General features: G+C 64.0%; 51 protein-coding genes (2 of these 51 running past the window's edge). 16 read left to right on the top strand and 35 right to left on the bottom strand.

Translation table 11 applies throughout. From position 1 onward, the window contains the following. Positions 1-243, bottom strand: the 5' portion of a protein-coding gene (locus HWE04_RS16245; RefSeq protein WP_006461846.1) for an ABC transporter substrate-binding protein. The gene continues 1,044 nt to the left of window position 1, outside the view; the window shows 243 of its 1,287 coding nt (coding positions 1-243); the start codon lies at positions 241-243; its stop codon lies off the left edge, out of view. A 693-nt stretch (positions 244-936) separates the two neighbouring features. Here HWE04_RS16245 and HWE04_RS16240 point away from each other — a divergent pair. Beyond that, positions 937-4,563 carry a hydantoinase B/oxoprolinase family protein gene (locus HWE04_RS16240; RefSeq protein ID WP_241813045.1) on the top strand — a complete coding sequence of 1,209 codons (3,627 nt, stop codon included), beginning with the start codon at positions 937-939 and terminating at the stop codon, positions 4,561-4,563. A gap of 184 nt (positions 4,564-4,747) precedes the next feature. On the opposite strand, the gene HWE04_RS16235 is transcribed toward HWE04_RS16240, so the two are convergent. From HWE04_RS16235 to HWE04_RS16220, 4 genes are all read right to left on the bottom strand, one after another. Continuing rightward, the gene (locus tag HWE04_RS16235; RefSeq protein ID WP_234295425.1) at positions 4,748-5,050 is read right to left on the bottom strand and encodes a hypothetical protein; all 303 of its coding nucleotides are present in this window, start codon (positions 5,048-5,050) and stop codon (positions 4,748-4,750) included. A 147-nt stretch (positions 5,051-5,197) separates the two neighbouring features. Beyond that, on the bottom strand, positions 5,198-6,346 hold the full coding sequence (locus HWE04_RS16230) for a sensor histidine kinase (RefSeq protein ID WP_241813044.1): 1,149 nt from the start codon (positions 6,344-6,346) through the stop codon (positions 5,198-5,200). A 181-nt stretch (positions 6,347-6,527) separates the two neighbouring features. After that, positions 6,528-6,905 carry a response regulator gene (locus tag HWE04_RS16225; RefSeq protein WP_077236946.1) on the bottom strand — a complete coding sequence of 126 codons (378 nt, stop codon included), beginning with the start codon at positions 6,903-6,905 and terminating at the stop codon, positions 6,528-6,530. A gap of 173 nt (positions 6,906-7,078) precedes the next feature. After that, complete coding sequence (locus tag HWE04_RS16220; RefSeq protein ID WP_241813042.1) at positions 7,079-10,417, bottom strand: autotransporter outer membrane beta-barrel domain-containing protein; 3,339 nt, start codon at positions 10,415-10,417, stop codon at positions 7,079-7,081. A 491-nt stretch (positions 10,418-10,908) separates the two neighbouring features. On the opposite strand from HWE04_RS16220, the gene HWE04_RS16215 reads away from it, so the two are divergent. Then, on the top strand, positions 10,909-13,440 hold the full coding sequence (locus tag HWE04_RS16215; protein ID WP_241813041.1) for a chemotaxis protein CheW: 2,532 nt from the start codon (positions 10,909-10,911) through the stop codon (positions 13,438-13,440). 39 nt (positions 13,441-13,479) lie between these two features. Here the strand turns inward: HWE04_RS16215 and HWE04_RS16210 are convergent, their stop codons facing one another. Next, on the bottom strand, positions 13,480-14,454 hold the full coding sequence (locus tag HWE04_RS16210) for an XdhC family protein (RefSeq protein WP_241813040.1): 975 nt from the start codon (positions 14,452-14,454) through the stop codon (positions 13,480-13,482). Positions 14,455-14,470: 16 nt separating this feature from the next. Then, positions 14,471-16,021, bottom strand: coding sequence for a methyl-accepting chemotaxis protein (locus HWE04_RS16205; RefSeq protein WP_241813039.1), 1,551 nt, complete (start codon positions 16,019-16,021; stop codon positions 14,471-14,473). 617 nt (positions 16,022-16,638) lie between these two features. On the opposite strand from HWE04_RS16205, the gene HWE04_RS16200 reads away from it, so the two are divergent. Continuing rightward, on the top strand, positions 16,639-17,736 hold the full coding sequence (locus HWE04_RS16200) for a porin (protein ID WP_077236941.1): 1,098 nt from the start codon (positions 16,639-16,641) through the stop codon (positions 17,734-17,736). A 145-nt stretch (positions 17,737-17,881) separates the two neighbouring features. On the opposite strand, the gene HWE04_RS16195 is transcribed toward HWE04_RS16200, so the two are convergent. The 19 genes from HWE04_RS16195 to HWE04_RS16105 all read right to left on the bottom strand — a co-directional run bounded on the left by HWE04_RS16195 (position 17,882) and on the right by HWE04_RS16105 (position 34,604). Then, a complete protein-coding gene (locus tag HWE04_RS16195) occupies positions 17,882-20,293 on the bottom strand; it encodes a xanthine dehydrogenase family protein molybdopterin-binding subunit (protein ID WP_241813038.1) in 2,412 nt (803 codons plus the stop codon). After that, on the bottom strand, positions 20,290-20,784 hold the full coding sequence (locus HWE04_RS16190; RefSeq protein ID WP_241813037.1) for a (2Fe-2S)-binding protein: 495 nt from the start codon (positions 20,782-20,784) through the stop codon (positions 20,290-20,292). Before HWE04_RS16190 ends, HWE04_RS16195 begins: the two co-directional genes overlap by 4 nt. After that, positions 20,777-21,682, bottom strand: coding sequence for an FAD binding domain-containing protein (locus tag HWE04_RS16185; RefSeq protein WP_241813036.1), 906 nt, complete (start codon positions 21,680-21,682; stop codon positions 20,777-20,779). Before HWE04_RS16185 ends, HWE04_RS16190 begins: the two co-directional genes overlap by 8 nt. A gap of 54 nt (positions 21,683-21,736) precedes the next feature. Beyond that, positions 21,737-22,456, bottom strand: a complete 720-nt coding sequence (locus tag HWE04_RS16180; protein ID WP_006461859.1) for an ABC transporter ATP-binding protein — start codon at positions 22,454-22,456, stop codon at positions 21,737-21,739. Then, positions 22,449-23,216: an ABC transporter ATP-binding protein gene (locus tag HWE04_RS16175; protein WP_006461860.1), complete on the bottom strand. Its 768-nt coding sequence runs from the start codon at positions 23,214-23,216 to the stop codon at positions 22,449-22,451. Before HWE04_RS16175 ends, HWE04_RS16180 begins: the two co-directional genes overlap by 8 nt. Next, positions 23,213-24,235 (bottom strand): branched-chain amino acid ABC transporter permease, encoded by a 1,023-nt coding sequence (locus tag HWE04_RS16170; RefSeq protein WP_241813035.1) that lies wholly within the window; start codon positions 24,233-24,235, stop codon positions 23,213-23,215. The genes HWE04_RS16175 and HWE04_RS16170 overlap by 4 nt, the downstream gene beginning before the upstream one ends. Further along, positions 24,232-25,140, bottom strand: a complete 909-nt coding sequence (locus tag HWE04_RS16165; RefSeq protein WP_077236967.1) for a branched-chain amino acid ABC transporter permease — start codon at positions 25,138-25,140, stop codon at positions 24,232-24,234. The genes HWE04_RS16170 and HWE04_RS16165 overlap by 4 nt, the downstream gene beginning before the upstream one ends. A gap of 11 nt (positions 25,141-25,151) precedes the next feature. Next, positions 25,152-26,345, bottom strand: a complete 1,194-nt coding sequence (locus HWE04_RS16160; protein ID WP_241813034.1) for an ABC transporter substrate-binding protein — start codon at positions 26,343-26,345, stop codon at positions 25,152-25,154. Between the two features lie 88 nt (positions 26,346-26,433). Next, positions 26,434-26,982 (bottom strand): SRPBCC family protein, encoded by a 549-nt coding sequence (locus HWE04_RS16155; protein ID WP_241813033.1) that lies wholly within the window; start codon positions 26,980-26,982, stop codon positions 26,434-26,436. Between the two features lie 99 nt (positions 26,983-27,081). Further along, positions 27,082-28,116: an asparaginase domain-containing protein gene (locus tag HWE04_RS16150; RefSeq protein ID WP_006461865.1), complete on the bottom strand. Its 1,035-nt coding sequence runs from the start codon at positions 28,114-28,116 to the stop codon at positions 27,082-27,084. Continuing rightward, a complete protein-coding gene (locus HWE04_RS16145) occupies positions 28,113-28,493 on the bottom strand; it encodes a non-heme iron oxygenase ferredoxin subunit (RefSeq protein ID WP_241813032.1) in 381 nt (126 codons plus the stop codon). The genes HWE04_RS16150 and HWE04_RS16145 overlap by 4 nt, the downstream gene beginning before the upstream one ends. Further along, positions 28,490-29,428, bottom strand: coding sequence for a dihydroorotate dehydrogenase (locus HWE04_RS16140; protein WP_241813031.1), 939 nt, complete (start codon positions 29,426-29,428; stop codon positions 28,490-28,492). Before HWE04_RS16140 ends, HWE04_RS16145 begins: the two co-directional genes overlap by 4 nt. After that, the gene (locus HWE04_RS16135; RefSeq protein WP_077236932.1) at positions 29,422-30,306 is read right to left on the bottom strand and encodes a dihydroorotate dehydrogenase electron transfer subunit; all 885 of its coding nucleotides are present in this window, start codon (positions 30,304-30,306) and stop codon (positions 29,422-29,424) included. The genes HWE04_RS16140 and HWE04_RS16135 overlap by 7 nt, the downstream gene beginning before the upstream one ends. 5 nt (positions 30,307-30,311) lie before the next feature. Beyond that, positions 30,312-30,866, bottom strand: coding sequence for a nuclear transport factor 2 family protein (locus tag HWE04_RS16130; RefSeq protein ID WP_006461869.1), 555 nt, complete (start codon positions 30,864-30,866; stop codon positions 30,312-30,314). Beyond that, positions 30,863-32,128: an NAD(P)/FAD-dependent oxidoreductase gene (locus tag HWE04_RS16125; RefSeq protein WP_241813030.1), complete on the bottom strand. Its 1,266-nt coding sequence runs from the start codon at positions 32,126-32,128 to the stop codon at positions 30,863-30,865. Before HWE04_RS16125 ends, HWE04_RS16130 begins: the two co-directional genes overlap by 4 nt. Beyond that, positions 32,125-32,493, bottom strand: a complete 369-nt coding sequence (locus HWE04_RS16120) for a cupin domain-containing protein (protein WP_241813029.1) — start codon at positions 32,491-32,493, stop codon at positions 32,125-32,127. The genes HWE04_RS16125 and HWE04_RS16120 overlap by 4 nt, the downstream gene beginning before the upstream one ends. Position 32,494: 1 nt before the next feature. Further along, on the bottom strand, positions 32,495-32,908 hold the full coding sequence (locus HWE04_RS16115; protein WP_077236929.1) for a cupin domain-containing protein: 414 nt from the start codon (positions 32,906-32,908) through the stop codon (positions 32,495-32,497). A 30-nt stretch (positions 32,909-32,938) separates the two neighbouring features. Continuing rightward, positions 32,939-33,313, bottom strand: coding sequence for a hypothetical protein (locus tag HWE04_RS16110; RefSeq protein ID WP_006461873.1), 375 nt, complete (start codon positions 33,311-33,313; stop codon positions 32,939-32,941). Positions 33,314-33,326: 13 nt separating this feature from the next. Beyond that, positions 33,327-34,604, bottom strand: coding sequence for an aromatic ring-hydroxylating oxygenase subunit alpha (locus HWE04_RS16105; RefSeq protein ID WP_241813028.1), 1,278 nt, complete (start codon positions 34,602-34,604; stop codon positions 33,327-33,329). Positions 34,605-34,996: 392 nt separating this feature from the next. Here HWE04_RS16105 and HWE04_RS16100 point away from each other — a divergent pair, with 392 nt between their 5' ends. Continuing rightward, entirely contained in the window at positions 34,997-35,641 is a 645-nt protein-coding gene (locus HWE04_RS16100) for a TetR/AcrR family transcriptional regulator (protein ID WP_039874213.1), read from the top strand. Between the two features lie 46 nt (positions 35,642-35,687). Here HWE04_RS16100 and HWE04_RS16095 read toward each other — a convergent pair whose 3' ends face one another. Both HWE04_RS16095 and HWE04_RS16090 read right to left on the bottom strand, forming a co-directional pair. After that, entirely contained in the window at positions 35,688-36,848 is a 1,161-nt protein-coding gene (locus HWE04_RS16095) for a zinc-dependent alcohol dehydrogenase (RefSeq protein ID WP_241813027.1), read from the bottom strand. A 38-nt stretch (positions 36,849-36,886) separates the two neighbouring features. Beyond that, positions 36,887-37,075 carry a hypothetical protein gene (locus tag HWE04_RS16090; protein WP_006461877.1) on the bottom strand — a complete coding sequence of 63 codons (189 nt, stop codon included), beginning with the start codon at positions 37,073-37,075 and terminating at the stop codon, positions 36,887-36,889. 350 nt (positions 37,076-37,425) lie between these two features. Between HWE04_RS16090 and HWE04_RS16085 the strand changes: the two genes are divergently transcribed. Then, positions 37,426-37,647 carry a hypothetical protein gene (locus tag HWE04_RS16085; RefSeq protein WP_006461878.1) on the top strand — a complete coding sequence of 74 codons (222 nt, stop codon included), beginning with the start codon at positions 37,426-37,428 and terminating at the stop codon, positions 37,645-37,647. Positions 37,648-37,748: 101 nt separating this feature from the next. On the opposite strand, the gene HWE04_RS16080 is transcribed toward HWE04_RS16085, so the two are convergent. Continuing rightward, complete coding sequence (locus HWE04_RS16080; RefSeq protein ID WP_241813026.1) at positions 37,749-37,979, bottom strand: hypothetical protein; 231 nt, start codon at positions 37,977-37,979, stop codon at positions 37,749-37,751. Between the two features lie 354 nt (positions 37,980-38,333). On the opposite strand from HWE04_RS16080, the gene HWE04_RS16075 reads away from it, so the two are divergent. Next, positions 38,334-38,540, top strand: coding sequence for a KGG domain-containing protein (locus HWE04_RS16075; protein ID WP_241813025.1), 207 nt, complete (start codon positions 38,334-38,336; stop codon positions 38,538-38,540). A gap of 190 nt (positions 38,541-38,730) precedes the next feature. Then, positions 38,731-39,222 (top strand): YciE/YciF ferroxidase family protein, encoded by a 492-nt coding sequence (locus HWE04_RS16070; RefSeq protein ID WP_241813024.1) that lies wholly within the window; start codon positions 38,731-38,733, stop codon positions 39,220-39,222. Between the two features lie 116 nt (positions 39,223-39,338). Here HWE04_RS16070 and HWE04_RS16065 read toward each other — a convergent pair whose 3' ends face one another. From HWE04_RS16065 to HWE04_RS16055, 3 genes are all read right to left on the bottom strand, one after another. After that, positions 39,339-39,785 (bottom strand): DUF4399 domain-containing protein, encoded by a 447-nt coding sequence (locus HWE04_RS16065; RefSeq protein ID WP_241813022.1) that lies wholly within the window; start codon positions 39,783-39,785, stop codon positions 39,339-39,341. Positions 39,786-39,858: 73 nt separating this feature from the next. Continuing rightward, on the bottom strand, positions 39,859-40,413 hold the full coding sequence (locus HWE04_RS16060) for a hypothetical protein (RefSeq protein ID WP_241813021.1): 555 nt from the start codon (positions 40,411-40,413) through the stop codon (positions 39,859-39,861). 11 nt (positions 40,414-40,424) lie between these two features. Further along, entirely contained in the window at positions 40,425-41,234 is an 810-nt protein-coding gene (locus HWE04_RS16055) for a ZIP family metal transporter (RefSeq protein ID WP_446719239.1), read from the bottom strand. 569 nt (positions 41,235-41,803) lie between these two features. Between HWE04_RS16055 and HWE04_RS16050 the strand changes: the two genes are divergently transcribed. Both HWE04_RS16050 and HWE04_RS16045 read left to right on the top strand, forming a co-directional pair. Continuing rightward, positions 41,804-42,700, top strand: a complete 897-nt coding sequence (locus tag HWE04_RS16050; RefSeq protein WP_077236921.1) for a manganese catalase family protein — start codon at positions 41,804-41,806, stop codon at positions 42,698-42,700. 86 nt (positions 42,701-42,786) lie between these two features. Then, on the top strand, positions 42,787-43,155 hold the full coding sequence (locus HWE04_RS16045) for a hypothetical protein (protein WP_241813019.1): 369 nt from the start codon (positions 42,787-42,789) through the stop codon (positions 43,153-43,155). A 27-nt stretch (positions 43,156-43,182) separates the two neighbouring features. On the opposite strand, the gene HWE04_RS16040 is transcribed toward HWE04_RS16045, so the two are convergent. Next, positions 43,183-45,120: a putative bifunctional diguanylate cyclase/phosphodiesterase gene (locus HWE04_RS16040; protein ID WP_241813018.1), complete on the bottom strand. Its 1,938-nt coding sequence runs from the start codon at positions 45,118-45,120 to the stop codon at positions 43,183-43,185. A gap of 330 nt (positions 45,121-45,450) precedes the next feature. Between HWE04_RS16040 and HWE04_RS16035 the strand changes: the two genes are divergently transcribed. Next, positions 45,451-48,378 (top strand): PAS domain-containing hybrid sensor histidine kinase/response regulator, encoded by a 2,928-nt coding sequence (locus HWE04_RS16035; RefSeq protein ID WP_241813017.1) that lies wholly within the window; start codon positions 45,451-45,453, stop codon positions 48,376-48,378. A 12-nt stretch (positions 48,379-48,390) separates the two neighbouring features. Here the strand turns inward: HWE04_RS16035 and HWE04_RS16030 are convergent, their stop codons facing one another. Beyond that, the gene (locus tag HWE04_RS16030) at positions 48,391-49,269 is read right to left on the bottom strand and encodes an IclR family transcriptional regulator (RefSeq protein ID WP_446719237.1); all 879 of its coding nucleotides are present in this window, start codon (positions 49,267-49,269) and stop codon (positions 48,391-48,393) included. After that, the gene (locus HWE04_RS16025; RefSeq protein ID WP_241813016.1) at positions 49,266-50,051 is read right to left on the bottom strand and encodes an IclR family transcriptional regulator; all 786 of its coding nucleotides are present in this window, start codon (positions 50,049-50,051) and stop codon (positions 49,266-49,268) included. The genes HWE04_RS16030 and HWE04_RS16025 overlap by 4 nt, the downstream gene beginning before the upstream one ends. Before the next feature lie 366 nt (positions 50,052-50,417). Here HWE04_RS16025 and HWE04_RS16020 point away from each other — a divergent pair, with 366 nt between their 5' ends. From HWE04_RS16020 to HWE04_RS15995, 6 genes are all read left to right on the top strand, one after another. After that, the gene (locus tag HWE04_RS16020) at positions 50,418-51,377 is read left to right on the top strand and encodes an MBL fold metallo-hydrolase (RefSeq protein ID WP_182993703.1); all 960 of its coding nucleotides are present in this window, start codon (positions 50,418-50,420) and stop codon (positions 51,375-51,377) included. 23 nt (positions 51,378-51,400) lie between these two features. After that, positions 51,401-53,209, top strand: coding sequence for an FAD-dependent oxidoreductase (locus HWE04_RS16015; RefSeq protein WP_241813015.1), 1,809 nt, complete (start codon positions 51,401-51,403; stop codon positions 53,207-53,209). Positions 53,210-53,282: 73 nt separating this feature from the next. Further along, on the top strand, positions 53,283-53,498 hold the full coding sequence (locus tag HWE04_RS16010) for a DUF2783 domain-containing protein (protein WP_241813014.1): 216 nt from the start codon (positions 53,283-53,285) through the stop codon (positions 53,496-53,498). A 61-nt stretch (positions 53,499-53,559) separates the two neighbouring features. Further along, positions 53,560-54,918: an MFS transporter gene (locus HWE04_RS16005; RefSeq protein WP_241813013.1), complete on the top strand. Its 1,359-nt coding sequence runs from the start codon at positions 53,560-53,562 to the stop codon at positions 54,916-54,918. A 263-nt stretch (positions 54,919-55,181) separates the two neighbouring features. Beyond that, positions 55,182-56,927 (top strand): ABC transporter permease, encoded by a 1,746-nt coding sequence (locus HWE04_RS16000; protein ID WP_446719238.1) that lies wholly within the window; start codon positions 55,182-55,184, stop codon positions 56,925-56,927. A gap of 14 nt (positions 56,928-56,941) precedes the next feature. Continuing rightward, positions 56,942-57,671: the 5' portion of an ABC transporter ATP-binding protein gene (locus HWE04_RS15995; RefSeq protein WP_006461896.1), read on the top strand. 614 nt of this gene lie beyond the right edge of the window; 730 of the gene's 1,344 nt are visible here — the first part of the coding sequence; the start codon lies at positions 56,942-56,944; its stop codon lies beyond the right edge, outside the window.

The raw sequence follows: 57,671 nt of genomic DNA, 5'->3' as shown, positions 1-57,671 counted from the left end.
GCCACCGGCCGAAAACGGCAGGTTGGGTACGCCCTTGGCACCGTTGTTGATGATGTCGGCAGCCAGTTCCAGCGCGTCCTTCATCTCGGCGCCGGTGGAGGCGGCAGCACCGCTCAGAGGATAGATGACACCGATCTTGATTTCTTGCTGTTGCGCGTGTGCCGCAAACGCGACCAGGGAAAACGAGACCGCTACCCCTGCCGTGCGGACCGCTTTGACGCTGTTGGAGATGAGACCTAGCATGATGAGACGCTCCTTGTTGTATTGAATGACACCCAAAATCCCCCACCGCATGAAGCCTTTAGCGGGAGCTACCCCAAATAACCGGCGCACATTGCAAGCTCTTCCCTGAAGAAGCTTGCACGACGCCCTCCTCCCCGGCGGACCGGCAAGGCTTACTGCCATCTTCGGAACCTGCGCGACATGGCTGCCCTGGCGGAACAGCCCGGCCATCGCGGCCCAGGTGATGCGGTTCTTTCTGCTGACTATCGACTGACGGATTCGGACTGCGGGAATGTCGCTGTGCTGGTTGACAGGACTCCCCGTCAACAAAGCGTCACTCCCCAAATGGCGACGTGCATTGATGCCACGTCCTTATTGCTTTGCTTCTTTTTCCATTTTTTGTCTCTGCTTGTTTTTTTTGTTGAATCCTATATTTTTCATCGATAATATGTCAATAAATTATTTTTAAATAAAAAACTAAATACCGACAATTTCTTCGTCGTGTTATTAGCAAAGCGCGTGCCAGAATTTGAAGTCGAGTGGGGACAAGGTGGAAAACACAGGCGCAGAAAGGGTTTCAGGCCTGTTCAGGATTTTCGGCGGGGGATCGGCCGGCTCAGCAAGCAGGACTTAATCGCACGTTTTGAGTGCACTATCTCAATAATTCATCAATAAACTGCACTAATAAAGTTAATTCAGAAAGGTTAGGCGTCCATGGAACAAGGTCAGAATTTGTTGGGGGAGCAGCGTTGGCAGTTTTGGATCGACCGCGGTGGCACCTTCACCGACATCGTCGCGCGCAAGCCGGATGGCACGCTGTTGACGCACAAGCTGCTGTCGGAAAATCCCGAGCAATACAAGGATGCGGCCGTAGCCGGCATCAAGCGTCTGCTAGGGCTGAAACCCGGTGAGGCGATTTCGCCACAGGTGGTCGAAGCGGTGAAGATGGGCACCACCGTCGCCACCAATGCCCTGCTCGAACGCAAGGGCGATCCGACCGTGCTGTTGATCACCCGGGGCTTCCGCGATGCCTTGCGCATCGCCTATCAGAACCGCCCGCGCCTGTTCGATCGCCACATCGTCCTGCCTGAACTGCTGTTTGAAAAAGTCGTGGAAGTCGACGAGCGCCTGGGCGCCCACGGCGAAGTGATCACGCCTCTGGACACCACCTCGGTGCGCCAGCAACTGGCGGCGCTGCACCAGGAGGGCTATCGCGCCGTGGCCATCGTGCTGATGCACGGCTATCGCTTCACCGAACACGAAAAGAAGCTGGCCGACATCGCCACCGAGCTGGGTTACACCCAGGTCTCGGTCTCCCACGAGGTGAGCCCGATGATGAAGCTGGTCTCGCGCGGCGACACCACCGTGGTCGATGCTTACCTCTCCCCCATCCTGCGCCGCTACGTGGACCAGGTCGCCAGCGAGATGGATGGCGTGCGCCTGCTCTTCATGCAGAGCAACGGCGGCCTGACCGACGCCCACCGCTTCCAGGGCAAGGACTCCATCCTCTCCGGCCCGGCCGGCGGCATCGTCGGCATGGTGCGTACCGCCGAGACGGCAGGCTTCAACAAGATCATCGGCTTCGACATGGGCGGCACCTCGACCGACGTGTCGCACTATGCCGGTGAATTCGAGCGCGAGTTCGAGACCCAGGTTGCCGGCGTGCGCATGCGCGCCCCGATGATGAGCATCCACACCGTGGCTGCCGGCGGCGGCTCCATCCTGCATTTCGACGGCACCCGTTATCGCGTCGGCCCGGACAGTGCCGGTGCCAACCCCGGCCCGACCAGCTATCGCCGTGGCGGCCAGCTGGCGGTCACCGACTGCAACGTCATGCTGGGCAAGATCCAGCCGGCCTATTTCCCCAAGGTCTTCGGCCCGGCTGCCGACGAAGCCCTGGATCGCGACGCCGTGGTCGCCAGGTTTAGCGAACTGGCCGAACAGATCCATCAACAGACCGGCAATCGCCGTACGCCGGAAGAAGTGGCCGAAGGCTTCATCGAGATCGCCGTCGGCAACATGGCCAACGCCATCAAGTTCATCTCGGTGCAGCGCGGTCACGACGTCACCGACTACACCCTCACCACCTTCGGCGGCGCCGGTGGCCAGCACGCCTGCCTGGTGGCCGATGCGCTGGGCATGACGCGCGTCTTCGCGCACCCCTTCGCCGGCGTGCTGTCGGCCTACGGCATGGGTCTGGCCGACCAGACCGCCATGCGTGAACAGGCCATGGAACTGCCCCTGTCCGCGCAGTCGCTGGGTCAACTCGATGCCGAACTCGGCAAGCTCTCCGACGAGGCCAGGACCGACCTCCTCACCCAGGGCGTGGCAGCACAGCAGATCAACGTCATCCAGCGCGCCCACCTGCGCTATGACGGCACCGATTCGGTGATCGTGGTCAACTTCGGCGACCTGGCCGGCATGGTCGAGCAGTTCGAGTCCGCCTACAAGAAGCGCTATTCCTTCCTGATGCCGGAAAAGACCATGATCGTCGAGGCCATCTCGGTGGAAGCCATCGGCATCTCCACCGACCGCGAAGAAAAGCCCGAACACCTGCCCCCGCGCCAGGGGCCGTTGACTGTCACCGAAACAGTGCGCCTGTTCTCCGGCGGCCAGTGGCACGACACCGCCCTGTACCGTCGCGAAGACATGCGCCCCGGCGATATCGTCCACGGCCCGGCCATCGTGGCCGAGAAGAACGCGACCAACATCGTCGAACCCGGCTGGCTGGCCGAAGTCACGCCGCTGAACCATCTGATGATGCAACGCTACCAGGCCCGCCCGCAACGCAAGGCCATCGGCACCGACGCCGACCCGGTCATGCTGGAGGTGTTCAACAATCTCTTCATGAGCATTGCCGAACAGATGGGCCTGCGCCTGCAGAACACTGCCTTCTCGGTCAACATCAAGGAACGCCTGGACTTCTCCTGCGCCCTCTTCGATGCCCAGGGCAACCTCATCGCCAATGCGCCGCACATCCCGGTGCACCTGGGTTCCATGGGCGAGAGCATCCGCACCATCATCCGCGAGAACGCCGGCAAGATGCGGCCGGGCGATGTGTTCATGCTCAACGATCCCTACCACGGCGGCACCCACCTGCCCGACATCACCGTGATCACGCCGGCCTTCGACAAGGATGGCCGCGAGATCCTGTTCTATGTCGGCTCGCGCGGCCACCACTCCGACATCGGCGGCATCACCCCCGGCTCCATGCCGGCCAACAGCACCGTGGTGGAAGAAGAAGGCATCCTCATCAACAACTTCCAGCTGGTGCGCGGCGGCCGCTTCCTGGAACAGGAAACCGTGGCCCTGCTCGGCTCCGGCCCCTACCCGGCGCGCAACATCGCCCAGAATCTGGCTGACCTGCAAGCTCAGATCGCGGCCAACCAGAAGGGCGTGGAAGAACTGCTGAAGATGGTGGATCACTTCGGCCTGGACGTGGTGAAGGCCTACATGGATCACGTCCAGAACAACGCGGAAGAAGCGGTGCGGCGCGTCATCACCCTGTTGAAGGACGGCAGCTACGACTATCCGCTGGACAATGGCGCCGTGATCAAGGTCGCCATCCGCGTGAACCACGAGCAGCGTACCGCCGACATCGATTTCACCGGTACCTCGCCGCAGCTGAACAACAACTTCAACGCGCCCAGCGCCATCTGCATGGCCGCGGTGCTGTATGTCTTCCGCACGCTGGTGGATGACGAGATTCCGCTCAATGCCGGTTGCCTGAAGCCCCTGAACGTCATCATCCCGGAGGGCTCCATGCTCAATCCGCGCTATCCGGCGGCGGTGGTCTCGGGCAACGTGGAGACCTCCAGCTGCATCACCAATGCCCTGTATGGCGCACTTGGCGTACTGGCGTCGGCGCCGGGCACGATGAACAACTTCACCTTCGGTAACGGCCGTTATCAGTATTACGAAACCATTTCCGGTGGCTCGGGGGCCGGCAAGGGCTTCAACGGTACCGATGTGGTGCAGACCCACATGACCAACTCACGCCTGACCGATCCGGAAATCCTGGAATGGCGTTATCCGGTCCGTCTGGAAAGCTATGAGATCCGTGAAGGCTCCGGTGGTGCAGGTGCCTGGCATGGCGGCAACGGCGGCATCCGCAAGATCCGCTTCCTGGAACCGATGACGGCATCGATCCTCTCCAACAACCGCATCGTGCCGCCTTTCGGTGCCGATGGTGGCGACCCTGGCAAATGCGGCCGCAACTATGTGATCCGTAACGATGGTCGAGAAGAGGATGTCGGCTTTGTCGCCAGCACCGAGATGCAGGCCGGCGAAGTATTCGTCATCGAGACGCCGGGTGGCGGCGGTTATGGAAAGCCCGTCTGAGACTGCCTCGGGCGAGGAGAAGTAGAGAGTAGTGGGTTGTAAGTGCAGTAGCAGTACCGTGTAGTGCCGTAGCAAGTAGTACTTCTGGTGGTAGTGTGTCTCTTTGCGGCGTCCTCTTCGATATCGAAGGCGACGCCGCTTTTTTCTGAAGCGGCCGATCTGTGGGCTTCAGACTAGTTGCTGCCTAGCCATTCTTGTGGCTTTGCTGGCCGGCCTTGACGTGTTGCTCGTGTGAGCCACCGCGCGACGAATCGCCTTGCTGCTGACCCGAACCGCTGCTGCTCTGGTTCTGCTGGTCATTCTTGTGGCTCTGCTGGCCAGCCTGCGAGTGCTGCTCGCTCGAACCGCCCCGCGTGCCACCGCCTTGCTGCTGTCCTGCCTGGTTGCTGCTCTGGTTCTGTTGATCGTTCTTGTGACTCTGCTGACCGGCTTGCACATGCTGCTCTTGGGAACCGCCGCGGGTTCCGCCTTGATTCTGGTTCGACATGTCTTCGCTCCTGGTTTGATGCTGCGCTCATGCGCAGTAGGTGCATCATCGATCTGCGGCCTCTTCGCGCGTATCGGCCAATGGCTTCTGCTGGCGTAGGCGCCCGCTGTCGGAGACGTCATCGAAATCCGCAGGCTTGCCCCAGTGCTACCGGCCACTGCGCGGCAGGCGAATGGCAAACGTCGTGCCCTCGCCAGCCGATGAGCTCGCCGTGGCAGAGCCGCCGTGTGCGATCGCCACCTCCCGCACGATGTAGAGACCCAGCCCCATGCTGCCGGGCCGGTCCCCCTCCTTGCTGTTGGAGGCCACCAGACGCACCAATGGCTCGAAGATGGCCTGGCGCTGCTCTTCCGGAATCACAGGTCCGCGGTTATTGACGGAAACGACCACCTCCTCATCGCCGGCGTCGATCGCGATGAGGATGCGTTCAGCAGGCAGACCGTGTTGTATGGCGTTGCCAAGCAGATTGGACAAGGCCTGTGCAATACGGCCAGCGTCCCAATGACCGTCCAGCCTTCCCGAACTCTTCAATACGATGTCCCGGTCCGGGTGGGCGCTGCCGATTTCGTCGATCACGCGTCTTGCGATCTCGCCCATGTTGGCGGACTTCACGTCCAGCGGCAGGCCGGCTCCGAGGTGGGTCCTGGTATAGTCGAGCAGGTCGCTGACGAGCTTGCTCATGCGATGACCGCTGTTGTAGATGCGCGCGGCAATCTTGCGGTGCTGATCGTTGATATCGTCCGCCAGCAGCAATATCTGCGCCCCCTGGATGGTCGCACCCAGCGGATTGCGCAGATCGTGGCCCAGGATGGCCAGGAACAGATTGCGCGACTGTTCGAACAGTCTGGTGTAGCGTGCCAGCGATTCGGCCAGCGCCTGATCGATGGCCTCGTTGAAGCGTGTGATGTCGTCCACATTGGTTTCATACCCCTCCTTCCATTCCCGCGCCCAGAGCCGCAAAACACTGGAGCGCAGGGCACGGTATTCGGAAGCCAGCTGCTCCACATTGAAGCCCGACAAGAGCCTGGCGATAGCGTGGGTCTCGGCCGCGGTGTCATCGGCGGCGCGTGGCGCACGCCCTTCCGATTTGACGATGCCCTCGGCCTCGGTCTGAGTATTGTCCAGGTCATCGGCAATGGCCCGCAGCATCACCGAGGCGTGGTTCCTCAGTGCTTTCGAATCCATGGTCAAGGCGGGCGGGGTGATCGTTCTGGCGAATTGCTCCCAGGCTTCCAGGATCAACTCCATGCGGGAGCGGATGAAGTCGGACAAGCGCAGCACAGGTCTGTTTGACATTTTTTTTCTTCCTCCGGATCAGACTTCCAGTTGTTGGAGCTTTAGGAAAATGAGAACGAAAAAGCCAATGGATTGTTCCTGATGAGCGGAAAGATTCCCCGCAGAAACCAGGGATCACGCGTCAATGCCGCATGGTGGACAAACCGCTCCCCATGCACCAGCTATCCGGACAGCCTGTTCCCTACAGGACGGCCTCAACGGTGGAGAGCAACAAGCTGAAGGCACAAGGCTTGGTGAGCAGGGCCGCAAAGTTTTCGCGTGCCTGCCAGGAGTTCTTCATCGGCGTGGCACTTAGCAGGACCACGGGAATCGCCGCGAATTGGGCCTCGGATTTAAGTTTGGTCGCCAGCTCCAACCCATCCATGACCGGCATGCGCAGGTCGGTAAGGACGACATCCACCCTCTGCTGTGGGTCGAGCAGCAGCTCATAGGCCTGTGCGCCGTTGGCAGCCTCCAGGACCTGATAGCCTTCGGTCCGTAGCACTTCGCAGAAAAGTGCGCGGACATCGGTGTTGTCTTCCACCACCAGAATGGTGCGGGCAATTTCCGTTCGTTGCATGGATGAGTCCGCTCTCTCGTACAGCGCCCGAGGTGGGCGTCAATATCGATTATGAGGCGCCCTGATCGCCACCGGGATCAGGGAATCACTCAAAACTCGCAAAAAATCGCCTACGTCGACGTAGGAAAAATCGCACAAAGCGCGACCATGGCACGGCCTGCCGTGCACAAGGATCAGAAACGCCAGTTCGCCGAGACGGCCGCCGTCAGCTCCGCATCACCGCCGCGCCAGAGCGTGCTGGACAAGGATGCGTCGACCACCATGTCCTGCCGCACCCGGTAGGAGGCGCCGGCCTGCAGGTCCAGGCTGTCGCGCTGGATCACTTCACTGCTTGCCGCAAATGCGACGTCGGGATACCCCGCCAGGCGCGCTGTCTGCGTGGTCGTGCGCGCCAGCATGTCGCGGCTCACGCCGGCACGCAGATTGGCACGGACCTGCCGCCCCGAGGCCAGCGACAGGTCGCTGCGCCATTCGCCCCCCAGGCGTGCACGCATGGAACGCAAGGAATTGCTGTCCAGTTGCAGGCCCGGCCCGTCCGTATTGTTTTCCGTGATCGCAGGCCGCGACAGCACCGTATAGTCGAGACCGGCCAGCGGCCCGGCGCTGCTGCCCTCGCCGATGCGCCAGCGCCAGCCACCACCCAGCGTGGCGCTGGCGACGGTGCCGGTCCAGGTGCCACGCGGCGCGCTCTGATATCCGTTGAAACCGATCTTGCGTTCCAGGCGCCCGTCTTCCACGCCCACGCGGGCCTGGGCGAAGGCATGCGGTCCGGCCAGGGGATCGGCGGCATAGGCCAGGTGTGCGCCCACGTCCAGCGCCGAGGTCTCGCCGGATGCCGGGGTGCGGCCATCGACCCGGGTCGACTGCCCACTGACCGCGCCATGCAGGCCCACCGTCCAGCCATCCATGGCCAGGCCACTGCGCTCCACCCCCAGCACCACGCCATAGGTATTGCCGTTGGCGCCCACGGCACGCTCGGACCGGTCGCGCCAGTAGGCACTACCGAAAGGCATGGCGAACGCCGTCCAGTCGCTGCCCGCCGGCACCTGTCCGTCCAGCATCGTTACGGCCGGTGCGCGTGCGGCCACCAGATCACCGATGTGCCGCTCACGTAGCAAGGCACCCGAGAACATTTCGCCATAGGCCACCGGCGACAGCTGCCGCAATGCCGGTGCGATGGCGCCGCCGTCGGCCGCCGAAAAGTCCAGCGCGGCCACCAGCGAACGCATGTCGCCCCGGGCATTGCCCGCTGCCACGTCGAGCGAACGCGCGACCTGCAGCGTCACGTCATCGTTGGCGTAGCGCGAATAGGCTGCATCGCGGCGCTGCACCGAAACGGTATAGCTCAGGCCGCCCGCTGCGCTGACGTCAGCCACCAGGGTGGGCGAAGCCAGCAGGGCGCTGGCCGACGCGAACGCGCCGCTGACGCTGCCGGCCTGCAGCCATTGATCGCTGGTGAGCGCGAAACGGTTTGCGTACCAGCTGCGTTGCGGGGCGATGGTCAGGCTGCCATCCAGCGCCGCGTTGCCGCTGACAATCAGGGAACTGATGTTGCCACTGCCGTCCACGCTGGTCTGTAACCGGCCGTCGGCCCCCTGCGCGTAATTGCCGACCACCGTGATGTTGCTGCCCAGCGTGGGGGCCAGCGTGCCATGGTTGGTGAACAGGCCGGCGCTATTCAAGGTATAGCGGCTGCTGCCACCCAGCAGGGCGCCCTGGGCGATATTGACCTGGTAGATCTGGTGGTCGCCGGTCAGGAAGGTGGTGCCGCCCTCGAACGCCAGCGACAGATTGTCGATGCCCACGATATTGCCGTCATAGCGCAATGCGAAGCCAGGATCGGCCGAAGCGGTGGCGCGGCCATCGCCGTCCGGCAGGTAACCGAAGCTCAGGATGGTCAGGCGTGGCGCACTACCGTCGAGCTCGGCATAGTCGGAACGGATATCGCCCTGCAGCGAAGCGCCGCGCATGACGTTGATCTGGCCCACATACGCATTGCTGGAGATATAGATGGCCGCACTGCGGCCGGCCAGGCGCCCGGTCAGGTCGAAGCGGCTGACCAGCGGGCCATCCAGCTCCGCCAGCAGGGAGCCAGTGGCCTTCGATCCCCGGTAGATGTAGGAGCCACGGTAGTCGCTGTCATTGCCCAGGATATTGTTGCCGAAGTCGAAGCTCACTGCGATGCCGTCCTCGCCCAGGGCCTGTACGTCACCGCGCTGGGTGAGGGTGTGGTCCTTGCCATAGGTGAACATCACCCCGCGCCCATAGGCGCCATCGGCATAGACCCGGGTACCGGGCAGGATGATGATATGGTTGCCGGCGCCGTCGATGCGCATGCCCGCGCCACCTGCGCCAGCCGAGAGCAGGTCGGCGCGCTGGTAGATGGTATTGTTGCTGCCGTAGACATGCAGGCCCAGGCCCAGCGTGGCCAGGTTATAGGTATTGGGCAGGTAGGCGCTGCCTTCTGCATTGCGCTGGAAAAAACCGTCGTCGTTGAGGATCACCTGGCCGTCGGCGTAGACGGAACGCCCGAAGAAATTGCGACGGTCGATGTCATAGCCCAGGTCCTGCAGGATCGCCAGTTCGGCTTCCATGAAGGTGGTGTAGTTGCGGTAGCTCTGATGGCTCATCAGGCTGTTCTTGAGCTCCAGATGCGACATGAATGGCGGATCGGAATCGGTCTCGGTGCCGGTGCTGAGCGGTATGCCGCGCATGCCGGAGCCGGCCAGCACCTGCGCCACGTTCGGACCGATGAAATACCCCGAGTTCTTGCTGACGTCGAACACATCGGCACCGCTCACCTTGCTGCATGTCATGCACCAGATCACCTGGCCGGGCTGGGCCGCCTTGCCGTTGTCGTCGCGCAGGTGGGCGGTCCACTGGCTGATCCTGTCGCTGAAGTTATACACGGAGGGGCCGGAGGGCTGCTCGGTTTCTTTGACATCAGAGCCGATCCCCAGTGCATGTCCGATCTCGTGAAAAGCGACCGCCGGCAGATCCCAGCCCGTGACATTGCGCGGCAGTTGGGAAGGAATGTAGTCGTTGGTACTCACCGGCAGGTTGCCAATACCCACGAAGCCATGCGCACCCAGTGTCAACTTGCCGGCCTGCAGATTCTGCAGCGCTGCCTGCACCTGGGTCGGCGCGATGCGCAGGCCAGGCACCAACGGACTGTCGGCATGGGCGTTGTCGTCGCCATCCTCGCTACCGATATTGATCACCGCCGGGGACGTACCGGGGATCACCTTGATATAGTTGGCCCACTGTCGAAGCCCCGCCAGGGTCTGCTGCTTGAACATGTCCGAGAGCGCAAACGGCGAGGATTGGAACGTGTCCCCCTCTTTCTGGAAGTCACCGTCAGCAGGCCCGTAGAAGCGGGCCTCGAAGATCGGCACCTGATTGCGGTCCAGGATCGTGTGTGATTCATAGGTCTGCGCCTGTGTCTGCGCCTGTGTCTGCGCGCAGGCCAGCATCGCCGCTGCGGCGACGGCCTTCAATACCAAGCCCTTCATGCTACCCCCCTGATGGCGCCGGCCGTTCCGGCCTCTGGCGCGTTTCTTAACGTTTTACGTGTTTTTGTTAAGGCGCCACCGTACAACAGCCAGAGAAGGGGCAAAGCCGGCAAATAGGACGGTTTTCCACCCCTGATTGCGCGGTTCACCACCGGCCTTGCCCCCAGCCCGATCTATTGGCTGCACGCAATTACTGCTGAGCATCATTTTTGCGACAGTGGTGATGAATGGTTAGCGATCACCACTGCGCTTACTTCCTTGTTACGTCGTTTTTACGTCCAGTGGACGTCGCTGTTACGCGTCTGTCACAGGTCTGTCATGCCGCGGTCATGTGCCTGTCACATGCCTGTCCCGGCAGGCGGGAACACGCTTCCAGCCAGACGAAAAGCGTTCTCATTGGCGCGCAACTTGCTTAGTGTCAATGGGGGTTTCAACGGGTAGTTCACAAGATCATGCATGACAATCAACAGACTGAAGAATTTTTGCGGCATATGCCTGCCGTCGTCGACTGCGAACGTTCGCTCAGGGAGCTCAGCGTTGCCTGGCGCCTGATCGAGTCGACTGCCAAGATGGTATGTCCCACCGAAGCCAAGAGCATCCTGCCCACCATCAAGGTGACGCGCGAGGGCTTCAACCAGTTGGAAAAGAGGCTCATCGCCAATCTGGTGCAACAGAACGTATCGAAAGTGGTGCAGGAGTTCGATTTCAAGGCCCGGGTCATCATCGACATCGTGGTCCGCAACCTGTTCGAGCGCACCGCCGATGTTGGCTTCCTGGCCATGGACGAGGCCATCCGCCAGTTCATCCTGGCCGGGCCGGACGGCGAGCGCCACCAGATCGTGGCGCGACTTAATGCCTACCGGCAAAAGTACACGGTCTATGACGAGATCTTCATTCTCGATCCACAGGGACAGGTGCTGGCCAATCTCGACCCTGCCAATACCGTGACGCATTCCCGCGACCCGCTGATAGCGCGCACCCTGGCCGCCAACGGTTATCTGGAGACCTTTGCCGTCACCGATCTGCGCGGCGGAAGCGAACGCTCCCTGATCTACTCCCACAAGATCGTCAACCCCGAGGATGGCAAGACCATCGGCGTGCTGTGCCTGTGCTTCCCGGTGGCGGTGGAGATGGACGACGTCTTCGGCGGACTGCGCAAGCCCAACGACCGCAGCGTCATGCTCATGCTGGACCAGGACGGACGCGTCATCGCCAGCAGCGATGTCGAACATGTGCCGGTCGGCCGCACCGTGCCGCTGGCGCTGGAAGGCCCCTACCAGTTGGTGACCCATGCCGGGCGCGACTACCTGGCGCGTACCTGCGCCGCGCGCAACTACCAGGGCTACAGTGGCCCCGGCTGGTACGGCCACGTGATGGTGGCCTGCGATGTGGCCTTCCGTCAGCCTGGCCAGGACATGCTCTCGCAATACGACGCGGACCTGCTGGCTGGCGTGATGTCACACGCCCGCTCCTTCTGCCCGCCCCTGCATGACGTCACGCTGCTGGCCGACTCCATCAACCACTCGCTGCGGCGCGTGGTGTGGAACGGCAAGATCATGGCCTCGGGCGACGCTGGCGACCTGCTGCGGCTCAAGGCCATCCTGCAGGAAATCAGCCAGACCGGTGACGAGACCAACGAGGTCTTCCGCGAATCCATTCTCGACCTGTATGCCACGGCGCTGTCGTCGAGCCTGCAGGACCTGCAGTACATCTCGCGCCTGATGGTCGACATCATGGACCGCAATCTCTACGAACGCGCCAACGATTGCCGCTGGTGGGCACTGACCCCGCGCCTGCGCCAGCTGCTGGCCCAGGAGACGCGGCGGCCCGCCGAACTGGCCGAGCTCCAGAAAATCCTGGCCTCCATCAATGCGCTCTATACCGTCTACACCAGGCTGGTGGTGTTCGACAGCCACGGCCACATCGTCGCGATGAGCAAGCCCCTCGCCGAAGCCAGCGAGGGCAGCAATCCCGGCGCCTCCGGCGGCAACCTGCGGGTGGACGAACAGCTGCTGCGCAATACCATGCGCCTGAGCGATCCAGGCCAATACTGCGTGTCGCCCTTCGAAGCGACGGCCCTCTACGATGGTGCGGCCACCTATCTCTACAGCGCAGCCATCTTCCCCCCTGAGCGCAGCGGTCCTCCGGTCGGCGGCATTGCCATCGTGTTCGACGCCACGCCCGAGTTCGCCAACATGCTGGGCTCTGCCCTGCCCGAGCAGGAAGGCGCCTTCGCCGCCTATACCGACCGCCAGGGACAGGTCATTTCCAGTACCCACCCGGATTACCCGCCCGGCAGCGTGCTGCCGCTGGGCGCGGCCACCAGCAGCAGCGCCAACGGCAGCAGCGCAGCTGAAATCCGCATCCATGACGGCCACTACATGGTGGTCGGCCACACCACCTCATTCGGCTATCGCGAGTACAAGAACAGCGACGATTACGTCAACGACGTGATTGCCATGGTCTTCACGCCCATCGGCCAACAGAGCGGCGCCGTGCGTGCGCTCGACGGCGCCGATATCGAAGTCGCCAGCAGCGGCGGCAAGCTGCGCGAATTCGCCACCGTCACCATCGACGGCGCTGTCTTCGCACTGCCGGCCGGCAACGTGATCGAAGCCATCGAAGCCTCGCGCATGCTTTCCACCTCCACCTTCAAACCGGTGCTGGCGGGTGCGCTGGACTATCACGAAGGAGGCGCAGCCAAATCGGTGTTCGTACCGGTGGTGGATATGCGCCAGCTGTTGCTGTCGACCGCATCGACCACCGCCGACAGCCGCGAGATCGTCATCGTGCGCCATGCCGGACGCCTGGTCGGACTACTGGTCGATGGTCTGCATGACGTACTGGAATTCGGCGAAAGCCACATCGATGCGCCGCTGATTATGTTCGGCGGTGGCGTCAATTACATCGGCAACCTGATCCGGACCGCCAAGCCTGGCGACACCATCCAGGTGGTGGATGTGGAACGCATCGTCATGAATTTCTTCGGGCCGCGCAAGGAGGCCTACCTGGCGGCGTCCTGAGGCGGGGGGTGACGGACAGCCGCCCTCGCTTGCCTGCCCTCAGCCGTCACCGCCGGGCAGACCCGCGGCATTCCTGACGGCTGTCATCTGCGCCAGGATGGAGACGGCGATTTCAGCCGGCCTGTGACTATCGATAGGCAGACCGATCGGCGCATGCAGCCGCGCAATCTGCGCCGCGCCGAGATCGAACAAGGCCAGCCGCTCGCGACGGCGCTGGCTGCTGGCACGCGAACCCAGGGCGCCGACATAGAAGGCCGAAGAAGTCAGCGCCTCCAGCAGGGCCATGTCATCCAGCTTGGGATCGTGGGTCAGTGCCACGATGGCGGTGTGGGAATCCGGCTTCATCTCCAGCACCACATCATCGGGCATGCCGGCGACCAGCCGGGTACCGGCGATATGCCAGCCCGCCGCATACTCCTCGCGCGGATCGCAGACCAGGACCTCGTAGTCGAGCATCATCGCCATCCTGGCCAGCGCCTGTGACAGCTGTCCGGCGCCGATGATCAAGAGGCGCCAGCGCGGCCCGTAGCATACGGTGAAGTCAGGCTGCGCCAGCACTGGCCCGGGCAAGGCACCGTCGGCATAGCCCAGCCTCGTGCAGCAGGACAGGCCGCTGGCCAGATCGAGCTGGCGCCGGATGCGCCCCTGCGCGGTGGTGACCTCCAGCACTTCGTCGAGCCAGCCGGAGCCCGGCAGCGATTCGCGTACCAGGACCAGGGTTCCTCCACAGGGCAAGCCAAACCGTGCGGCCTGCTCCTGCGTGGCGCCATATTCCAGAACGGCGGGGCGCACAGACGTCGCGCCCTCCTGACGCACGCGCTCGATGAGGTCATCCTCGACGCATCCGCCGGAGACCGATCCGACCACGCGACCATCGTCCCGGATGGCCAGCATCGCCCCGGGACTGCGGGGCGCGCTGCCCCAGGTACGCGCCACCGTGAACAGGTGTACCTGGTATGCTTGCCGCCGCCAGTCGCGCGCCGTGCGCAAGACCTCCAGATCCAGGCTTTCCATGTCTGTCCGCCCTGCCTCAGACCGCGGCCAGACGAAATACGCCCATCGACAGCTTCACCGCCCCGGCCTGCTCCACCAGCGACGCCGACGAGGCCGCAGCCTGCTCCACCAACGCCGCATTCTGCTGGGTAATGCGATCCAGCGAAGACAATGCCGCCGCCACCTGCTGCACGCCCTCGCGCTGCTCGATGCTGGCGCGGGAGATCTCGTCGAGCAGGCCGCTCACGCCACCGATGGATGAGACCACCTCCGTGATGGTGGTCGCCGAGGTCTTCACCTGCGACTGTCCCTGGCTCACGCTGCGTAGCGATGCGGTGATCAGCTCGGCGATTTCGCGTGCTGCCGTAGTGCTGCGCTGGGCCAGCGTACGCACCTCGCTGGCCACCACGGCGAAGCCGCGTCCGTTCTCGCCCGCACGGGCTGCCTCCACTGCGGCATTGAGCGCCAGGATATTGGTCTGGAAGGCGATGGCCTCGACCACCTTGACGATCTGTCCGATCTGCGCGGCATCCTCGGCCATCGCCTGCATGGTCTGAACGATGCGATCGAAGGCCTGCCCACCGCGTTGCGCCACATCCGCAGCTGCCATCGCATTGGCCGCCGCAGAGACGGCGTGATCGGCATTGTTCTGGATGGTGGCAGCCAGTTCCTCCATGCTGGAGGCAATCTCCTGCAGCGACGATGCCTGGCTCTCGGTGCGCTGGGACAGGTCCATGTTGCCGGCCGCGATGTCCGAACAGGCCCGCGTCACGCCATGTACATCACGACCGACTTCGCCGATCAGGCTGACCAGGCTGCTCCTCATCAGCAGAAGCGCCCGTACCAGATCGGCGGCATGTGGCTGGGCGGTCTGATCAAGGGGCGCATCGAGATCACCGGCAGCCATCCGATATGCAAAGTCGGTGGCCTGCTCCAGCGGCTGCATCAACTGTCGTCGCTGCCAGAGACTGCCCAGCACCAGCATGGCCAACGCCACCGCCAGCATGACCAGTGCCGGCACCCGGCTTGCTGCAGACCACAGCAGGCCGGCTGCCAGTGCGCTCGCCAACGGCAAGGCCTGCCACAGCACGATGCGCTTGAGCAACCCCGGTCGCCACAGCCGCTGCACCATCCCCGGCAGACCGGTGCGCAGGAACTGGCCACCGCGCACGGTCCAGCCACGGGCGCGCCGCTCCTTGAAGCGGCGCAACATGGCAGCGGCGAAACTGACCTGCTCCGCTGGCGCATGGGTGCGCACCGAGGTCGATCCGATCACGCGCCCGCCTTCCCGCACCAGCGAGACATTGGTCATGGCCCAGATGCGCTGCCCATCGCTGCCCCGGATGCAGGTCAGTCCGGCCCACCGGCGTCCCTGCTCGATCGTGGTACGGCGCATGTCCTTGACGGCTTCGGCCGGCACGTCGGGATCGATCAGGCGCGTGTAGGGCATGCCCACCAACTCCTGCATGGGAATGCCCACCTCGTCGGCGAACGCCTGGTTGGCATAGGTAATGATGCCCTCCGAGCTGGTCCGGCTGATCAGATACTGTCCCGGCCGCAGTGCGCGACCATCTTGCTGCTGGCTCACCATCCCCCTCCTCAGCACCGTCCGGCCAACCCTCCGGCGGCGATAGTTTCCCGCGATTAATAACGAACATCATTCTGTTATTTTGCATCCTTCGATGTCAAGAAGAATTCCGCTATCGACATCATCATCAGGTGGCGCAGCAGCGCTTCGAACTATCCGCGTCACGGCATCGGCAACGCAGCGTCGTACACGAACAACGACGGCGCGCAGAGGTGTGCGATAGCGAGCATTTCCTCACATCGCCCCACAATCCACTACGCATATGGCTTCCATGAGCATGAAGAATAAAAAACGCACCAAAAACGCGAATATGGACAGCTGAACTTCTTTTTTAAGTGCATGTGACGGGACGGCTGCACCATTTGTTTCCCCAGCCATCCTGCCCTGCCTTCCCCGGCAAGGATGCGTGACAAAAAAACTTTCCCCTCACACGACAATAACGATTGACATTCATTTTATTGAGATTAAATAATGTCATTCATTATTTGACGCACATCAAAGCAGGCGCCGCGCCGCCCACTCGTTCAGATCCATTGCAGTCCGATTCATCCGTAGCGCCACCGCCAGCGGTGGTTTTCAACGCTGTCTTGATTGTTCAACCTGAAGGGGAAATAAAAGTGAAGAAACGTCTGTTAGCCGCCGTCTCCGCCGGCCTGTGCCTGGGGGGGCTAGGTACCGAAGCGATGGCCCAGAGCAGTGTCACCATCTACGGCATCATCGATACCGGGGTCGAATATCTCAATCACACCAATGCCGCCGGCCAGGGCAAGCTGCGTACGCTGCCGCTGACCGGACTGCTGCCCTCGCGCATCGGCTTCAAAGGGGTCGAGGACCTGGGTGGTGGCATGCGCGCCTTCTTCAATCTGGAAAGCGGCTTCGTGCCGACCACCGGCGGCATGGGCCAGGGCAACCGCCTGTTCGGACGACAATCCAATGTCGGCCTGATGGACCCGACCTGGGGTACCTTCACGCTGGGTCGCCAGTACAACATGACGGCCATCTCGCTGATCGCCGCCGACATCATGGGGCCGGCCAACCACGGCCTGTCCAACATGGACTCCTACCTGCCCAACACGCGCAGCGACAATGCGCTGGGCTACATGAACAAGATCGGCAACACCACCGTGGGCGCCACCTATAGCTTCGGTCGCGACACCTCCACGGCGGGCGGGCCTGCGGCCACCAATTGCGCTGGCGAGAACGCCGCCGACGCGCAAGCCTGTCGCCAGTGGACGGCGTTGATCAAGTACGACACCGCCACCTGGGGCGTCGCCACCGCCTACGACACCCTGCGCGGCGGCGCCGGGGCGGGCAACCTGCTCACCAGCAGCAACTACAAGGACAACCGCGCCTCCTTCAATGGCTGGTTCAAGGTCGGCGATCTGAAGATCGGTGGTGGCCTGATTGCCCGCCACCTGCAACGTGCAGTCGACATCAACTACAACCTCTGGTATCTGGGCGCCAGCTACGCGCTCACGCCACAGTGGCAGGTCGAAGGCCAGGTGGCCCATCTGGATACCCGCAACTCACCCGACGACAGCACGCTGGGCACGGCACGGGCGATCTACTTCCTGTCCAAGCGCACCAGCCTCTACGCGTCGTATGCCTACATCAAGAATCGCGGCAACGCCGCCATTGCCGTCAGCTCCGGCAGCACGGTCGGTGTCGGCCAGAACCAGTCCAGCGTGATGGCCGGCATCCGGCATACCTTCTGAAGCAGCTTTACTCCTGAGGATCCCTTTGTAGGACTTGGCGGAACGCATCGAGGCGTTCCGTTTTTTTTGGGCGTCCCGGAGGGGCCGGAGAGGGACGAAAAAAAGGCGCCGTCGCGACGGCGCCTGCTCTTCCATCTGGCCAGCCTCAGAAGGGAGGCAGTCTTGCCTCGCCCTGACGCATCTCGGGATGATGCAGCACGTCCAGCACATGTGCCGGCGTAAACGGCTGCTGCCATACACCCTGCCCAAGGGGACGCAAGGCGTCGTTGACGGCACACCAGATGGCGCCAATGGCCCCCACCGTCCCGGCCTCGCCCACCCCCTTGGCACCGAGACTGGTTTCGCGCTCGGGCGTGGTCACATGGCCCACATGGATCTGGGGCATCTCTGAGGCCATCGGAATCAGATAGTCCGCCAGCGAGGCATTGCTCATCTGCCCGTTCTCGGAATAGATGCACTGCTCGAACAGGGCCGCGCCTATCCCCTGCACCACGCCACCTCGGATCTGCTCATCGGTCAGCAGAGGGTTGACGATACGCCCGCAATCTTCCACCACCCATACGTCCAGCACGCGGATCATGCCGGTCTCGGTATCGACCTCGACCTGCGCCGCCTGCACCCCATTGGCGGCGAAGTAGGGCTTGCTGGTCGGCGCATAGCTGCGCTCCACCGTCAGTTCCGGGATGACGTCCAGCTTGATGGCGGTCGAATCGTAATGCGCCTTGAGCGCCACCTCCGCCAGGCTCATCAAGGCCTCGCCGTCACGGCCGATGATCATGCCATCGACGATATCGAGCCCGTCCTGCGATTGCTCGCCAAGGGCCGCTGCGATCGCCAGGATATTGGCGCGCAGTTGCGCTGCGGCCAGCAGGGCCGCTTCCCCGGCCAGGGAAATGCCGCGCGAGGCCCAGGCACCGCCCCCCAGTGGATCGCGGGAGGTATCGCCGGCCGCCACCGCCACCGTCTCCAGCGGACTACCCATGGCCTGGGCCACGATCTGGGTCAGGCCAGTGCGCGTGCCCTGCCCCTGGTCGGTCGCGCTCGTTCGGCACTGGATGTGACCGGAGGGCAGCAGGCTCAGGCGCACTCCCTCCTTGCCGGCCACCCTGACCTGATTGGGTCCATAAAGGCCCGCGCCCACGCCGGTCAGCTCGACGAAGGTGCACAAGCCGATGCCACGATAGACGCCGCGCTGGCGCAGCGCATCCTGCGTGGCACGCAGCTGGCGATAATCCATGTTCTCCAGCAACTGATCCATGCAGGCGTCCAATGACAGCGGGCCCAGCGGGATGCCGCCGGCAGCAGGCAGCATCGGCGCCTCGGCCGGACGCGCCGGCAGATGATTGCGGCGGCGCATGGTGACCGGATCCATGCCGATGGCCGCCGCCGCGTCATCGATCAGTTGTTCGATGACGGCGCAGGCGATGGGCTGGCCCACGGCACGATAGGCACCGGTCGGTACCTTGTTGACGAAGGCCCCGCGCACCCGCCCGCGGAAGGCGTCGATGCGGTAGGCCGAGCCGCACAGGTCGAGCGCCTGCAAGGCTTCGCCGATACTGGAACGCGGGTAGGCGGACACCGCCCCGAAGCAGAACAGCAGATCCACGTCCAGCCCCAGCAGGTGTCCTTCGGCATCCACCGCCAGTTGCGCCTCGACGCTGGCGTCCCGGGCGTGGACATCGGAGACGAAGGATTCCAGGCGGTCCGCCTGGAATTTGACGGGCCGGCCCAGCAGCATCGCAATGGCGACCACCGCAATCTCGTCAGCATAGGCGTGCAGCTTGATGCCGAAAGCGCCCCCCACGTCGGGGCTGGCGACCCTGACCCGCTCCAGTGGCAGGCCCAGCAGGCTGGCATAGATCTCCTGCATCTGGAAGGGCGCCTGATGGGATTGCTGGATGTCCAGCTCGCCGGTGCGCCGGTCAAAGCTGGCCAGGATGCCACGTGGCTCCAGCGGCACACCGGTCTGGCGACCGAAGCTGAAACGGCGTCGTACCACCTGGGCAGCGCCGGCAAATGCGGCGGCCACATCACCCTTGCCGATCTTGCGCTCCAGCGCCAGGTTGTGCTCGATGGCCGGGTGGCAGGGGGGACAGCCGGGTTCCAGTGCGGCGCTCGGGTCCACCACGGGCTCGCCCTCCTCCCAGTCGATCTCGATCAGTTCGAGCGCGTCCTCGGCCTGCGCGCGCGTAGCGGCCACCACCGCCGCCACCGCTTCGCCCTGCCAGAACACTTCGTCGATGGCCAGCGGATTCTGCGGTGCCGAGACATGCTCCGGCCACATGGCAAAGCGGGTGGTCCAGCCAGCGCAGACGGTCGCCAGGTCGGCGCCGGTGACGACCGCACTCACCCCGGGCATGGCCGCAGCAGCGTCGACATTGATCGCGTGCATACGCGCACGCGCGAACGGACTGCGATAGAACACCACATGCTGCATATCGGCCAGCACCAGGTCGTCGAGATAGCGTCCGCGTCCGGCCACGAAACGCTCGGCATCCGCGCGGGCGACGCTACGGCCGATCAGGCCAGCGGCCGCGGTCTGGGCGGCGGCGCTCATGCATCCTCCCCGGCAGCTATTTCGATGGCATCGACGATGGCCTGGTAACCGGTACAACGGCAGTAATTGCCCGAGATGGCATCGCGGATCTCCAGGCGGCTGGGGCAGGCCTTGGCCTGCAGCAGCTCATTGGCCGTCATCAGCATGCCCGGCGTACAGAATCCGCATTGCATGGCATTGCGCGTCACGAAGGCGCGTTGCAGGGCGGCGATCTCACCGCTTTCGGCCAGCCCCTCCAGGGTCTCCACGCTCAGGCCGTCGACCTGCACCGCCAGCATCAGGCAGCCGCGCACCACCGCGCCATCGACGCGCACATTGCAGGCACCGCAGACGCCGACCTCGCAGCCGACGTGGGCGGCCGTCAATCCCATGTCCTGGCGCAGGAAGTCCACCAGGTTGCGGCGCACCGGCACCAGGCAATTGACGTCCTTGCCGTTGAGGGTGAATTGGATGTTGGCGTGTTCCACGCAACGGACGGACAGGTCATCCATGGCTGGCTCCGTAAGGAATGGTTGAATCGGCCGGCGCGCCGAAGGTCGCCGCCAGAACGCGACGTATCAGGGCGGCCGCCTGCAGGCGCTTGACCTCGGGGCTGCCGAAGTGGTTGTGATCGGGATTGAGCTCGGCCACGGCAGCCCTGGCGATCTCCTCGCCCAGCGCAACGGACCACGCCTGCCCCTGCGCCAGTGCAGCGGCCGCGGTGGACAGGATGGGCATGGGATCGGTGCCGAAGGTGGTCAGCCGCAGGTCGCTGATGATGCCCTCGGCATAGCTGGCCCGCAGCGCGACGCCGACCATCGCGAAGTCCCCATGGCGGCGCGCCAGCTCGTCGAAGCCGAAGACCTCCTGCGGCTGGCAGGCCGGGTAGAGTGCTTCGATCAGGATTTCGTCATCCTGGCGGGCCGTCTCGTACAGACCGAAGAAATAATCCACTGCCGGCACCTCGCGCACGCCGCCGTCACGGCTCTGCAGCACCAGCAAGGCATCCAGGGTGATGGCGCAGGCCGGCATCTCCGCCGACGGATCGGCCAGCGCCAGACTGCCGCAGGTGGTACCGCGGTTGCGCACCGCCGGATGGGCCACATGGCGCATGGCCATGTGCAGCAAGGGCAGATGTTGTTCCACCAGCGGTGAGCTGGCGGTCTCGGCATGACGCACCAGGGCGCCGATGCGCACATGGCTGGTATCCTCGGCCAGCACGATGCCCTTGAGCGCCTCGATGCGATTGATGTCGATGAGTAGGCTCGGCGCCGACAGGCGCAGATTGAGGGTGGCGAACATGCTCTGGCCGCCGGCCAGGATGCGCGCATCGCTGCCGTGTTCAGCCAGCAGCGCGCACGCCTCTTCCAGCGAACTCGGGCGGGCGTATTGGAAACCTGATGCCTTCATGCAATATCCGATAAGTTGTGACAGGCCGGGTGGGCGCAGCCGGGATGCACACGCTCACACGCCCATGTAACGATGCACCAGGGATGGGTCCTGCTGCAACTGCTGTGAGCTTCCACTCCAGGCGATACGTCCCTTCTCGACCACATAATGGCGGTCAGCCAGTCCCATGAGCGACTGGATGTTCTTGTCGATGACGATCATCGACAACCCTTCTTTCTTCAGTTCGTGCAGGGCGCGCCAGATATCAGCACGCGCCACCGGCGCCAGGCCTTCGGTGGCCTCGTCCAGCACCAGCAGGGAGGGATTGGTCATCAGCGCACGCGAGATGGCCAGCATCTGCTGCTCGCCGCCGGACAACTGCGAACCCATGTTCTGACGCCGCTCCGCCAGCCGTGGAAAGAATTCATAGGCGCGTCGCAAGGTCCAGGGCCGACTGTCGGCCTGCCCTGCACGCGCCGGGCGTGCGGTGGCGATCAGGTTTTCTTCCACGGTCAGGTCGGCGAAGATCTGGCGCCCTTCGGGCACCAGCCCCAGGCCACGGCGCGCCACTTCGTGACAAGGCAGGGTATCGATGCGCTGGCCGCCAAAGCTGATGCTGCCGGCACTCGGACGCAGCAGACCGAACAGGCATTTGACGGTGGTGGATCGGCCCATGCCATTGCGACCGAGCAAGGTGATCACCTCACCGCGCTGCAGGTCCAGCGAGATGTCGAACAGGGCCTGCGCCCGACCGTAGGAGGCCTGCAGCCCGCGGATGGATAACTGTTCAGCCATGAGCGGCTCCGGAAAAAGTCCCTGCTTCATCACCCAGGTAGATAGCGCGGACCTCGGGGTGATTGCGAATTTCATCGGGCGTGCCACAGAAGGCGGCACGACCCGACACCAGCACCGTGATGCGATCGGCCAGGGCGAAGACCGCATCCATATCGTGTTCGATGAGCAGCATCGAGTAACGGCCCTTGAGGGATTGCAAGAGTTGTACCACCGATGCCGATTCTTCGATGCTCATGCCGGCCATGGGCTCGTCGAGCAACAGCAGGCGCGGCTGCGCGGCCAATGCCATGGCCAGCTCAAGCTGGCGTCGCTCGCCATAGCCCAGTTCTCCTGCCAGCGTATCGCGGCGGGCTTCCAGGCGGGTGGCAAGCAGTGCCTGCTGGGCGTCCTGGCAGGCTTGCTCACGGGCCATCATCGGACGCCAGAAACCGTAGCCGCCAGTCGCGCCGACCGCCGCCAGCACGGCGTTTTCCATCACGGTGAACTCTTCGAAGATGGAGGTGATCTGGTAGGAGCGCAGCAAGCCCCGGCAGGCGCGCTGATGCAGCGGCAGCGTGGTCACCTCCTCATCGCCGAACCAGACCTGGCCGCTGTCGGGCCGCAGCTCTCCGGACAGCTGGTTGATCAGGGTGGTCTTGCCGGCACCATTGGGGCCGATGATGGCGTGCAGTTCGCCGGGACGGATGTCCAGGCTGACGTCGTCGGTCACCAGCAGGCCACCGAAGCGCTTGGTCAATCCCTGGGTACGCAGGCCGTTCATTGCTTGGCTCCATTGGCGACGATGGCAGTCGCATCGATACGGCCGGACGCGCCGCGTTGGCAGCACCGCACATCCAGCCAGTGCAAGGCACCCATGAGCCCGTCACGACCGATGAGCGCAATGAGGATGATCATCGGCCCGAAGATGAGCATCCAGTGCTCGGTATAGGACTTCATCACTTCCTCCAGGCAGATAAACGCCAGTGCACCCAGCAACGGACCGAATACGCTGCCCATGCCGCCCAGCACGACCATGACGATCAGCTCGCCGGACACCTGCCAGCTCATCAGCCCCGGCGAGGCATAGGCATTCAGATTGGCCAGCAGGAAACCGGCCAGGCCGCACAGGATGGCGGAGAGCACATAGGCGATCAGTTGCAGACGGCGGGCCGGGAAGCCCAGTGCGCTGATGCGCGCGAGGTTCTGGCGCGAGCCGCGCAGGGCCATGCCGAAGGGCGCGTGCCGCAACCGGTGCATCCACAGCAGGGTCACCGCCAGCACGCCCCAGGCGGCATAGAACAAGGGCAGCACCGAACCGAGGTCGATCCCCGCGCCCAGCCGGCTGGTGGCGATGATGGACATGCCATCGTCACCCCCATACTGCTTGAGGCTGACGAAGACGAAATAGCCCATCTGGGAAAACGCCAGGGTGATCATGATGAAGCCGATGCCACGGGTGCGCAGGCTGATGGCACCGGTGAGCGCCCCGATACAGCCGCACGAAACCAGCACCAGCAGCAGCTGCGGCCACGCCGATTCCAGCCCGGCCAGCGAGGACAGGGAGACGCAATACGCCCCCAGGCCAATGAAGAGCGCGTGTCCGAAGCCGATCAGGCCGGCATAGCCCAGCACCAGGTTGAGCGCACTGGCGGCCAGCGCATAGATCAGCACACGCGCCAGAAAGCCCACGTAGAACTGCGCACCCAGTGCAGCGGCCACTGGTGGCACGGCCAGCAGCGCCAGCAACAGCAGCAGGGGAATGCCCAGGCTGGGACGGAACAGGGAGGAAGTCGTCTTCATCGTCTTGCCACGAAAAGGCCTTGCGGACGCAGCGCCAGGACGGCCGCCATCAGCAGGTAGATCAATAGGGAAGCCAGTGCCGGACCAGCCGCATCGGCCAGCTGGCGGCTGACCATCTCACGCAACAGCATGGGCAGGAAGGCCCGTCCCATGGTATCGACGACACCGACGATCAGGGCCGAATAGAACGCGCCCTTGACCGAGCCGATGCCGCCGATGACGATCACCACGAAGGTGGCGATCAGGACCGGCTCACCCATGCCGGCCTGGACCGAGAGGATGGGGCCGGCCACGGCACCCGCCAGTCCGGCCAGGGCGGCACCGACGGCAAACAGCAGGGCGTTGAGGAAACGGATGTTGATCCCCAGCGCGCCCACCATGGCCGCATTGTTGGCGCCGGCACGGATGAGCATGCCCAGGCGGGTGCGGTGGATCATCCAGTAGCATCCGACGGCCACGGCCAGACCGACCACGATGACCGCAAAGCGGTACAGCGGATAGGGCAGGCCGAACAGGTTGATGACACCATCCAGCATCGGTGGCACCGAGACGAACAGGGGCTGCTTGCCCCACAACATCGAGGCCAGTTCATTGAAGAACATGATCATGCCGAACGTGGCCAGGACATGGTTCAGGTGGTTCTTGTCGTACAGCCGCGCCACCGCCACCCGCTCCAGCAGCACACCGATGGCCAGGCAGCCCAGCAGCGCGGCCAGCAGCCCCAGCAGGAAGCTGCCGGTGGCATTGGCGACCGAGGCCGCAATGTAGGCCCCCATCATGTACAGCGAACCGTGCGCCAGGTTGACGAAGCTCATGATGCCGAACACCAGGGTCAGGCCGGCCGCCAGCAGGAACAGCAAGACCCCGTACTGGAGGCCGTTGAGCAGTTGCGCAAACAGTAGCATGATGGCCTCGCTCACTTCAGGGGACAGGCCGCCACGTAGGCGTCCTTGTGGTCCACCAGCGGGGTGGCGACCAGCTTGCCCTTGATCTGGTCACCTTCCTTGACGATCTCGAAGGCATAGTAGTTCTGGATCGGCATGTTGTTGGTGTTGAAGCGGAAGGGACCGCGTACCGATTTGAACTCCGCACCGGCTGCCTTGACGGCAGCGGCGAAGGCCGCCTTGTTGGAGGTGTCGCCCTTGAGCTTGCGCACTGCCGTATCGAGCAGGAAGGCCGCGTCATAGGCATTGGCGGCATAGGTACTCGGAACGCGCTTGTAGCGGGATTCGAAGGCTTTGACGAACTTCTGGTTTTCCGGATTCTCCAGCGACGGGTTCCAGGTATTGCCGCTGATCACGCCCACGGCGGCCTCGCGCAGGGCTGGCAGATTGGTACCATCGACGGTGAAGGTGGAATACACCGGTACCTTGCCGATCACCCCGGCCTGCTTGAGCTGCTTGGTAAAGTTCACGCCCATGCTGCCGGGGTAGAACATGAAGACCGCATCCATCTTGCTCAGCTGCAGCTGGGTGATCTCGGCCGAATAGTCGGTCTGGTTGATCTGCGTATAGACCTCGGCGGCCACGCCTCCCTTGTACCAGCGCTTGAAGCCGGCCAGCATGTCCTTGCCGGCCTGGTAGTTGGGGGCCATCAGATAGACATTCTTGTAGCCCTTGTTCTGTACCAGCTTGCCGATGGCTTCGCCCGAACCGTCATTGGGGTAGGCGATGGAAAACACATTGGCGCCACACTCCGCACCGGCCATCGGCGAGGGGCCGCCGGCCACGGCGATGGAAACCACACCGGATTCCTTGAGTCGTCGCAGATTGGCCATGATGATGTTGGAGTAGCCCAGGCCGACGATGGCATCGACCTTGTCCAGCTCGATGAACTTGCGCATGACCTGCGAGCCCACATCCGGCTTCATCTGGTCGTCCCCCTGCAGCACCTGCACCTTCTGTCCGCCAAGCTGGTTGCCAAGCTGCTCCAGGGCCAGGCCGAAGCCGTCGATATATTCCTGGCCGTCGGCAGCCATCGGCCCGGAGAAGGGGCCGGACAGGCCAATCTTGATATCGGCCATGGCCTGCTGCGGAAACGCCAGCACTGCCAGCCCCGCCAACGCCCCCAGGGCACTCACCATCGACTTCACTACCGCAGATCTTTTCATTTTCATTCCTGTTCGTGGCTAAGGTTGAACTACGAATGCTGCTTGCTGCGTGCGGGAAAACTTGAACGTGGGCGACCGTGCTGCCCCACTAGCGTGCTACGCGTGACCACATGCTGCGCAGGGCGCCCTGACGCGGCTGCTCCTGCGCCGGCTGATCGCCCGGGCCATCGGCCGCGGGTGCGGCGGCGGCCTCCGGTTCGAACAGCTTGACGAAGCGTGCAAAGAAATCATCGGCCATCTTGCGGGCCGAACTGTCGATCAGGCGTGCACCGAGCTGCGCCAGCTTGCCGCCGACCTGGGCCTCTACCTCGTATTGCAACAGCGTGCCCTCGCCTTCTTCCGGTGCCACCAGCCGCACTGCGGCGCTGCCCTTGGCAAAGCCGGCCATGCCGCCCTGGCCTTCGAAGGTAATCGCATAGGACTGCGGCGCCACGATGTCGGTCAGGCTCATGCGTCCCTTGAACTTGGCCGAGACCGGGCCGATCTTGATCGACATGCCCACTTCGTACTCATGCTCGCCGACCTGCTCCAGCCGGTCGCAGCCGGCGATGCAATCGCGCAGGCTGGCCGGATCGTTGAGGGCTTCCCATACCGCCTGCCGGGAGGCGGGTACCAGACGTTCGCTGATCATTTCCATGCTTGATTCGCTCCTCTTTCAATTGCCTGTCATTCGTATAGTCCGCCCGCTCCGTGGGCGCTGCACTGCGTGCGGCGTGCTACTGACTGCTGGCGGCCTTCAATGCGCCAGCAGCAGCGCCTGTATCGCGGCCGCATCCGGCAATGGCGACTGCGCCAGAATCAGCATGAGCAGGATGCGCAGTTTGGGGGCGGCCAGATCGCCTCCCGCCAGCACCCCGTCACGTTGCAGGAAGGCCTGCGGCGGTACCACGCCACGCGCAGCGCGTGCGGCCTGCACCACCACCACACCCTGCGCCACTGCACGCTGCAGGGCTGCGCGTTCACCATTGGCCGGGCGGCCGGGCGCCAGTCCGATGCTGATGATTCCCCGGGCGCCTGCCGCCAGCACGCCATCGATGGCCGCACCGTCGGCACCGGCATAGGACACCACCATATCCACGCGTGGCAAGGTCCGGCTCGACGACATGTCGAGCGCCGGCAGCATGCTGTGCGATATCGATGAAGTCACGCGGCGGCGCAGCACCACGCTGCCATCAGCGTCCACCCGACCGAGCGGGCCATAGGGCGTGGCCTCGAATGCGTGCAGCTCGAAACTGGCGGCCTTGCTGACATCGCGCGCCGCAAAAACCATGCCATCCATCACCACCAGAACGCCCTGCCCCTGGGCCTGTGGGGCAGCCGCCACCGCCAGTGCTGCGCGCAGATTGGCCATGGCATCGCTGCCCGACGTGTTCAGCGGACGCTGTGCTCCGGTGAGCACGATAGGTTGGCGGATATCGGTGGCCAGCTGCAGAAACCATGCGGTCTCTTCCATCGTCGCCGTGCCATGGGTGACGACGATGCCGGTCAGGCCGGGGTCGTCCTGCACCGTGCGCCTGATCAGCTGCGCCAGCTCCATCCAGTCCTGCGGCAGGATGCCGGTGCTGCCGATCATGCGGAAGGACTGCGGCAGGATCTCGATATCCAGGTCGACCTGGTCCAGTTGTTCCACCAGATCGTCGATGGGATGCACCACGCCGCTCTCGCTGTACTCGACCCAGTCGAAGGCATGCCGCGCATGCATGGCGAAGGTGCCACCGGTGCCGATGACAGCAACCCGTGGCTTACCCGATGCGCGGGACAGGCCGCTCATGAAGCCACCAGACGCAGGTACAGCACACCCTCTTCGAGACGGATCTCGTGGCTGCGTACATCACGTGTCAAGGGCGCCGACAAGGCCTTGCCGGAACGGATGTCGAACAGTCCGGCATGCAGGGGGCATTCGACCTCGAAGCCGTCGATCTCGCCTTCCGACAAGCGCGCATTGCCATGGCTGCAGATGTCGTCGATGGCATAGACTTCGCCATCCACCAGGAACAGGCCGACCTGCACACCGCCCAGCTTCAGCGAGCGACACGCACGATCACCAAACACCTCGGCCAGCGGCCCCAGCGTCAGCCAGCCCTGGGCATCGGGCGACGGCGGGGACGCCTGGGCGTCTGCCGCCACGATAGGCAGGATGCCATTCACAGGCCGGCCCTCGCTTCCAGCAATTTGGCCTCATGCACCTTCATCGCGCCGATCAGGTCGCGGATGCGGGTGATGCCGCGACGTACACAATAGGCCTGGAGGTCGTCGATGACGCGCGGCATGGCGCTGGTACTGATGAAATTGGCTGTGCCCACCTGTACTGCCGTGCAACCGGCCAGCAGGTATTCAATGGCGTCCTCGGCGGTGGCGATACCACCGCAACCGATGACCGGAATGCTGACCGCCTGCGCCGCCTGGTAAGCCATGCGCAACAGGATGGGCTTGGTGGCACTGCCGGTAATCCCGCCCATCAGGTTGGCGACCTTGGGTTGATGACTTTCGATATCGATGGCCATGGCCAGGATGGCGTTGGAGCTGACCAGGGCGTCTGCGCCCCCCTGCTCGGCGGCACGGGCAATCACGGCGATGCTGCCGACATTGGGCGAGAGCTTGGCCCAGACCTGCAGGTCGGTGTTGCGCTTCATCGCCTTGATCACCGCTTCGGTGGCCTGTGGGTCCATGCCGAAGGCCTGGCCATCCTTCTTCAGGTTGGGACAGGAGATATTGGCCTCGATGGCGGCCACGCCCGGCACGCTCAGGCGTGCGGCCAGCTCGCCGAACTCTTCCACGGTATTGGCTGAAATGCTGGCCACCAGAGGGGGGGTGTAATTCCGGTAGAACGGCACCAGCTCTTCCAGATAGTGCTCCGGCCCCTTGCTGGGAATACCGATGGAGAACAAGGTTGAATTGCGCAGCTCGGCCACGCGTGGCGGGGTGTTGCCCTCGCGCAGGTCGCTGGTGATGGTCTTGGTGACGATGGCACCCAGACGATTGAGATCAATCACCTTGGCCATGCCCTCGGCAAAGGTCCCGGAGCCGGGCATGACCGGATTCTGCAAGGTCAGCTTACCGATGGATACGCTCATGTCTACCATGTCACTGTCTCCTGCGCGTCGAACACCGGGCCATCCCAGCACACGCGTCTGTAACTCATCGTTTCCGAACCAGGGCTCTTGCGGAATGGCCGCACGCAGGCAAAGCACATGCCCAGCGCACATCCCATCAATTGCTCCAGCGCCACCTGGGCCGGCACGTCCAGCTCCTGGCCCAGTCGCTGCAACGCCAGCAGGAAGCGGTTGGAGCCGCAGGTGGTCAGCAGGTCGAAGGGCAGCTGCGCATGCCGTTCACGTACCAGCTTTTCGATGTGGGCGATGTCGCTGCTGCCATCCTGGTCATGCACCACGATGACATCTGCCCCCACCGAGCGCAGGTATTGCTCCGACATCACCAGGGCCGGCGAACGCGCCGAGAGGATGGCCGTCACCCTTGCTCCGCGCTGCACCGCGTGCTGGGCCAGCGGGGCCATGGTGGCCAGGCCCACGCCGCGCGCCAGCACCAGCACATGGCGGGCCTGCGGCGGCAGAGTGAAGCCCTGGCCGACCGGCCCGAAGGCGTCCAGCGTGGCGCCCGGCTCCAGGGTGGCCAGGCCACGGGTACCGGCGCCCTGTACCTTGTAGAGGAATTCGATGGTGCAGTCCTGCGGCGAAACGCGGTACAGGCTCATCGGTCGGCGCAGGTAAGGCACGTCGTTGCCGGAGGGCGGGCAGTTGAGGTGGAAGAACTGACCCGGCAGCACCGCCAGCGCAATTGGCGGCGCCTTCAGGACCAGGTGCTTGTACTCGGCGTTGACCCACTCATTGCTCAGTACCTGGCACAGGTTCTCGGCGATGGTGAAATCTGCGCAGTGGCCGCCGCAGGACGAGGCCGCTGTACTCGGCGCTGGCTGCAGCGGGATAGGGACGCTGTTGGTCATGATCTCTAGAGGTGGGTGGAAGAGGATGCACGCACGGCGGCATCGGTAATCTGCTCGAAGGACGTCACCAGCGGGAAGGCTCCTGCATCGATGGGCAGCATCTGGGTCTGCTCGAAGCGCATGCGTGAACAGAGCCACTGTCCCTGCTGGTCGCGGGCATATTCTTCGTAGGTCAGCGCGCCCAGCAGCACCGCCTTCTTGGTCTGCTCACGCAGTGCGATCTGCCACAGTCGCCAGCGTGCCGAGGCGACGTCACCTTCGACGCTGATCTCCGGACTGCCGTAGTAATGCAGCGCATAGCACCAGGGCGAGCGCATGAACCACTGCGCCAGCGCATCGCGCCCGACCAGGCTGGCACCGAACTCGGCGCCGCCTTCCCAGATGGCGTCCTCGGTAAAACAGGCGGCCTGGGCAAGCGCGATCTTCTCCATGCGCAGCGGCGGCTGCCGCTGGTAGTTGGTCGTATATTTCTGATCGGCCAGGCTGGCATAGCGTGCCTTGAGCTGGCGGATCGCTTCGGCTGCTTCCAGTGCGGCCACACGTTGTTCCAGGTTGCTCATGAGCGCACCAGTTCCTTGAGCGAAATGGCAGGATCGCGCAGCACCGCTGCATCGATGGTGGAGCCGCGGCGTACCAGTTCTTCAAGCTGGCGGCGCTCCCGGCCACTGTCGACCAGCATGCCGCCGGCCACCCTGCCCTCATGCAGCCAGAGCAGCACGCCGGCCCGCTCCCCTGGCGGAATGCGCGATATCACCAGGTCGCCCGGCGTATAGATGCCGACCACCTGGATATTGCGATCGAGCTGATCGGTCCACATCCACGGTACTTCGATATACGGCTCCGGCCGGCCGACGATGGCGGCCGATACCGCACGCGCCTGATTCTCGGCATTGCGCCAGGTCTCCTGGCGCAATGCCCGCCCGTACAAGGGGCTGAAGCTGTTGGCCACGTCGCCCACGGCATAGCACCACGGCGCATCCGGATTGCGGCACCAGGCATCGGTCAGCACGCCGTTATCCAGGCGTACCGGGCTGCCTTCCAGGAAGTCCGTGTTGAGCGAAATGCCCACCGCCACCAGCACCAGGTCGGCCTCCAGCGCCATTTCCTGTCCGGCGCACTGGGCGTCGATGCGCAATCCTTCGGTCGTCTTCGCGATGCCCGATACGCTCACGCCGGTCAGCACCTTGATGCCGCGCTGTTCGTGCAGCGCCTGCAGCCACTGCGACCCTTCCGGCGGCAGGCAACGCGCCATCACCCGGGCGCCGCCTTCGACCACGGTCACTTCCATGCCCAGGGCAGCCGCCGAGGACGCCGCCTCCATGCCGATCACGCCACCACCGATCACCAGCAGACGACGCTGCTGGGCCATGGCCGGGCGCAACGCGAGGCAGTCTTCGATGGTGCGCAGGACCCTGACTTCGGGCAGATCCGCACCGGGGATCGTCAGGCCACGAGCCTGACCACCGGATGCCACGACCAGAATGTCGAAGGGGATGACCTCGCCGCTCTGCAGATGGGCCTGACGCAAGTCGTCGATACGGGCGACCACGCCCTGGCGATGCTCGACCATGGCGGGGTCCTCCCAGAAGCTGCGTGGCCCCAGCATCAGTTCGTCCACGGTCTTGCTGCCCAGCAGCAGTTCCTTGGACAGGGCCGGCCGTTCATAGGGGGTGTGCGGCTCCGCACCCAGCAGCAGGATGCGGCCACCGAACCCATCCGAGCGCAGGGCTTGCGCCACGCGCCCACCGGCATGCCCGGCGCCGACGATCAACACACGCTGATCCTGCGTCGCACCCTGCGCTTGCGACTGATGGTAGTTCATGACAACGACTCCTCGACCGGCGACAGCTGGTCCAGGCGGGTGATGACGCGATAGAGCGCGCCTCGCTCACTCTGACAGGTCCAGCGCCGCGGCTCATTGGGTGGAATGATGATGCCCTCGCCCGGGGACAGCTCGTAGCGCTCGCCAGCGGCTTCGACCAGGAACATGCCCTCCAGTACGGTTGCCACTTCCTCGCCTTGCGGTTGCGGCGGCACCTCGCTGTGCTGGCCACGACGGAAGACGCCGATGCCGATATTCAGGTGCTGGCCCTCGACGGTATGCATGCCGGGCGCTGCCTGCGGATTCTGCCAGTCGGTTTGCAACGGCTGGCAATGCGGATCGGTCGGGTTCGACAGGCTGGACATCTCAGCGACTCCTGTTCTTGAGGGGGTAATACGGCGTCGAATCCTCCGGGCCATACTCCTTGCGCGCCGGGGTCACCACGTTCAGGCGCAGCGACACGCCCTCGGCACCGAAGCGGTTGCTGCCGTAATGCAAAACCCCGGCAGGAATGATGAGCGCATCACCGCTATCCATCACCGATTCGAGGTCGGTCTCTTCGCTGTCACTGCTTTCGAAAACGGAGCAGCCACCCAGCAGCTGCAAGGACGCTTCCTCGCCGTGGCTATGCGACTTGGCAGGCAGGTCATGCCCCTGCGCGGCGACGAACTTGACCACCGCCACGCTGACGGACGCGCCGAACATGTGCTTGCCATACAAGCCATCGGCCACGATCTCCTTGAGGTTATCGTCGATGGCGAACACTCTGCATTTGGGCATGAAAGCTCCTTGGTTGATGACAGCGTCGGCTCAGATCGGCGGACGCATGACGAACTTCTCATCGGCCACGAAGCGCGAGAACTCGTAGCCATCGATCACGCCCGGCTGCTGGTAGGCTTCCACCGCCGGCGCCACCTCGGCCAGGGACAGCAGCATGTACATCAGCGCTGCTTCCGGCGGCGGCATGGCATCCAGTTCGAAGCCGTTGAGGTAGGCGACGATGGCATCGACATCGGCCAGCATGGCGTCCTTGAAGGCCACGATGTCGGCGAACGCGCTGGTATTGCGCATGCGGGTGCGCTCGGTCTCGGTGGCCAGGCTCCAATGGCTGAACGGCATCAGATGGGCAAAACCGGCGGGAAGGGTGATGGCACTTTGCGGGCTTGCTGGTTGCGGCGAATTCATGGCGGGCGACTCCTCAGGCCTTGGTTTCTTCATTGACGATGCGATCGACCACGTGGGCGCCGTGGCGCACCAGCAGCTCGTAGTCCTGCAGGATCATTTCCTTCTTCACGCCGGTCTGCACCGCGCTCTGGGTGCGTTCCAAGGTGCTCAGGTCTTCCAGCAGGACATCGCGCAGGGCGACCTTCATGTATTCGAGATAGAAGCGACCGCCGGCGGTCTTCATTTCCGGGTAGTACACGCGCGCCTCCAGCAGGGTCTTGCCCTGGGAGATCGGCCGGAAGTTGTAGGCCTGAAAGTAGTTCGGACGCAGCGACAGGTAGAAGTCCGGAAACACGACATTGATGTCGAAGAGCCAGTTCTCGTGGCCGGTCCAGTTCATGCCCTTGGGCAGGTCTTCCTTGCGGAAGTGGTAGCTGGCCGCCCCCATGCCGGCGCGCAGTGCAGCGGCAGCAATGGGCTTCTTCACGGCCGAGTCGGCGATGGCCTTGCTGGCCTCCGCGCCACCTGCGGTCACCGCATTGGGATTGCCGTAGACCGACTTGGGATTGCCGGCGATGGACAGGCGTCGATGAAATTGTCCGCACAGTGCATCCAGGGGCGGCATGGCGCCGTCTTCGGCGGTGTCGATGGCATCGGCGATCGAATGGCCGTGCACATAGGCCACGTGGTAGGCCTCCTGGAATGCGTCCAGCGCCAGCTTCCAGTTGCAATTGACCACCGTGGTCCACTGGAAGCCGGTGGTGATCTTGTCGAAGGGATAGCCTTCGATATCACCGAACATGGGTTGCAGGAACTGCGCCAGCGACAGTTCCGGGGTGGGATCGAGGTTGATAAAGATGAAGCCTTGCCAGACTTCGCAGGCCACGCGCGACAGACCGTGGTCGCACTTGTCCAGATCGAAGAAGGAGCCCTCTTCCGGCACGCCGGTCAGGTTGCCCTGCAGATCATAGGCCCAGCCGTGGAACTTGCAGAAGAACTTGCGCGCCTGGCCACGCTTCTCATAGACGATCTGGTTCATGCGGTGCGAGCAGACGTTATGCATGGCATTGATTGCGCCCTGCTTGTCGCGTACCACGATGATGGAAGCTTCGCAGGCGTCCAGGTCCTTGACGAAGTAGTCGCCGGCGGCGGGAATCTCTTCCACGCGCCCCACGTGCAGCCAGGTCTTCTTGAAGATCTTGGCCTGCTCCTTGTCGTAGTAGGCGGTGGAGATGTACGGCTCGACAGGAACAGGCCCCTTGCCCAGTTCCGGATAGCGATCGTGCAGATGCAGCTTGATGACCTTGTTCATGAGCTCCCTCACTCGTGGATGGCAGGCCCGATCAGAGAGGGGCCTGAGAACAGATGCGTCCTAATAACGAATGTCATTCTGTATTCCGCAAAAATGAATGTCAAGCGTTTTTGATCGATTTCAAGGACAGGTGAAAAAGGCCTGGCGACACGCCTTCGGCATGCTGCACCACAACACGACAGCGGGCTGCAGCGACGCACGCCGGGGTAGCGGATTCGCCCTCTTAGCGCACCGGCATCGCACCTATACCGCACCAATATCGCGCTCAAAAGCGAATATTGTTTAAAGGATTCACCGTTGTGGGGAAGAGAGAAGATCGGGGGGCAGGGACAGCAGGAAAGGGCTTGCGTGCTAGAATCCACGCCATTCATTACCAGCACGCAAGAGGAATCGTGGCGCAAATCAAGAAGAGCGGCATGCGCGAGGCCATTCTGGAGTCGGCCTTCGATCTGTTTTCCCGCAAGGGCTATACGCCGACCACCATGGCCGAGATCGCACGGGCGTCGAACATGACCGTGGCCAATCTCTATGTGTACTTCGATTCCAAGCTGGCCATCCTCTATGAGATCTACCAGCCCTGGCTGGAACAGCAGCTGCAGGCGCTGGCCGAGTCGGTCCGCAAGTTCCGCACGCCGCGCTCACGCCTGCGCCGGGTCTTCACGGGGATCTGGGGCGACATACCAGCCAGCGATCATTCCTTCGCCAACGCGCTGATCGAAGCCCTGGCCGTGTCGCCCCAGGGCATGACCAAGCCCAATACGCTGCTGATGGATGTGGAAACCTTCCTGACGGCCCTGATCAGCGAGTCCCTCCCCCCGGAGCGTGCTCACCTGGTACGCAACGACCTGCTGGCCCATGTCATCTGGATGGCATTCGATGGCTTCACCATCAACCAGCATCTCGGCGACGTGCGCGATGTCAGTGCCATCGCCGACATCATGACCAATCTACTGCTGGGCGAGACGGAGGCGCCGGCAGCGGCCCCGGAAACTCCGGCCGCCCCCAAGCGAACCGCCCGCAAGGCGCGGGCGGAATAACAAGACAAAGCGGAATGCGCGCCCCATGTGCGCGCCCATCCAGCATTCAGGCCACCAGCACCACCTTGCGGCATTCCTCGCGCTTTTCATTGAAGATACGGTAGCCCTCGGCCGCCTGTTCCAGCGGGAGGCGATGGGTGATCAGCGCTTCCGGACGCAACCAGCCATCCTCGATGCTGTTGAGCAATTCCGGCATGTACTGTTGTACGTGGGTCTGGCCGGTCTTGACGGTGACACCCTTCTCGAAGATGTCGCCAAACAGGAAGCCATGGATGAAGCCGGCGTAGAAGCCCGGCACGCTCAGCGTCCCGCCCCGTCGTACCGAAGCAATACACTGCCGCAGGGCCTGGCCGCTGCTGCCTTCCAGCTTGAGCGTGGTCAACGCCGTCTCCAGCACACTGCCCTTGGCCTCGAAACCGACCGCGTCGATCACCCCGTCGACGCCGCGACCGGCGGTATTGGCGATGATGTATTCGCCTGGATCGACATGATCGAAATTCACCGGAATGACGTCGTACTGCTCCACCGCGAAGCGCAGCCGATAGTCATGATGGTCCACCATGAAAATCTTTTCCGCCCCCAGCATGCGCGCACACGCGGCAGCCATCTGGCCGACCGGGCCGGCGCCGTAGATGGCCACACTGCTGCCCTCGCGCACGCCGGCATTCTTCACCGCCTGATAACCGGTGGGCAGGATATCGCTCAGGAAGAGCACCTGCTCATCGGCCAGGGCGGAGTCGATGCGGATCGGGCCGACATCGGCCTTCGGTACCCGCACATATTCCGCCTGTCCGCCCGGCATGCCGCCATACAGATGGCTGTAGCCGAACAGGGCAGCTCCCGGGCGTATGCCCTTGGCATTCATGATGGCGCCACGGTCGGGGTTGGTGGTCTCGCACGCGGCGTAGAGGTGCTGGTCGCAGAAAAAACATTGACCGCAGGCGATCACGAAGGGCACCACCACGCGGTCGCCCTTCTTGAGTCGCTGTACGGCCGACCCCACTTCCACCACCACGCCCATGAATTCATGGCCGAGGATGTCGCCGGACTTCATGGCCGGTATCTTGCCGCGATAGAGATGCAGGTCGGAGCCGCAGATGGCCGTGGCAGTGACCTTGAGGATGATGTCATCGGCTTCCTGGATGATGGGGTCGGCGACCGTCTCCACTCGTACGTCGTGGGCCGCGTGATAAAGCAATGCGCGCATGGAATCTCCTTGTTCTGGTGGGCTGGTCTGGAACGGACTCAGCGCGGTGCGCGGGCGTCGTCCTGCACGATGTCGAACTCGGGCTTGGCGATTTCCTTGTTGGCGTTGTCGGTGCTGGTCTCGCGATTCTCGATGTGATCGCCACGCGCCGGCTGCGCAGTGGCCTGGTCACTGGATTGGGCGGGGCTGGGGTTGGCGCGGGTGGGCAATTTCGATTCGATGGCCATGGCGTTCTCCTCAAGAGTGATGGGGGGACGGTCCCTGCTATCTCGACTAATGGTCTGCCGGACTGAAACCCAGACTAGGCCAAGCCACTCGAACCGGGCCATCAGTGCGACCCGCCAAGGCTTGTGGGCGGCTGCTGTCGGACATGTCGGTCGGGCTTGATGAGTCGGCTGGGGGGAGCAGCACCCTCGCTGATTCCGTCGCGCCTGTCGGCGCGAGGGTGCGCATAATCGCGGCGTGCGCCGACATACGCCGCGGCGTGGCTCGGCTAGGATCAATATTTCTCAAAGCAGCTAAAGCAGGCAGCGCAGCCCGCCTGCACCGACATCCGCAAAGGAAAAGGAGACGCATCATGACCGACGCCCTGAACAAGCACCACCATCCGGCCGACACCTCTGGCCCCAAGGATCTGGAGCAGAAAGGCAATCCCCCTACCGGGACCAACGAGCGCGACATGCTCGACGGTGGCGAGCGCCACGTGCCGGGGGACAGCGACAAATACGGCTCCAAAAATAAACCGGAGGGCGGCAACTATTCCGACCAGGACATGCGGGAAAACAGCCCGCAACTGTAATCTGGCAAGTCAGCCGATGAGTCCAGGGTGGCGTCGCGCTGTGAGCGGCGGAGCCCGCATTACAGGCATTACAGCGCGGACAGGTCGGGACGGGACGGTGCTCAGTCGTCCCGATCAAATTCCGCCAGCACCATTTCCACCTGCAGGCACTGCAGCTTGAGATCCTTGATCGCCCGCCGGTAACGGCGAAAATCCTTCCGGTCGGGGAGCTCATCCCCGCCTTTGCTCATCCTTACCGCATCATGCACGATGCCCTGGAGGATACCCGCCGCCTGCTCGTGCGAGGCCTTGAGCCGATTCACGCTTTCGATCAGTGCCTGTCTTTTCTTCATTTCGTGTTCCCGTTACTTGCTTGTACTTGCTAGCGCTTGCTCGTCGTCCGTGCAGGTTTCCCCTGACTGGACAGGCAATGGAGTTTGCCGTCCGTCAGTTTGTTCCACGAAGGTCCAAGCCAATGCTCATCCATAGTGGATCGCGCCGCCTTGGCGGCTTCCTACTGCGGCCTATTGGCGCTACGGCCGGGCATCTGCTCTTCTTCAATCCCGCTGGCATTACTGACAGTCCATACCGACCTCTCATCGTCCGGTACGCCGATATCACCGATAAAGCCCTCGACCTAAGATGAGGACTCGTAGGGAAACAAAGCCCTGCGATTCATCCCCCTCATCATCATAAGGAGATACATCATGGCAAATCAGAACCAAGGATCGACCGGCAACCGTGGCTTCGCTTCGATGGATGAAAGCAAGCAGCGCGAGATCGCCAGCCAGGGCGGCAAGGCTGCCCATGAAAAGGGAACCGCGCACGAATTCAGTTCCGATGAAGCACGCGAAGCGGGCCGCAAGGGTGGTCAGAACAGCCACAGCGGCGGTAACCAGAGCAACAACCGTTAGTCGTAGCGACTCCCGGGAGTCATACGACTGCGGCTGTGCTCGCTAGTACCGCCAGGGCAGTACCAGCAGCATAGGCAGCGGGCCTTCCTCGGGCCCGCTCTCCTGCCTTGCTGCCTTGCTGTCTTGCCTTGCCTTCCCGCCCGGGTCACACAATGCTCGCTTTCACCCTACCTTCAACCAGGAGACCAGTATGACCGTCAAGACCTTGAAAGACCTGTTCATCCACAGCCTCTCCGACGTCTATAGCGCGGAAAAGCAATTGACCCGCGCGCTCCCCCGGCTGGCCCGGGCAGCTACTACGCCCGAGCTGCGCCAGGCCTTCGAACAACATCTGGAAGAGACTCAGGGACAGATCGAACGTATCGACAGGCTGGTGGAAAACAGCGAATTGCGGCTCAAGCGCGTGAAGTGCGTGGCCATGGAAGGGCTGGTGGAAGAAGGTCGCGAGCAGATCGATGAAATCGAAAAAGGAGCAGTGCTCGACGCCGCTCTGATCGGCGCTGCGCAAAAAGTGGAGCATTACGAGATTGCCACCTATGGGACCTTGTGCGCCCTGGCCAAGCAACTCGGGCTGGACGAGGCCGCCAGGCTGCTCGACGAAACCCTGCAGGAAGAAAAGGCCACCGACCAGAAACTCAGCGAGCTCGCGCGGCAGCAGGTCAACGAGAAGCTGGCCGCATGATCACCCCATAAGGCGTCCTCCGGGGCCGCCTCATCTGGCCCGGGGCCCAGACACACTTCTGACCCGATTCAACAGGTCGCTTCCGACAAGGAGCGACCTGTTTTGTTGCGCCCGGATCAGGGTGCCTTGACGGTGATGTTGATTCCATGGGCCATCATGTGACCGTAGGAATGGTCTTCTCCATCGGCGAACTGAGCGGTGAGCTTGTATTTGCCCGGCGGGAGGGTGAGCATGGTTTCGGTCTGCCCCTGGTCCAGATGCAGATGGGTGTCGTCATGCGGGATGGTCTCGCCCTTGCCGATGGGCGAATGGTTGATCAGGATGTGGTGATGACCGGTACCCTCGACCAGCTTGCCGGCCGGACGGGTGGTCATCGAGTGGGCTGCCAGGCGGACGCGGAAAGGACTGGTCACCGTCTGACCGCTCTTGGGTTCGAGAATGCTGAGGGTAGGTTCATCGGCGCGGGCCATCTGGCCCCCGAGCGAAAACAGGAGAAGGGCCAGGCAGGGTGCAGCGAAGAACCGACCATTGTGGTGCGGGGATTTGCGTGACGATGGGAACATAGCGGGCTCCTTGATGAGTTGAAATTGTCGAGTTCGGGACGAGCCGTTGCTCACCATAGCCGTACTGCACAGCTCACAGCGAGAGCGGCCCGCGCTCGGCCGCCGGCAGACCGGCGTGCAGCTTGCCGAGCAGGATGCGCAGCTGCGCGCGATAGTCGAGCACCACATTGCGCCGGCAATACGGCGCCCATGCCGGGTCGGGCGGCGCCTCCCTTCTGGCCAGCTGCGATTGCGGCATGCGCATCTGGGTGGCCTGTGTCAGGCTGGCGCGCAGTTCCAGCAAGGTCATCGCCACCGTGCGATAGGTATGGCGGGCTTCTAGCTGAACGCCACAGGCCGCGCAGACCAATGCCAGCCTGCGCTGGACGTCCTGCCCTGCATGCGGCGCGTCCCCCTCGCGCCAGGCCGCCCCGAAGAGCAGCGAACCGGCGTAGTCGAGATAGGCCTCCAGGCAGAAGGACAACATCACCAGCGCCGAGAGGAACACCCAGCGCGAGCCGGCGACCTCTTCACCGGCTTTCCGGATCAGGAGGTCGGCGCCGTTCCAGAGTTCGACGTAGGTCAAGGTCTGCGCATCCTGCGGCAGCGGGGGCAGTCTGGCATCGGCAGGATCCCGGGAAGCGTTCATGGCTGGCCTGTTCAAGAAAGCGCGGTGTCCATCACCATCATCAGCACGAAACCGACGAGCAGGAAGCAGGTCGCCGGCAAGGCGTCATGACGTCGATGCGGATCGGGAATCACCTCGTGCGCCAGTACGAACAGCATGGCCCCTGCCGCGCCGCCCAACGCCCAGGGCAGCATTACCGAAGACCAGGCCACCACCGCCGCGCCAGCGACCGCCGCGAGCGGTTCCACCAGCCCCGAGAGGATGCCGCAACCGATAGCGTCGGCGCGGGAATAACCAATGCCGCGCAGCGCGGTCGCAACGATCATGCCCTCCGGAATATCTTGTAGTGCAATGCCGAAGGTCAGCACTGACGCCTGCTCCGGCGCGACACCACCGTAGGCCACGCCAACCGCCAGACCTTCCGGCAGGTTGTGCAGCCCGACGGTGAGCACGAACAGCCACACCCGGCGCAGCGCCGCCTGCCGGGCCAGCTCGTCATGTCCCTGTCCGGCCCGTTGCAGTGCCAGCACCAGCAGGGCACCGGCCAGCACGCTGGCACCGATCACCAGGCTGCCGGTGGACTTGCCCACCCCACCCTGCTCCAGCGCTTGCATGGCCGGCAGGATCAGCGAAAACACCGACGCTGCCAGCATGACACCGGCACCGAATCCGGTGCAGCAGTCCGCCACACGGGCAGAAAAGCGGCGCGAGAAAAGCAGCGGCAAGGTGCCGGCAGCGGTTGCAGCGGCGGCAGCCATGCCACCGCAATACGCAAGCCAGACGCGCTCATCCCGTGCGCTCCACCAGCCCAGGGCACCGGCCACCACGATGACGCCCACCATCACCAACGGCCAGCTCAGGCGCATGAGTTGTGGCTGCGCGGGCAGGTCGCATGCCGCAGGCGACGCTGACTGCAGCGCTGCCTGAGGATCAGGCGCGGGGGTCAGGGAATACTCCACTTTCTTGAGCATGCATGTCCTTCTGTTTCCGTAATGCGAGGATGCCGGTCCTGCGGCGGGATGAGCTGACTGCCTGAGGTCATGGTGATCAGCGTGATCACGGTGATCAGGAGGTGACGCGACATCGGCAGTGCGTCACGATCAGGGAAGTCTATCGGGTGCGCACGATCCTCCCCATCGGACGAACACTGAATCGGGGCGCTGTGCTCGTCCGACGCCCGCCTGAAAATTCCGGCTGATCAGCCTAGGGTCTGCTGTTGCGCTAAGGATGTCCGACACCGGTCGGCGTGACCGATCACCGCATGTTTTCCGCTATCGCCGATGGTATGGCTGAGCACCCGCAACTTAGGATCAAGGCTCTGTCTATCGCTAAATGCGATTGACCGATCAAGTCCGTGTGCTTTGTTTTCAACCCTCGCTTCGACCCTGAAACCGCCAAGGAGACCCTCACCATGTTTGCCCACAACAAACGACTGCAATACACCGTACGCGTTGCCGGCCCCAATCCCGGGCTGGCCAACCTGATGCTGGAACAGTTCGGCGGCCCGCAAGGCGAACTCGCCGCTGCCTGCCGCTACTTCACCCAGGCCATCGCCGAGGATGATCCCGGCCGCAAAGACATGCTGTTCGACATCGCCACCGAAGAACTGAGCCACCTCGAAGTGATCGGCAACATCGTGGTGATGCTCAACAAGGGCGCCAAGGGCAAGCTGGCCGAAGGCGTGGAGGAAGAAGGTACGCTCTACAAGGAGATCACCGGGGCTGGCAATGACAGCCACATCACCCAGGTGTTGTATGGCGCCGGCGCGCCGCTGGTCAATTCGGCCGGGGTACCGTGGACTTCCGCTTATGTGGATACCATCGGCGAACCCACTGCCGACCTGCGTTCCAACATCGCGGCCGAAGCACGGGCCAAGATCGTCTATGAACGACTCATCAATCTGACCGACGATCCGGGCGTGAAGGAAGCGCTGGGCTTCCTGATGACGCGTGAAATCGCGCACCAGAAATCCTTTGAAAAGGCGCTCTATTCCATCCGCCCAAACTTCCCGCCCGGAAAGCTGCCTGGCGATCCGCGCTTCTCCAAGGTCTACGTCAATCTTTCGCAGGGCTTGGGTGAGCAGACCGGACCGTGGAACGATGGCGAGCAGTGGGAGCGACTCGATGGCGCCGACGCCCTCACGCCGGTCGACGGTGGCGACGGACAGGCGAGCGTGGAACTGAGCGACGACGATCAGGCCGTGCTGGATCAACTGGCGGCGCGTACCGCATCCGCGCAGGATGGCGAGCCGCTGACCGGGGCTGAAATCGGTTCTGCCGATGCTGACCTGAAGGCCAAGCGTCCCTGAGGACTGACTTTCTACTTCATGACGATCTGCCTCGCACCGGCCGGCTGCCGGCTGCGAGGCAGTTCTGTCTGCAACGAGGATATTCGATGAGCAGTGAACAGCCGACCGTGGCAGTCTTTCCCTTCCCCAGCCTGACGATGGCGCAGCGCGCCTATGATGCCCTGCGCGATCGGGGCGTGACGCCGCAACAGATGGAGCTACGGGTGATGGATGATGAGGCGGGGCCCTCCAGCGGCAACTTCATCCTTGAGTACAAGGAGACTGATGTCCACTTCGATAGCAGCTGGATGGACATGCTCAGCAACCGGGATGATCCCAATGTGGGTGCCGGCCGGCAGGAAGTGTTCTGGTCCTGCGAAGCGCTGCTGCTGGTGACCACCGAGGACCCGCATCTGCTCAATGCCTTGCGTGAAGTCTATCGCGCCAGCGGCATGGACTTCGATGCCCTGCACTGATTGCAGTGAGGTCGCCCAGGCAGGCGGCTAGGTCGCCTGCGACTGCAGCCAGGCCTGGACCTGATCGCTGGCCAGCGGCATGGCGAACAGGTAGCCCTGGCCGTGCGTGGCACCCAGTTCGCGCAGGCGTTGCAGATGCTGCGGGGTTTCCACCCCTTCCACCACGCAGGCCAGCTCCATGTCGTGGGTCAGCGCCAGCAAGGACTTGACGATCTTGTAGCTGACTTCGTTGTGTTCGATATCGGCCACGAAGCTCTTGTCGATCTTGATGCGGGTCAGCGGCAGGGCATGCAGGTGACTGAGGCTGGCATAGCCGGTACCGAAGTCATCCAGTGTGATGCCACAGCCGAGCTCGCGCAGGGCTGAGACCAGCCGGCGCGATTTCTCCAGATCCTGCAGCACGGCGGTCTCCGTGATTTCCAGGTCCAGGCGCGAGGGGCTGAAGCCTGAACTGGTGATGACCTTGACGACCTCGGCCATCCCCTCGCTGGTGTTGATGTCGTTGGCCGACAGGTTGAACGACAGGCGCAGCGACGGCGGCCACGATGCAGCCGCCTGCAATGCCTTCTTCAGCAGAATCACGCTCAGCTGGTTGATGATGCCCATGCGCTCGGCAGCGGGAATGAATTCGATCGGCGCAACGGCGCCCTTGGTGGCGCTGTGCCAGCGTGCAAGGGCTTCGAAGCCGATGGGCTGGCAATCATCCAGGCGTACGATGGGTTGGAAGAACACCGACAGCTCGCGCTCGAAATCAGCCAGCCGCAAGGCCTGTTCGATATTGGCGTTGCGCTGGATCTGTGCCTTGTCGCGCTCGGAGAACAGCGTGATGGTGCCGCGTCGCTCGCGCTTGCCCTGGTAGAGCGCATAGTCCGCATGCTCGTAGAGGGAGGTGGCATCGACCGCCATGTCCGGAAAGGTGGCCACGCCTACCGAGGCTGCAATCTGCACGGTGGCCTTGTAGAGCATGAAAGGCCGGCGCAAGGCGGCGCAGATGCGCGTGCCGAAGGCCTGCAGGGCGGCGTCGCCGAGGTCGTCATCGATGATGACGGCGAATTCGTCGCCGCCCAGGCGCGCCAGGTGGAAACGCTCGTCCTGGCACAGCGCCCAGAGGCGTTGCCCCACCTCCCTCAACAACTGGTCACCATGGGTATGGCCGTACAGATCGTTGACCGCCTTGAAGCCGTCGAGGTCCAGGATGACCACCGCGAAACGCTGGCCGGAGGCGGTGGCGCGGCTACAGATGTGGTCCAGCTGGGAGAAGAACTTGCGGCGGTTGGGGATGTCGGTGAGTGAATCCAGATTGGCCAGGCGCAGGTTTTCGTCGCTCAGCAATGCGGTCTTGACCTGGGCATCGATGAGGCGGGTGAAGTCGCTGTAGTGGCTGTTGACGATGGCCAGCATGCCGATGGTCACCAGCACCACGTTGAGGGCCGCCGCCACGAACACGGGCACATGGGTGGAGATGAAAAAGACGGTGAAGATGCCGTTGACGATCAGGGCCACCGACAGCGCCGCCGAACGCAGATACATCAGGCAGAAGATGCAGCAGATGACAGTGATGCCCATGTAGAACGCCACATGCGCCTGGGCATAGCTGTCGCCGTAGGGGAACAGCATCACCGACCACAAGGAAAAGCCCAGGGCGATGGGGGCCGCCAGGAAATTGGTACGTTTGAGCGCCCGGGCGGCCATGCCAGGTGTCGGGTCGACGTGGCGGCCACGCCACCAGAAGCTCAGCCGGGTGGCGCACAGCACCGTCAGCAGGGCCGGGAAATAGAGCCCCAGCCAGTGCGGTGCCAGATCCAGATAGGTATAGGCCAGCGCCCAGCTGTTGATCAGCAGGATCAGATACATCATGGGCATCTTCCCGGAGAAGGCCCGGTACTGCGCGATCAGCAGTTCCGGCTGATCGTAGTTCACGCGCCAATAGCGGCGCACCATGCTCATCAATGCGGAGGGAGCCATCCTGTACCCCGTGCCGTGTCATCGTGCGCATCAGCCCGCACAGCGGGCGGGATGGGTAGCGAGATGGCGGCCATCGTTATGTTGTCATTCGGTCAGCTATTATAGCCGCGACCGGTCACCGCCAAGATCAGGAAATGCCTGATACCGTGCGGCTTTCCGGCTTACAACAATACCCGCAGGAAAGCGTGTTGCCGCGTCCTGGTGCCGTCATCCATGCAGCAGCGCAAGTTATCCCGGCACCAGCGTCGAGCTGCAAGTTGCGGGGTTGTCCTACATCGTTCGGCCAAAGGCTCATCTACAATCTGGCGTAACCAGAAATCAAGGTGTGCCATGTCCATGCTCCCCTCCCATGCCGCTCCACACACGCCCATTGCCCGATCGCCGGTACCGTCGGCCGCCGTGCCGGCGGCGTTTCTGGCGGTCGACGCGCAGTGGCGGGTGGTCTTCATGGACGAAGCCGCCATGACATTGCTGGCGGCGCAGGCAGGGACGGTGACGGGGGAGTTGATCTGGCAGGTCTGCCCGGCGCTGGTGGGCAGCGCACTGGAAGCGCCATTGCGCGCTAGCCTGGCCGATGGCCAGAGCCGGCAATTCCTGTTCACCCCACCGGGCCAGGCGCAATCCTACGAAGTGATCTGCAATGCCGGCACGCAGGGCCTGTCAGTGAGCCTGCGTGCCGGTGCCCGCCAGCAACAGCAGCAACAGCAGCAACAATCCGAGCGCCGCCTGCATGAGAGCGAGACCCGCTTCCAGCTGATGACCAGCGCCATCCCGCAGATCGTATGGATCACCAATGCCCTGGGCGATCTGGAATTCGTCAATGACCAGTGGCACGCCCATGTCGGCGACACGGCGGCCAAGGACAGCCTGGGCAGCTTCGATGCGCTGGTGGCACGCCACGTCCATCCCGATGATCGCGTACTGACCGCGCAGGCCTGGCAGCACGCCCGTCATACCTGCTGCGAACTGTCGGTGGAACACCGCATCGGCAATGCGCAGGGCCAGTATCGCTGGTTCCTCACACGCGGCAAGCCGCAGCTGGCCGCTGACGGTACGACCATCCTGCACTGGTATGGCACCTCCACCGATATCCACGCGCAGAAGGAAGCGGTGGCCGAACTGGCGCGCCTGACCGATGATTCCGAACGACGCCGGCGCTTCTACGAAAGCTTCCTGTCCACCACGCCCGACCTGGCCTATGCCTGGGACCTGAATCACCGCTTCACCTACGCCAACCGGGTGCTGTTGCAGATGTGGGGCAAGAGCTGGGACGAGGCCATCGGCAAGACCTGCCTGGAGCTGGGCTACGAGCCATGGCATGCCGAGATGCACAGCCGCGAGATCGAGCAGGTGCGCGCCACCAAGCGCCCGGTGCGCGGCGATGTGCCCTTCAACGGCACCTTCGGACGCCGCATCTACGACTACATCATCTTCCCCGTGCTGGGTCCGGATGGCGAAGTCGAGGCCGTGGCCGGCACCACCCGCGACGTCACCGACCGCAAGAACAGCGAAGCCCGCCAGCATGCGCTGTTCCGCCTGGCCGAAGCGATCCGCGCTGCCGAATCACCGTCGGCCATCGCTACGGCTGCCGCCCACATCATCGGAGAGACGCTCAGCGCCCGCTGGGTCAGCTACCGTTCGTTGGGGCCGCAACAGCAAGCCCAGGTCGAAGGCGACTGGTGCTTCCAGGGAAGTGCCGACAATTGCGAGGCACTGGCCCTGCATGACCAGCAGCGCATCAGCCGCGCCCTGCGCAGCGGCAGCGTGGTGCTGGTGGGCGACGTCGCCCGCGACGCGCGCACCGCCGCCATCGCGCAGCAGCATCTGGCGCTAGGGGTGGCAGCCTTCATGGATGTTCCCATCATCGAACAGGGCGAGCTGGTGGGCATCGTCTACGTCAGCAGTCATGCGCCACGCACCTGGACCGACAACGAACTGGCCATCGTGCGGGAAGTCAGCCAGCAGACCCGCGCCGCCTTCGAACGCATCCACAACCAGCAGGCCCTGGCGGCCAGCGAGGCACGCCTGCGCGAAATCAATGAATCGCTGGAAGCCCAGGTCAGCGCTCGTACCCAGGAACTGATGGCGACCGAGGAGGCGCTGCGCCACTCGCAGAAGATCGAGGCCATCGGGCAGCTTACTGGCGGCCTGGCCCACGATTTCAACAACCTGCTGGGTGGCATCACCGGCAGCCTGGACCTGATGCGCGTGCGCCTGGTGCAGGGGCGTGGTGATGAATTGTTCCGCTACATCGACCTGGCGGCGCGCAGCGCACAACGCGCCGCTTCGCTGACGCAACGCTTGCTGGCGTTCGCGCGTCGGCAGACGCTGGCGCCACGGCCCACCAACGTCAATACCCTGGTGGCGGGGATGGAAGACCTGATCCGCCGCACCATCGGCCCGGCCATCACGCTGGAAGTGGTCGGCGCAGTCGGCCTGTGGCCGACCTTCGTCGATGGCCCGCAACTGGAAAGCGCGCTACTGAACCTGTGCATCAATGCACGCGACGCCATGCCCGGCGGTGGACGCCTGACCATCGAGACTGCCAACAAGTGGCTGGAGGACAAATGGGCGCAGGAACGTGACCTGCCGCCGGGCCAGTATGTCTGCATCTCGGTGACCGACACCGGAACCGGCATGCCGCCGGATGTGCTGGCGCGGGCTTTCGATCCCTTCTTCACCACCAAACCCATCGGCGAGGGTACCGGCCTGGGGCTGTCGATGGTGTATGGCTTTGCGCGCCAGTCGGGCGGGCAGGTGCGTCTGTACTCGGAAGTGGGCCAGGGCAGCACGGTCTCGCTCTACCTGCCACGCCATGATCTGGAAGCCGAGGGCGAAGAGCCTGAGACCAGCGAGGCGCACCAGGCCGCAGGCAGTGGCGAGGTGGTGCTGGTGGTGGATGACGAGGCCTCGATCCGCATGCTCACGGCCGAAGTCCTCAATGACGCCGGCTATGCCACGCTGCAGGCCGAGGATGGTCCAGCGGCACTGCGTATCCTGCAGTCATCGGCCCGCATTGACCTGCTGATCACCGACGTCGGCTTGCCGGGCGGTCTCAACGGTCGCCAGGTGGCCGATGCGGCGCGGGCGGCACGCCCTGGCCTGCAGGTGCTGTTCATCACCGGTTATGCGGAAAATGCAGCCTTCGGCAACGGCCATCTGCAGCCGGGCATGCAGTTGCTGACCAAGCCGTTCAAGCTGGAAACGCTGGCACGACGGGTCGAGGCCATCCTGGAAAACCGCAGCACCAGCTCCTGAAAGCTGCCGGCTTCAACGGCCGGGCACCGCCCCTGCTCCGGTGTCGATCGCACCCAGGCGCCACGACACCCGGCGCGCCGAGGCCGCCAGCAGTTGCCCCACTTCGCCTGCAAAGTCCGTATCGTAGCTGCCGCTGCTGCCCATCACCGCCATCACCAGCGCCAGTTGGCCGGCATGGTTGAAGACCGGTGCGGCCAGTGTATTGATGCCCGGCACCGGGCGCCCCAGTGCCTGGTCCATGCCGTCCGCCCGGATCTGGCGCAGGCGCGCTGCGTAGTCATGACGCAGTGCGCCGTCGCCATGGAGGACGGTGTCGGCCTGCACGCCTTCCATGCGGATCGCATCCATCGCCAGCGCGCCGGCCAGCGTGTCGGCTGGCTGATGGGCTGCGCAGACGCGACCGATGGCGGTATGCACCATCGATAGCACGGTACCGATACGCAGGCTGACGTGCTGCGGGCGCGAGGATTCTTCCAGCCGCACCACGGTCGGCCCCAGCGGGCCGAATACCGCCAGCGCCACCGACAGGCCGGTCGCCTCGACCAGCGGCGCCACTTCGGCCTCGGCCTCGCGCAACGGTGAGAGGCGCTGCAGGGCCGCCAGTCCCAGTTCCAGACTCAATGGCCCGGGGAAGAAATTGCCCTGGGCATCACGCGCCAGCAGGCCGATCTTCTGCAGGCTCACCAGATGCGGGAAGGCCTTGGCCGCGGGCATGCCGGCCAGTCGCGCCAGGTCGCCCAGTGGCAGCGGACGGGCCGCTTCCAGCAGGGCTTCCAGCAGGGCGCCGGTGCTGTCCAGCGACTGGATGCCGCGCTGCGCCTGCGCTTTGGCGCCGTCATCGGCTTCATCGGCTTTATCGGCTTCGTGGGGCATGTCGTGCAGGCGCGTCATGCGGTGGACTCCCCGCCGGCACCGGCCAGCGTGTGACCGATGGCCTCGATGCAGATGCGCAACTGACGCGCCACGGCACCGCGCCAGCCGGCATCGATGACGCCGCTTGTGCCGATCACGGTCACCAGCAGCTGCAATTGGCCGGCCGCATCCAGCAAGGGCATGCACAGGCTGGTCACGCCCGGACTGGGGACATCGACGGCACGTTCCATGCCGCGCTTGCGGATGGCATCCAGCGTTTCAAGGAATTGCTTCAATTGCGACCTGGGCGCGCCGGGATGCTGGGCCTCCCATTGCGCCTGCCATGCGGTCACCGGCTGGAAGGCGCAGCAGGTGCGGCCGGTGGCGGTATCGGCCAGCGCCATCACGGTCCCCACATGCAGGTTCACGTGCAGCGGCTTGCCGGCGTGGGCGTAGTGGACGATGGTCGGGCCTTCCGGCGTAGGCAGGGTGAGCGCCACGCTCAGGCCGGTGTCTTCGCTCAGTTGCTGCACCTGTGGCAAGGCCAGCTGGTAGGCCGGCTCCTGCGCCAGGCGCGCCATGCCCAGACGCAGCGCCAGCGGGCCGGCCTCGTAACGACCATCTGCCGGGGTGCGCTTGATCAAGCCGAGCCGCAACAGGCTGACCAGATAGGTGTGGGCTTGTGCCGACGACAGCGCAGCCGCGCTCGCCAGTTCGACCAGCGGCATGGGCTGGCGGGTCTGGGCCAGGGCCTGCAACAGCCGACCGGCCACTTCCACGCTCTGGATGCCGCGCTGGGGCTTGACGGGGCTTGCACTCATCGGGGATTCCGTTGGGTCATGGAGAAAATCGAACACTGAAAATGCACAAGGGCACAGCGGCAGGCAAGCCCAGTTCGGACCGGACATCAGCGCCCACGCCACACTGCGCCAGGTCGGGATTCTAATCCATGTCGCCATGGCAAGAACGCGGGATGTCGGCGAGCAAACAAAACTGGCATTAGTACATAACAAGCAGATTTGACATTGACTAATCATATTCTGCTGACTAAGATGCCATCACCCTGCTCACTCCAGGCAACAACAAGAACGTTTGACCCCCATTGACCCATGACGGCGTGGACGGAGACATCCCCTGATGGCGCAAGCCATGTCCATGTACGTCCCACCTATTTGAACGAGGCAGACATGGCCAAGGCATTTGCATCCCAGGCGGATCTTGACGCCAAGAAAATCACCTTTGAACGCATCTCGGAAAACGCCTACGCGTACACCGCCGAGGGCGATCCCAACTCCGGCGTCATCATTGGCGACGACAGCGTCATGGTCATCGACACCACCGCCACGCCGGCCATGGCGCAGGACCTGATCGCGCGCATCCGCAGCATCACCGACCTGCCCATCAAGTACGTGGTGCTGTCGCACTACCACGCGGTGCGGGTGCTGGGCGCGTCGGCCTATCTGAAGGAAGGTTGCGAGCAGGTCATCGCCAGCCGCGGCACCTTCGAAATGATCTCCGAACGCGGCGAGGCCGACATGAAGTCCGAGATCGAACGCTTCCCGCGCCTGTTCGCCGGGGTGGAGACGGTACCCGGCCTGACCTGGCCGACCATGGTGTTCGAACGCGAGATGACCCTCTTCATGGGCAAGCTGGAAGTGAAGATCGCCCACCTGGGCGCGGGCCATACCAAGGGCGATACGGTGGTCTGGATTCCCGGGCAGAAGGTGTTGTTCTCGGGCGACCTGGTGGAGTACGACGCCGCCTGCTATTGCGGCGACGCCCAGCTGGAACAATGGCCGGCCACCCTCGATGCCCTCTCGGCGCTACAGGCCGAGGCACTGGTGCCGGGACGCGGCCCCGCACTGCGCGGGCGTGAACAGGTCGAGCAGGGCATCGCCTATACCCGCGACTTCGTCTCCACCCTGCTGCGCGCCGGGCGCGAGGCAGTGGCCGCGAAGATGGGCCTGAAGGAAGCCATGGCCCATGCCCGCACGCTGATGGACCCCAAGTTCGCCCAGGTCTTCATCTACGAGCACTGCCTGCCCTTCGATGTCACGCGGGCCTATGACGAAGCCTCCGGCATCCATCACCCGCGCATCTGGACCGCCGCGCGCGACAAGGAGATGTGGACGGCGCTGCAGGCCTGAGCAAAGGGAGAGAGGAGACCGACATGAACAATATCCCTAGCCTCGACACTGCGGCCATCGACTACCAGCAACAACGCTTCCCCTATCAACCCTGCGCCGAACAGACCCGGCCCGGCCATGCTCCTATCCATCCGGTGGTGGTCGTGGGAGCCGGCCCGGTCGGCCTGGTCACCGCAATCGATCTGGCCCGCCAGGGCATCAAGGTGGTGCTGGTGGACGACGACAATACCCTGTCCACCGGCTCGCGGGCGATCTGCTTCGCCCAGCGTACGCTGGATATCTTCGACCGCCTCGGCTGCGGCCAGCGCATGGTGGACAAGGGCGTAGGCTGGAATCGCGGCAAGGTCTTCCTGCGCGACCAGCCGGTCTATGAGTTCGACCTGCTGCCCGAACGCGGCCACGCCCGCCCGGCCTTCATCAACCTGCAGCAGTATTACGTCGAGGGCTATCTGCTGGAACAGGCACAAACCCTGCCCGACATCGACATCCGCTGGAGCAGCAAGGTCAGCGCCATCGAACACCATGCCGACCACGAAACGCTGACCGTGGACAGCCCCGCGGGCAGCTACCGCCTCAAGGCGCGCTACGTGGTGGCCGCCGATGGCGCACGCAGCCCATTGCGCAGGATGATGGGCCTGGAGAGCGTGGGCCATACCTTCCGCGACCGCTTCCTGATCGCCGACGTCCGGATGGACGCGCCCTTCCCGGCCGAACGCTGGTTCTGGTTCGACCCGCCCTTCCATCCCAACCAGTCGGTATTGCTGCACCGCCAGCCGGATGAGGTCTGGCGAATCGACTTCCAGCTCGGCTGGGATGCCGACCCGGTGCTGGAGAAGACACCGGAAAAGGTGATCCCCCGGGTGCGTGCCCTGCTGGGGCCGGAGGTGCAGTTCTCGCTGGAATGGGTGAGCGTCTATACCTTTGCCTGCGTGCGCATGGCGCGCTTTCGCCATGATCGCGTGCTGTTCGTGGGCGACGCCGCGCATTGCGTCTCGCCCTTCGGCGCGCGTGGTGCCAACAGCGGCATCCAGGATGCCGAGAACCTGGCCTGGAAGCTGGCCTGCGTGCTGCAGGGCCAGGCGCCGGAAAGCCTGCTGGACAGCTATGCCGACGAACGCGAATTCGCGGCCGATGAAAACCTGCTCAATTCCACCCGCTCCACCGATTTCATCACGCCCAAGAGCAGTGTGAGCCGGCGCTTCCGAGACGCCGTGCTGGACCTGGCGCGCGAGCACGACTTTGCGCGCAGGCTGGTCAACAGCGGCCGGCTGTCGCTGCCGGCCACGCTGCACGCCTCGCCGCTCAACACCGGTGACCACGCATCCTTCAGCGCCGGCATGCAGCCCGGGGCAGCCTGCTGTGATGCGCCGCTGGGTGGCACCAATGGAACCAATGGAACCAGTGGTACCGACAGCAACGACGGCCGCGACTGGCTGTTGCGGCATCTAGGTGACAGCTTCGTGTTGATGATCTTCGCCCCTGCTGCCAACCTGGCGCCTTCACAGTTGCAGGAACTGGCCGGCATGACGCAGGCCCGACTGCCGCTGCGCTTGTTGTTCATCAGCGCAACACCGGCCACGCCGTCGGATTGCCAGGCCCTCGACAGCATGGGCGCGGTGGCCACCCAGGTCCACGACATCGAAGGTCTGGCCGCCCGGCGCTACGACATGCCCGCGCATGCCAGCGCGCCCGGCTGCTACCTGATCCGCCCCGACCAGCATGTCTGCGCGCGCTGGCGTGACATCGATGCGCTCGCCATCCTGCAGGCCCTGTGGCGGGCGACCGGCCATGCCGGCAGCGGCGATGCCATCGCCATCAAGGATGCCGCCTGAGAGTCCACGTCCCGATCTCCCCTCTGAGACCTTTGATCCCAACCCCGAGCCTACATCGACCAAGGAGAACACCATGATCCTGAATACCTCGCCCAACCTGGCGCGACCGGACGATTTCTATGAAGCCCTGATCGCCATGCACCGTGACCTGGATGACGACACCAGCCAGGCCGTCAATGCCCGCCTGATCCTGCTGTTGTGCAATCACATCGGCGGCCACGACGTCCTGCTGGAAGCCATGCAGCGCGCCCGCGCCAGCGTGACCCCGGCCACCGTCGCGGCAGCCTGAGCACTCACCCCTTCCACATCCCCAAGAGCGCCGGCACAGGCGCCTGACAACGGAGACAACCATGATCCACCCATCCCAGGGCGCCGGCACGCTGGCCGCCCAGCCCGCCTACGACCTCGGCGGCGCAGCCGAAGATGCCGTCTACCGCAAGGTCTGGCTACGCATCATTCCCTTCCTGTTCATCTGCTATGTCGTTTCCTTCCTGGACCGCATCAACATCGGCTTCGCGCAATTGCAGATGAAGCAGGACCTGGGCTTCAGCGACGCCATGTATGGCCTGGGCGCGGCCGTGTTCTACGTCGGCTACGTGCTGTGCGAAGTCCCCAGCAACATGGCGCTGGCGCGCTTCGGCGCACGGCGCACCTTCAGCCGCATCATGATCCTGTGGGGGCTGGCCTCGGTGGGCATGATGGCGGTCACCGATGCCAGCCACTTCTATGCGCTGCGCTTCCTGCTGGGCGTGTTCGAGGCCGGCTTCTTCCCGGGCATCGTGCTGTACCTGAGCTACTGGTTCCCGGCGCAACGACGCGCGGCGGTGATGGCGATCTTCTTTGCCGGAGTGGCGGTGGCCGGGGTACTGGGCGGGCTGGTCTCGGGCTGGATCATGCGTGACATGGCTGGCGTCATGGGCCTGTATGGCTGGCAGTGGATGTTTGCCATCGAGGGGGCACCGGCGGTGGTGCTGGGCCTGCTGGCCATCTTCTGGCTGGCCGACGGCCCGGCGCAGGCGGCCTGGCTCAGTGTGGAAGAACGCCGCTTCCTGCTGGCCCGGCACAGCCAGGAAGTGCATCGCGGCCAGCACGTCAGTGCCCATTCGCTGCTGGCATTGCGGCAGGCGCTGGCGCATCCGCCGACCTACCTGTTCGCCTTCATCTACTTCGCCCTGACCTGCGGCTCGCTGACGCTGAACTTCTGGATGCCACTGATGATCCGCGACTTCGGCATCAAGGACGTGGTGCAGGTCTCGCTCTACAGCGTGATTCCCAATGCCATCGGCGCGGTCGGCCTGCTGTTGATCGCGCGCCACTCGGACCGGCGCAACGAGCGGCACGGCCACTTCCTGATCTGCACCACCGGCGGCGCGCTGGCACTGGTGGCGCTGACACTGCATCCGTCCAGCCTGGCGGTCTCGCTGGCGCTGCTGTCGCTGGCGGCGGTCCTGATCTTCGCGGCCCTGCCGATCTTCTGGTCGCTACCCCCGGGCCTGTTGCCGGCGCAAGCCATCGCCCCGGGCATTGCCTTCATCTCCAGCGTGGGCATCACCAGTGGCATCGTCAGCCCCTGGCTGATCGGCCTGGTCAAGACCCGCACCGGCAACATGGATATCGCCCTCTATATCCTGGCGGGCTTGCTGTTGCTCAGCGGATTGACGATGTGGAGCCTGATTCCGAGAAAGCCGGCAGCCGCAGAGCCGGCTTGAGGTGCGGGCCGATATCGCCTGACGGAAGTCATCGGAAGATGTGGCAGGAACCGGCGCCGGGGCTGATTGCTCCGGCGCCGGTTGTCGTTTGTGGATGTGAGCATTTGCACGATCGTTGGCAAGCTGGTCAAGAAACTGTCAGACTCCTTTGCTAAAGTGGCGCCGCCCGTCCTGGGGGCGTTTGATCGAATCTGATCGCGCACGACCGGCATCCGCGAACCCGACCACTCCTTGCAGCGCTATTGCACCTCATCGCCATGAAAATGAAGACCACCTCGCCGCAACTGACGGCCTATGAAGAAGTCAAGCCTGGCTTCGGCTGGATCGATGCGCTGGTGCTGGCGGTGCTGTTCGGGCTGTTGTGGAGCGCCTTGCACTTCGGCAAGGGGATGCTGGTGCATTTCGACCCGTCCGACCAGCTGGAAGTCGACAGCTCGCCGGCCATGATCCCCTATTACGCCGGCCGCACCCTGTTGCGCATGTGGATCGCCTTCGCCTTTTCCCTGTTCTTCGCCATCGGCACCGGCTACCTGGCCGCCAAGAGCCGCCGGGCGCGGGCGTTGATCCTGCCGGCGCTGGACATCCTGCAGTCGGTGCCGGTGCTGGGCTTCCTCTCGGCCACGGTGGCCGGCTTCATGGCGCTGTTCCCGGGCAGCCTGATGGGGGTGGAGTGCGCTGCCATCTTCGCCATCTTCACCGGCCAGGTATGGAACATGGCCTTCGGCTTCTACCATTCCATGGTCACCATCCCGACCGACATGCAGGAAGCCGCCACCACCTACCGCCTCACCGCCTGGCAGCGCTTTCGCACCGTGGAGTTGCCGGCCTCGGCCCACAGCCTGATCTGGAACTCGATGATGTCCTTCGGCGGCGGCTGGTTCTTCGTGGCGCAGAGCGAGGCCATCAGCGTCATGAACAAGGACCTGAAGCTGCCCGGCCTGGGCTCCTACATGGCGCAGGCCATCGACCAGGGCGACCACACGGCGGCGCTATGGGCGGTGATCGCCATGCTGGCGTTGATCCTCATCAGCGACCAGCTGGTATGGCGGCCGCTGCTGGCCTGGGCCGACAAGTTCAAGATCGAACTGACCGAATCGGGATCGGCACCGACGTCCTGGGTCTTCGACCTGCTGCGCGGCTCCTATGTCTTTACCTGGCTCGACGAAAAGCTGTGGCAGCCGCTGGCCGACTGGCTGGCGCGCCATCGGCCGGCGTCACCCGGTGTTCCCACCCCGGCCCGCGTCGCGCGCCGGCGCTGGACCCATCGCATCCTGAGCGGCCTGATCTGCGCGCTGCTGATCTTCGAGGCCCTGCGCGGGCTGGTGGCCGCCATCGACGCCCTGCACGGGGCGATGAGCTGGAGCCTGTTCGGGCATATCGTGTGGCTGGGTTTCCTGACCATGCTGCGGGTGCTGGCCATGACCGTGATCGCCACCCTGATCTGGACCCCGGTGGGGGTCTGGATCGGCTCCAAGCCGCACATCGCCCGCTTCGCCCAGCCGCTGGCACAGATCGGTGCCTCCTTCCCGGTCAACATGACCTTCCCGCTGGTGGTGGGCTGGTTCGTGGCCGGCAACGTCAGCATGAACTGGGGCAGCATCCTCCTGATCGCCATGGGCACGCAGTGGTACATCCTCTTCAACGTCATCGCCGGCGCCATGGCCATCCCCAACGACCTGAAGGAGGCCGCCCGCATGTACGGCCTGTCGCGCTGGAACCTGTGGAAGACCCTGATCCTGCCCGCCATCTTCCCGTTCTGGGTGACCGGGGCCTGCACCGCCGCCGGGGGTGCCTGGAACGCCTCCATCGTGGCCGAACTGGCCAGCTGGGGCGATGTCTCGCTCAAGGCCGACGGCCTGGGCGCCTATATCTCGGCGGTCACCAAGTCCGGTGATACGCCGCTCATCATCGCCAGCATCGGTGTGATGTCGATGTTCGTGGTACTGATGAACAAGTTTGTCTGGCGTCGCCTGTATGCCTTCGCCGAACGCCGTTTCCGCCTCGATTGATCCTGAGCCCAGCCATGACCATGACTTCTCCGCAACAACGTCCCGCCGTCGCCGAACTGTGCGCGGTCAGCAAATCCTATAACACCGCCGGCGGCCATGAACTGAAGGTGCTGGACAACATCGACCTGGCCGTGCACGAGGGTGAACTGCTGGCCCTGCTGGGCCAGTCCGGCTCGGGCAAGTCGACCATCCTGCGCTGCCTGACCGGGCTGGTGGAACCCAGCTCGGGCCACACCATGGCGGCCGGCAAGCAGCTCTATGGCGTCAATCGCGATGCCTCGGTGGTGTTCCAGACCTTTGCGCTCTATCCCTGGCTGACGGTGGAACAGAACGTGGCGGTAGGCCTGATGTCGCACAACCCGACCCGCGAAGAGCGTGACGCGGCGGTGGACCGCGCCATCGAACTGATCGGCCTGGGCAATTACCACAGCGCCTATCCGCGCGAACTCTCCGGCGGCATGCGCCAGCGCGTAGGCATCGCCCGCGCCCTGGTGTCCAAGCCCAAGCTGCTGTGCCTGGATGAAGCTTTCAGCGCCCTGGACGTGCTGACCGCGGAAAACCTGCGGCAGGAACTGATCAGCCTGTGGCGCGCACCGGACAGCGGCCTGACCTCGATCTTCATGGTCACCCACAACATCGAGGAAGCGGTGGAGATGGCCACCCGCATCGTGGTGGTGTTCCCGCGCCCGGGCCGCCTGGGCCTGGTGCTGGAAAACCCGCTGCCCTACCCGCGCGACAGCAAGA

Origin of the sequence: Herbaspirillum sp. C7C2 (assembly GCF_022627865.1) — a bacterium.
Taxonomy (GTDB): domain Bacteria; phylum Pseudomonadota; class Gammaproteobacteria; order Burkholderiales; family Burkholderiaceae_D; genus Herbaspirillum; species Herbaspirillum frisingense.
Note: the sequence above shows the minus strand (reverse complement) of the source record. Positions and strands in the feature narration are given on the sequence as shown.

Bases quoted from the DNA above. Each gene is read 5' to 3' on its own strand.
- HWE04_RS16240 (WP_241813045.1), top strand. From the start codon at position 937: ATGGAACAAGGTCAGAATTTGTTGGGGGAGCAGCGTTGGCAGTTTTGG.
- HWE04_RS16235 (WP_234295425.1), bottom strand. From the start codon at position 5,050: ATGTCGAACCAGAATCAAGGCGGAACCCGCGGCGGTTCCCAAGAGCAG.
- HWE04_RS16230 (WP_241813044.1), bottom strand. From the start codon at position 6,346: ATGTCAAACAGACCTGTGCTGCGCTTGTCCGACTTCATCCGCTCCCGC.
- HWE04_RS16225 (WP_077236946.1), bottom strand. From the start codon at position 6,905: ATGCAACGAACGGAAATTGCCCGCACCATTCTGGTGGTGGAAGACAAC.
- HWE04_RS16220 (WP_241813042.1), bottom strand. From the start codon at position 10,417: ATGAAGGGCTTGGTATTGAAGGCCGTCGCCGCAGCGGCGATGCTGGCC.
- HWE04_RS16215 (WP_241813041.1), top strand. From the start codon at position 10,909: ATGCCTGCCGTCGTCGACTGCGAACGTTCGCTCAGGGAGCTCAGCGTT.
- HWE04_RS16210 (WP_241813040.1), bottom strand. From the start codon at position 14,454: ATGGAAAGCCTGGATCTGGAGGTCTTGCGCACGGCGCGCGACTGGCGG.
- HWE04_RS16195 (WP_241813038.1), bottom strand. From the start codon at position 20,293: ATGAGCGCCGCCGCCCAGACCGCGGCCGCTGGCCTGATCGGCCGTAGC.
- HWE04_RS16190 (WP_241813037.1), bottom strand. From the start codon at position 20,784: ATGGATGACCTGTCCGTCCGTTGCGTGGAACACGCCAACATCCAATTC.
- HWE04_RS16185 (WP_241813036.1), bottom strand. From the start codon at position 21,682: ATGAAGGCATCAGGTTTCCAATACGCCCGCCCGAGTTCGCTGGAAGAG.
- HWE04_RS16180 (WP_006461859.1), bottom strand. From the start codon at position 22,456: ATGGCTGAACAGTTATCCATCCGCGGGCTGCAGGCCTCCTACGGTCGG.
- HWE04_RS16175 (WP_006461860.1), bottom strand. From the start codon at position 23,216: ATGAACGGCCTGCGTACCCAGGGATTGACCAAGCGCTTCGGTGGCCTG.
- HWE04_RS16170 (WP_241813035.1), bottom strand. From the start codon at position 24,235: ATGAAGACGACTTCCTCCCTGTTCCGTCCCAGCCTGGGCATTCCCCTG.
- HWE04_RS16165 (WP_077236967.1), bottom strand. From the start codon at position 25,140: ATGCTACTGTTTGCGCAACTGCTCAACGGCCTCCAGTACGGGGTCTTG.
- HWE04_RS16160 (WP_241813034.1), bottom strand. From the start codon at position 26,345: ATGAAAAGATCTGCGGTAGTGAAGTCGATGGTGAGTGCCCTGGGGGCG.
- HWE04_RS16155 (WP_241813033.1), bottom strand. From the start codon at position 26,982: ATGGAAATGATCAGCGAACGTCTGGTACCCGCCTCCCGGCAGGCGGTA.
- HWE04_RS16150 (WP_006461865.1), bottom strand. From the start codon at position 28,116: ATGAGCGGCCTGTCCCGCGCATCGGGTAAGCCACGGGTTGCTGTCATC.
- HWE04_RS16140 (WP_241813031.1), bottom strand. From the start codon at position 29,428: ATGGTAGACATGAGCGTATCCATCGGTAAGCTGACCTTGCAGAATCCG.
- HWE04_RS16135 (WP_077236932.1), bottom strand. From the start codon at position 30,306: ATGACCAACAGCGTCCCTATCCCGCTGCAGCCAGCGCCGAGTACAGCG.
- HWE04_RS16130 (WP_006461869.1), bottom strand. From the start codon at position 30,866: ATGAGCAACCTGGAACAACGTGTGGCCGCACTGGAAGCAGCCGAAGCG.
- HWE04_RS16125 (WP_241813030.1), bottom strand. From the start codon at position 32,128: ATGAACTACCATCAGTCGCAAGCGCAGGGTGCGACGCAGGATCAGCGT.
- HWE04_RS16120 (WP_241813029.1), bottom strand. From the start codon at position 32,493: ATGTCCAGCCTGTCGAACCCGACCGATCCGCATTGCCAGCCGTTGCAA.
- HWE04_RS16115 (WP_077236929.1), bottom strand. From the start codon at position 32,908: ATGCCCAAATGCAGAGTGTTCGCCATCGACGATAACCTCAAGGAGATC.
- HWE04_RS16110 (WP_006461873.1), bottom strand. From the start codon at position 33,313: ATGAATTCGCCGCAACCAGCAAGCCCGCAAAGTGCCATCACCCTTCCC.
- HWE04_RS16105 (WP_241813028.1), bottom strand. From the start codon at position 34,604: ATGAACAAGGTCATCAAGCTGCATCTGCACGATCGCTATCCGGAACTG.
- HWE04_RS16095 (WP_241813027.1), bottom strand. From the start codon at position 36,848: ATGCGCGCATTGCTTTATCACGCGGCCCACGACGTACGAGTGGAGACG.
- HWE04_RS16090 (WP_006461877.1), bottom strand. From the start codon at position 37,075: ATGGCCATCGAATCGAAATTGCCCACCCGCGCCAACCCCAGCCCCGCC.
- HWE04_RS16085 (WP_006461878.1), top strand. From the start codon at position 37,426: ATGACCGACGCCCTGAACAAGCACCACCATCCGGCCGACACCTCTGGC.
- HWE04_RS16080 (WP_241813026.1), bottom strand. From the start codon at position 37,979: ATGAAGAAAAGACAGGCACTGATCGAAAGCGTGAATCGGCTCAAGGCC.
- HWE04_RS16075 (WP_241813025.1), top strand. From the start codon at position 38,334: ATGGCAAATCAGAACCAAGGATCGACCGGCAACCGTGGCTTCGCTTCG.
- HWE04_RS16070 (WP_241813024.1), top strand. From the start codon at position 38,731: ATGACCGTCAAGACCTTGAAAGACCTGTTCATCCACAGCCTCTCCGAC.
- HWE04_RS16065 (WP_241813022.1), bottom strand. From the start codon at position 39,785: ATGTTCCCATCGTCACGCAAATCCCCGCACCACAATGGTCGGTTCTTC.
- HWE04_RS16060 (WP_241813021.1), bottom strand. From the start codon at position 40,413: ATGAACGCTTCCCGGGATCCTGCCGATGCCAGACTGCCCCCGCTGCCG.
- HWE04_RS16055 (WP_446719239.1), bottom strand. From the start codon at position 41,234: ATGGTGGGCGTCATCGTGGTGGCCGGTGCCCTGGGCTGGTGGAGCGCA.
- HWE04_RS16050 (WP_077236921.1), top strand. From the start codon at position 41,804: ATGTTTGCCCACAACAAACGACTGCAATACACCGTACGCGTTGCCGGC.
- HWE04_RS16045 (WP_241813019.1), top strand. From the start codon at position 42,787: ATGAGCAGTGAACAGCCGACCGTGGCAGTCTTTCCCTTCCCCAGCCTG.
- HWE04_RS16040 (WP_241813018.1), bottom strand. From the start codon at position 45,120: ATGGCTCCCTCCGCATTGATGAGCATGGTGCGCCGCTATTGGCGCGTG.
- HWE04_RS16035 (WP_241813017.1), top strand. From the start codon at position 45,451: ATGTCCATGCTCCCCTCCCATGCCGCTCCACACACGCCCATTGCCCGA.
- HWE04_RS16030 (WP_446719237.1), bottom strand. From the start codon at position 49,269: ATGACGCGCCTGCACGACATGCCCCACGAAGCCGATAAAGCCGATGAA.
- HWE04_RS16025 (WP_241813016.1), bottom strand. From the start codon at position 50,051: ATGAGTGCAAGCCCCGTCAAGCCCCAGCGCGGCATCCAGAGCGTGGAA.
- HWE04_RS16020 (WP_182993703.1), top strand. From the start codon at position 50,418: ATGGCCAAGGCATTTGCATCCCAGGCGGATCTTGACGCCAAGAAAATC.
- HWE04_RS16015 (WP_241813015.1), top strand. From the start codon at position 51,401: ATGAACAATATCCCTAGCCTCGACACTGCGGCCATCGACTACCAGCAA.
- HWE04_RS16010 (WP_241813014.1), top strand. From the start codon at position 53,283: ATGATCCTGAATACCTCGCCCAACCTGGCGCGACCGGACGATTTCTAT.
- HWE04_RS16005 (WP_241813013.1), top strand. From the start codon at position 53,560: ATGATCCACCCATCCCAGGGCGCCGGCACGCTGGCCGCCCAGCCCGCC.
- HWE04_RS16000 (WP_446719238.1), top strand. From the start codon at position 55,182: ATGAAGACCACCTCGCCGCAACTGACGGCCTATGAAGAAGTCAAGCCT.